Here is a 57,671-nt window from a genome sequence, read left to right as displayed (position 1 = left end):
CGCTGGAAGAAATAATTCATAATGTTGCAGAAAAGGCAGCTTCTAATTAAAAATTGATAATTCATAATTAAAACTCTATGCCATTTGTGGGATGGAGTTTTTGGACATGGGGAATGGGGCATGGGGAAGAAGTTATACCAATTCTCCAAAATATAGCTACACATGGACAGCAGGGGGCAGGGGAGAATTATCTGTAGTCAGAATTTAGAGAAATGGTATTACCAATGCCCAATGCCCAATGCCCAATGCCCTAAGCAATGGGACGACTATCCCTCTCCACGCCACTTGCTCTCTGGAGTTTCCCGTTGCTTTCAATAAAACCTTTTCACATATTCGGACACCCTGGCATATTATCTCCAAGCAGCAATCGTGCCAGACTGGGTAAAGCTTCACCATAGGTGGGATGGATGTGAACCGATCGCTCTAACAACTGCCAAGTTGCTCCTGCTTCCATCAGGGATAAAAATACATGCACCAGTTCAGCAGTTTCGTACCCCACCAGGGTTGCTCCCAGGATTTTGTCTGTGTCGCTGTCGATCGCCATGCGATAAAATCCCAGGTCATGCCCCCACTCGATCGCCCGCGCAATTTGGCTCATGGGTAAGGTGACAGCACGCGCGTTGATGCCTTGTTTTTGAGCCTGTTCTAACGTCATACCCACTCGCCCCACCTGGGGTTCTGTGTAAACCGCATAGCCAAGGACGCGATCGCTCCGTGTCCGGTTTTCTCCACACAAAATTGCTTTTAAGCGACGATAGTCTTCCCAAGAAACGTGCGTAAAGGCAGGCTGTTTGGCAGCATCCCCGATCGCATAGACTCCAGAACAGGTAGTATGGAACTGCTGATCAATTTTGATAAATCCTTGATCGTCTAGCTCAATTTTGCTGGCGGCTGCATTTAATCGACTTGTATTAGGTTTGCGTCCAATCACAACCAGCAACGCTTCTCCCTGGAGTTGTTCGCCACTGCTCAGGGTCAGGCTAAACACATTATTCTCGTGGGCGACGTGATTCACATTGACTCCAAAGTGCAGCCCAATCCCATCCTGTTTTAATGCTTCTGCTAAGACCTTGCTGACATCAGCCTCTTCCCGATCAAGGACGCGATCGCCCCGCACAATTAAGTCAGTCTGACTGCCCAAACGCGCTAGTCCTTGTCCCAATTCCAAGCCAATATAGCCGCCTCCAATTACCAATAAACGGGCTGGTAAGGTGTTCAAGTCAAAGAAGTTGCGGTTCGTCAGGTAGGGAGTTCCTGCAAGTCCGGGAATGTCAGGAATCAGCGCTGACGTGCCTGTGTTAATGATTACCAGAGGAGCCTCAAGGGTAACATCCCCACCTTTGACCGTCCGTTCACCCACAAAAGAAGCTTCCGCACAAATAACTTTGACACCCGCACTCTCCAATCGCTTGTGAATCCCTTGATTAAAGCTGCTGCGGATTCCCCGAACTCGCTCCATGACAGCAGGAAAATCCACTTCAATCTGCGTGTGGATGCCTAACTTCTTGCTCTGGCGCGCCCGCCCTGCTGCATGAGCCGCAGCTAGGAACGCTTTGGACGGAGTGCAGCCATAGTTGATGCAACTACCGCCTAAAGCATCCCGCTCAAACAAGACAACCTTACGCCCCTCATTGGCAAAATCAGTCGCCAGTGGAATGCCTCCTTGACCACTGCCGATCACAATCACATCTGCTGTTTCCATCAGTGCTAAACTCCTTGGAGATAGTTTGCTTGGGTCTAATTAAGTGTTTTTATTCTTCAACGCTGATTCCAGTCAAACCACTCAAATTATTTGAGTTAAAATTCAACTTATCAGGTTGTGCGTAGTATTCGTGATATTCTCTGTGAAAAATTGGAAAAGGTATTGAGCCGAGAAATTTCTATATCAATTCAATTTGTAGTGAATTTATGGTAACTGTAACACTGACGGCTGTTGCTACTGCGATCGCAACTACGCTTTGGACTAAAGCCCAGGAGAAAATCGGCGAAAATATTGGTGATGCTACATGGACGCTAGGTGGCAAGTTAATTGGATTACTCCGCCAAAAGAATAAATCGCCATTACTCACCAGTGCTGTTGAGGGAAATGAACCGCAGCGATTAGATTATGGTCAAGCAGTGCTAGAACTGACAGCAGCAGCAGACGCAGACCCAGAAATTGCTCAAGCTGTTGTAAAGGTGGAAGCAGCAGTTAACAATGATCAGTCTAAGAGTGCTAAGGAAATTCAAAAATTAGCAGATGAAATCAAGTCACAGCCCTCAGTTATTAACAAGTTTGCAAAATTAGCAGAGGAAATAAAAGCTGAGAAAGGTGCAATGGTTGCCCAACAAATCAACATTGAGCAACAGACCAATACTTACAACTGACTGAAGTCGTCTCAAGGGGAGGATGGGACAAAGTTAACTCCCGATGACTGGCGTGAAGTCTGCCGTGAAATACTCGCAGAACGGCGAAAGCTGACTACAAATCCTCTGACATCAACTGAAGGAGTAACCCTGCAAGTTGATGATGTTTACGTACCACTGGGATTAGTTGAGCGCAAAAAAGCATCCAAGCCTCAAGGTGATATTTCTCCAGAACAGGGTTCAGAACTGTACAAGGAAACACAAATCACCAAAACGTTTGAGCATGATGCTTTTCTCGAAGAAGTTCTCAAACAGAAGAACACGCCTAAAAGTCAAGGTAAGCGAATTGCAATCATTGGCGAACCAGGTGCAGGAAAGACAACACTGTTACAGCAGATTGCTGATTGGGTATCTCGTGAGATTCACCAGTCCATTGTCATTTGGGTATCTTTAGCAGATTTGCGAGAGAAGGAACTAAAATCTTATCTTTTCGAGAGTTGGTTAACTCAGGTTGCTGAAAAAACAGGTAAAGCTAAACCCACTGAGCAACTGAAGAATGATTTTGTAGCTCTATTTAATCAAAATAATGTCTGGCTGCTGTTAGATGGGTTAGATGAAATGTCGGCATCTTCAGGTAATCCTCTCACAGAAATTGCACGGCAATTCCGTGAAGCAGGCTCAATTGCTCAAGCGCGAATCGTGTTGACTTGTCGGGTTAATCTGTGGGATGGCAGCATTAATGCACTTGATGATTTTGATACCTATCGCAGTTTAGATTTTTCTTATCCACAACAAGTAGAGAGATTTATTCACAAATGGTTCGCTGCTATTTCTGAAACTGGGAAGCGATTATGCACTGCGTTGAAAGAATCAGGTAAAGAACGGATTCAGGATTTAATAAAAAATCCTCTGCGGTTGACACTGCTGTGTTTGAATTGGCAATCAGGAGAAGGTAAATTACCGGATACTCAAGCGGGACTTTATCAGCAATTTGTAGATGACTTCTACAAGTGGAAAAAAGATGAATTTGCTACAACATTTGAACAGCGTCAGCAACTCAATGTCAAATTAGGCGAATTAGCTAAAGCAGCAATAGACAAAGAAGCAACCCGTTTTCGCTTACAGCAGGATTTTGTTAATCGCTTCTTGGGGAATGCTGATGATGAAAATTCGCTGCTGAAATTGGCTCTAAATCGCGGCTGGTTGAACTGTGTCGGGATAGATCCGAATAGAAAACCTGTTTACGCTTTCTTTCATGCTTCATTTCAAGAGTATTTTGCTGCTATAGCAATTGATGACTGGCATTTCTTTCTTAACCATGTTTCCAAAAATCCCAGTCAAAGAACTTATCGCATCTTTGAAGCACAATGGAGGCAAACAATATTACTTTGGCTAGGGCGAGAAGAAAACCTCAAGCAGCAAAAACAAGAGTTTATCGATGCTTTAGTAAACTTTAAAGACGGGTGTACTGACAGGAATAGCGAAGATGTAGATAAAGGATTTTATGAATATCGCGCCTATTTTTTAGCAACCGCAGGAATTGCAGAGTTTAGAGGTTATTCTAAAGCCGATAAAATAGTAGCACAAATTGTCAAGTGGGGCTTTGGTTATTTCAACACCAAAAAACAAAACTGGACAGAATTTCCTAATCTAATTCAAGAGGGAGCTAGGTCAGCACTGCAACAAACAGACCGCATAAAAGCGATCGCCGCCTTGGTGCAACTGCTGCAATCAACTACTGTGGATGACTCCACCCGTTGGCAGATAGCATCTAGCTTAGAAAAAATCGACCCAAGCAATGAAATTGTGATCGCCGCCTTGGTGCAACTGCTGCAATCAACTACTGTGGATGACTCCACCCGTTGGCAGGTAGCAAATAGCTTAGAGAAAATCGGCACTGGCAATGAAATTGCGCTCGCTGCCTTGGTGCAACTGCTGCAATCAACTACTGTGGATGACTCCACCCGTAGTAGGGTAGCATCTAGCTTAGAGAAAATCGACCCAGGCAATGAAATTGCGATCGCCGCCTTGGTGCAACTGCTGCAATCAAATACTGTGGATTACTATACCCGTAGGCAGGTAGCATATAGCTTAGAGAAAATCGGTACTGGCAATGAAATTGCGATCGCCGCCTTAGTGCAACTGCTACAATCACCTACTGTGAGTGACTATACCCGTTTGCAGGCAGCAGAAAGCTTAGGGAAAATCGACCCAGGCAATAAAATTGCGATCGCTGCCTTGGTGCAACTGCTGCAATCAAATACTGTGGATAAATTCACCCGTATGCTGACAGCAGATAGCTTAAAGCAAATCGACCCTGGCAATGAAATTGCGATCACCGCCTTGGTGCAACAGCTGCAATCTATGTATTACTATATCCGTTGGCACGCAGCATCTAGCTTAGAGAAAATCGACAGTGGCAATGAAATTGCGATCGCTGCCTTAGTGCAACTGCTGCAATCAACTACTGTGGATTACTGTATCCGTAGGCAGGTAGCAGATAGCTTAGGGGAAATCGGCACTGGCAATGAAATTGCGATCGCTGCCTTAGTGCAACTGCTGCAATCAACTACTGAGGATGACTTGGTGCTTGCTATAAAATTTATGAATAACGACACCCGTTTGCAGGCAGCAGAAAGTTTAGGGAAAATTTTACAGGATAATCAGGATCGCTCTAAGGTAGTCAAAGCTTTAAGTGGTTATTGGCAATTGAATGGTGAATACTACGATTTAGCCTGGGAATGCGCCCAGAATATGCCTTACCCCGATTTCTATCAAGCTTGGCATCAGCATAATCTTGTTACTCATACAATGCGAAGATTAAAGAAAATCCTCTTCACAAGAATAATTTAACTACTTTTGCAGCAGTGACGTTACAAATCTAGTTGTGGTGGCAACAAACTTCGTCATATTTGTGGTAAATGCTTAAATCAAAGCTGCAAGCTATTTACGAATTGGTAAAATACGTACCCTAGATTGAGCTTGGTCAATAGTAACCAATGCACCTGACTCCAGTAAGGATTCAAACTGATTCAGGGCTGAAATGACTAGATTTTCGATACTGTTTGGCAAAATATCCTGAGCACGAACTTGAATTACACTGCGGGTATCAGCACCTGTTGCAGCTAACAAAGTACCAAAGTCTAAATCGTGAGTAAAGACGATATAACTGTTAGTTCTTGCCCACTCCATAATGATTGCATCTTTCTCACGGGGGTTGCCAATAGTAGACCAGTGGACAGACGAAATATTGTACCTCTGAAAAACCGCAACCCAATCAGGGAAAAGATTCATATCAATCAAAATTTTCATGCACTTTTTAGAGGCACTTCAATTTCTTCAACTCGCCATGCAGCATAGGCAAGTGCCTCATAAATATCAGCTTCTTCGAGGTAGGGATATGCTTTAAGAATATCGTTATTGCTGTGTCCAGATGCCATTAACCCAACGATAGTACCAACAGTAATACGCATTCCTCGAATGCAGGGTTTACCACCCATCACTTCTGGATTGCGGGTAATTCTGGTGAGATTTTGCATAGTTGTTACCTCGCTATGTGGGGTTATTGGATTGAAGAATTATGCAGGAGGCAGGGGGCAGGAGGCAGAAGGCAGGAGGTAAAAACATTACTTTTCCTGACATTCACGATTGTCATTATGTGCCAACCTATATGACTATGGCTATAACTGTGTTCATTTTTTCTATTATCTGAATTTTTCACGTTAAGCATTAGAAGTTGTTTTAAATTAGATGTAGGTTGCGTGAAGCGCAGTCCAACCCAACATGGATCTTGGTGTTGGGTGTCACGATCGCTCTACCCTACATACATTTCAGCATCATGTTGTTACTCGTGCGATGCAAAGCTTAAAGAAAATCCTCTTGAGAAGAATTTGAGCAAATTTGCAGCAGTAACGTTACAAATAAAGTTCCCGTGGTAACAACAGCTTGTCCATTTGTTACCAACACAACCTGTTTTGTTACGAATGCTTATCCGTTAGTAACGAAAACTTATGCGTTCGTTACCAACACAACCTGTTTGGTTACGAATGCTTATCCGTTAGTAACGAAAACCTATGCGTTCGTTACCAACACAACCTGTTTGGTTACGAATGCTTATCCATTTGTGGCAAACGCTTATGCGATCGTCAACAACGCTTAAATAAAACTTATCAATGAAGTTATTTCGTTACCAAAGCTTATCCATTTGTGGCAAACACTTATGCGCTCGTTAACAACGCTTAAATAAAACTTATCAATGAAGTTGTTTCGTTACCAGAGCTTATCCATTTGTGGCAAACGCTTATGCGATCGTTACAACAGCTTAAGCAAAACTTATAAATAATCATGTCTGGCACTGTATAGCTGTAGTATTGATGCTTAATCAGCGTCGGGTAGTTTACATTACGATTACACAACTGCAAAAGTTCTAAAGGTTTTTTATGAACAAGATAGTAACAGTTGTATTTGATGGAGGTGTTTTGCGCCCAGATGTTCCTTTGGATTTAGCACCTAACACACGTTACGTAATTACAATTCAAGAGTTGCCAGAATCATCGGGTGATGCTTGGGATGTTCTGAAGGCGATGACGGGAACTATTGATGCACCCCAAGATTGGTCTAGCGAACACGATCATTATTTGTATGGTACACCGAAGCAGGCAAATCCAGACAATCCACTTGTTTTGGCTAGGACTGCAATATCCAAAGCTTTATACTGAAGCTATCCCTTTTGCTGTATCTTGGACGATTAAATCGACGACATCTGAAAAACGCCCCGTTTGTTTGTAAATTTCGCGTTGTCGTGTTGCACCATTCCCAAACTCCATCGTTCTATGTACAAGAGACGAGACTTCATCCCATTCTCCGTACTCCTCAAGCGATGGACGCACGAAACTGAGAAAGCTCTCAACCATCTCCCGTGCCGGAACAGCTTTTATAGCGCTAACGTCAATTAAATCATCATCTAATCCATAACGTGCGGCACGCCAGTGAGCAGCACGTATAAGTTCGTGACGCACTGGGTGAAACGGTTTATCAGTTATGACTTCTTCGTAGCAAGTTCGCACCAAAGCACGTACAAGCCCTGCTACCATTACTGCTTCGTCTACTGTCTGGCAGACATCCGTGACTCGAAACTCTATTGTTGGAAAGCGCTCAGACAAACGCACATCCCAATAAATCTTCGTCGCCTCCGCGACACTTTTTGTCTCTACTAAATCTTGTACAAGCGCTTCGTAATCATTTAATGACTCAAAAATCAGTGGTACTCCAGATATAGGCCATCGACCCCAAATTTCGGTACGATAGCTTGCATAGCCTGTATCCGTACCTAACCAAAAAGGTGAAGATGCTGCCAGTGCCAAGAGTGGGGAAAGCCATACACGAGTCCGGTTCATCACCTGGATGGCAGTAGAGCGATCGCTAATTCCCACATGCACATGACAGCCAAAGATGACTAGTTCACGGGTGAGTTGTTGATAATCTCGCATCAAATCTTGATAACGTTCTTTGGGCGTGATCTCCTGTTCATCCCAATGTGAGAACGGGTGTGTGCCAGCAGCAGCAATTTGCTTACCGTCCTTAGCAGCAGCCGCAATCACTTCGTAGCGCAAACGAACAAGCTCAGAGCGTACATCTGCAAGTGTTTTACAGATAGGCGTACCAATTTCTATCTGCGAAAGCTGGGCTTCTGGCTGCACCTCTGAACCAATTGCTTTCTGGGCTTTTGGAAGAATATGCTCCACACGCGAACTTAGTTCTCGCGTCGTGGGATTGATAATTTGATATTCTTCTTCGACACCAATAGTAAATTCTTCAGTCTGGGATGGCATAAATTTGGATGGTCAAGCGTATGTTTAATCAATCAACATCAGCACCCCTAGATTATACTTATATTTTATTTTGTTAGACGTTATAAACTTGAACATCATTCAATATACTTGCTTACTTTAAATCTGAGGAATTTTAAGTGACAAAAAATAATAGAAAAAAGGCTATTGCTCAAGCTATTTCCACAGTTGTTGCTTTGGGTTGGGTGATAATGCAAGTAGAATCAGCCCAAGCTGCTACTTTGACGGTTAACAATCTTGATGATAGTGGCTTTGGCTCATTGCGAGATGCTATCAACACTGCAACTAGCAATGACGTGGTAGAGTTCCTATTGGGTAGTAATCCTAGTACAATTACCCTGACAAGTGGGGCACTTGCGATCGCTAAAAATCTTACTATTAATGGCCCAGGTGCTAACTTACTTACTATCAGTAGCAATAATAACTTTCCCGTATTTGACATTAACGCCGCGAATGTTACCCTTTCTGGGTTAGCGATCGCTGGTGATATCTCTAGACTAGCGATCGCTGGTAATATCAACGCTTACAATTTTAGTAACCTAACGTTTACTAATAGCACCATCAACGGCCACAATCTGAATATAGATAGTAACCTAACACTTATCAATAGCACTATCAACAGCCAGAATTTGGAGATCAATGGTGGACTAACAGGAATCAATGATAGTAATGTAACGGCTCTCAGTAAGATCACCATCGGCGGTAATTTAAGTAGTCCTAGCGGCAATTTAACTATATCTACTAATAGCCTGTATATTAACGGTGGTAACATTATTAATTTAGAAGCAGGAGGCAAGATAACTGTTACAACCAAGAGCCTTGTGATCACAGGTGGTAGTCAGGTAACGATTCCTAATAGCACTAGCGGCAATTCTGGGCAAATTAACGGTGGTAGCAATAGTTCAGGAGCAGGAGGCAACATTACTCTTATAGCCAGTGACATTTTACTAAGAAGAGTACCCGAACCAAGTGCGAGCGCTGATGATAGCAATCATTCAGGAGCAGGAGGTAACATAACTATCTCAGTCCCTAATGGTTTTATTATATCAACAGTACCCGAACCAAGTGCGATCGCTGGTAATATACTTGCTGGTAGTCTGGCTTGGCTGGCGAAGAGAAAGCAAGCAGCATTTCGCAAAGCAAAGGTATAATTACGTCTTAAAATAAATTTGCTAAATAGTTTAAATAATTAGCCCGCTCAGACTTCTGTGTGCGCGGGCCAATTATTTTGTGACGACTTCCAGGAATCCCCAGTGAACCTTTCTTAAGCCTCGACTTTTACACCCTTCCAGAAAGCGACATAGCCTTCAATATTCTTAGCTTTCTCCTTGGCGCTGGGATAATACCAAGCAGCATCTTTATTGATTTGCCCATCAACATTGATACTGTAGTAGCTAGCAACACCTTTCCAAGGACAAGTAGTGTGAGTGTTAGTGTCTGTGAAGTACTCCTTGTTAATGGTGTCAGCAGGGAAGTAATGGTTGTTTTCCACAACTACAGTATTATCACTCTCGGCTAAAACAGCTCCATTCCAAATTGCTTTCGGCATAAATGACTTTGTAAATAAACTATACATATAACATTTTGACACTATCAGCTTATTTGTAGTGAATTAATGGAGCCTGTGACGCCGTCAAAATAGTTCAGAAGTCACAAAAAGGCAATGAGTTGGAGGATTTACCTCTAGATATTAATTGCAATCACTTTTTTTTATCAATTGGAAAATTAAAAGCATTTGTTTCCATCATCAAGATTTTCTAGCATATTGGTATGGAAAGTTAAGCCAAAACAAAGTTGAATTTCGGTTGATAGCCTTAAGCAAAAAATCTTTAGATATGTGAATAGGTGATGTCTGCGGCGAGCTACGCTAATGCATCTTCTAAAAATATCTGTCAGATGAGGATTCTATTTAGCATATCTTTGCCTCTTTGAAGTTATTACTAAACTTTCTCATAATTCCCCATTTTTCCAATTGGGTTAAATTTAACTAACCAGTTTGGGTAAATAACAAATCAACCCATCAAGTAAACTTCCCATAAAAGATTGAGATTAAGAAAACAGTGAACTCTATTACTAGAGAATACTGATTGCACTTTATTAAGTTGAAAATAATTCTATGAAATTCACAAACTTGGTTAATTCTGCACTTATAATTACATCTATTGTTTTCATCCCTGGAATTACTGGCGCTCAAACAGTTAATACTAACAATGGCGGTGGACAAATAAATACAAATATCAACTCTAATGCTTTACGAAAAAACTCCACAGATACTAAATATCTGCAACCCTTCAATATTGCTTTTCTAGCTTATCAAGGTTATTTAAAAGACCAGGGTATTCCTAGTGGGGGCACTTTGTTATTCAAATACCAAACCGGATACTTGACTGCGAAAAATGTGGTTCAGGCTGCTATCAGGGCTAATAAGTTACCAGCGCAAGTTTTAAACGATCAAAGTTACGTCAACGCAGTCGAGTTACAGATGAAATCCTTTGGCGATACTAATGATTCACAATAGACAATTTAAAAGTACTGGAATCAATCTCCGCATCTCCCTATAAATTTAGTATTTCTCTAAATAAAAGCTTTACTTCTATATCCAATGCTTAGAAAACCTGGCTACAAAATTGCCAGCAGGATATGTACAACCTCTTTTAAATAAAACTGCTGTAGATTTTTCAGCCTGAAATACATACAGTACTATAGCAAAGTGCTGTTAGCGTCAGCGGGGCGTTTAGCCCATGCTGAGTAAAAACCCAGTTTTGTCAAGGCTTTGAGCGATCAACACTATCCTAACATTAGTGACTACTGTAAATCAAGTACACCCCTCCCCAACTCTCCTCTTGTAAAGAAGCGGAGGGTTGGGGAAGGGTATTTTTGTATCTCATAAACTTGAAATCTTTGGTTATAGTCAAAGGAGATGCCAATTATCGCCGATTATTAGGCGATCGCCATTGAAATTTTACTACCAACATTGCAGATATAGTCTCTTACTTACCCGTCCCGTAGCTCTACGCACCCTGAGGTCAGAAGTTATTGAGAAAGTAGCAAAATCTGACTCTTCTTGGTTGACAAATGGGCAGTCGGGTTGTATGTCAGTTGATAGTTTAGACAATTTTGAAAAATCGAGATAATTTGTAAGACAAGTATACGTATCTTCACTACTTATAGGGTCGTCTACCCTACCCGTATCACCACAATCGGCTTAGGATAGACTAGAAGAACTTTTTAAGGAAAATGGTAGAAAAAATCACAGCTGTATTTAATGGTAAAGTGTTCTATCCGGCTGAACCGATCGCACTGCCAATTAATACCCGCGTGCGAATCAGTATTGAAATTTTACCGCCCAGCGAACATGAAACAGTATCATTTTTGCAAACGGCGAGATCACTCAACCTCCAAGGGCCACCTGACTGGTCTGCCAATATAGATAAATATTTATACAATAAATAAACTTTTCATGCATTCTGAAGTCTTTCTTGATACATCATTTGCCATTGCCTTATCTGCACCGAGCGATCGCTTGCATGACCGAGCCTTACATCTGGGTAAAATGTTACAAGCAGCAGAAACTCGTTTGGTGACAACACAGGCGGTGATGTTGGAAATTGGCAATGCCTTATCCCAACAACCTTATCGTCAGGCGGCAATCATATTATTAAATTCTCTAGTAGCAGACTCTAGAGTAGAAATTGTCCCCCTTTCCCAGGAACTCTACGAACGTGCTTTCCAGCTATATCGTGAACGAACAGAGAAAGAATGGCGATTTGTCGATTGCGTATCTTTTATTGTTATGCAATATAGCGGCATCACTGAAGCACTGACTGCTGATGAGCATTTTCAACAAGCAGGGTTTCGAGCATTACTGCGAGAAAATTTGCCGTAAGGGTTTGGGCATTGAGAAGAGGCAGAGGGGCAGAAAGTAGAGGGGAAAAGAACTTAATGGCATTTTTCAGCTTACTCCTCTTCTGTCACTCTCCGAAAACATTTGCCATTTCTAAATTATTTTAGAGCTGTTGTATAGCAAGCGTAGGCTAGCAAAAACCGCAGGCATCGCGCGATTCTTTTCTAAGAACAAATATAAGACCCATTTTTTTCTAATAGTATAGCTTGTATTGATTGTCTTATGAGGCTTAAGCGCGATCGCCCTCCTGGAAAGTAGACAAAAGAGGGTTACAGCTATTTTCAGGTAAATAGACCACGCGGTAGGGGCGCAAGCCCTTGCGCCCCTACAACAGATGTGGTTCAAATACATGAAAACTGCTGTAAGTTGACACCAATGACAACTGTGCGCCCCTACTATTTTGGAATTAAAGGAGTTAGGAGTCTTAATTTCTAACTTATAACTCCTAACTTTTCACTTCAGTTTAATAAGCATCCATTGGCAGACAAGAACAAACAAAATTCCTATCCCCAAAAGCTGAGTCAATGCGACCAACAGCAGGCCAGAATTTATACTCACGAGTCCAAGGTGCAGGGTAGGCAGCTTGTTCGCGAGAATAGGGATGCTGCCATTCTCCGGTGATGAGACTTTCGGCAGTGTGGGGTGCGTTCTTCAAAACATTATCTTGGACATCCACCTTGCCAACTTCTATTTCGGTAATTTCTTGGCGAATAGAAATCAACGCATCACAGAAACGATCCAACTCTTGCTTAGATTCACTTTCTGTAGGTTCCACCATGATTGTACCCCCTACAGGCCAGGAGACAGTCGGTGCATGGAAACCATAATCTATGAGACGCTTGGCAACATCATCGATTTCGATCGCAGCTGATTTTTTGAGCGATCGTAAATCTAAAATACATTCATGGGCAACTAGACCATTTTTCCCCTGATACAAAACCGGATAGTACGATTCCAGTTTTTTGGCAATGTAGTTAGCGTTGAGAATTGCCACTTTAGTTGCTTGGGTCAAACCCCTTGCACCCATCATTGCAATGTACATCCAAGAAATCACCAAGATACTCGCACTACCCCAAGGTGCAGCTGCCACAGCACCAATATTAGAGGGCTGAGTTGAGTTGTTGATAGTAAAAACAGGATGTCCAGGCAGAAAAGGCACAAGATGAGATGCAACGCCAATGGGCCCCATACCAGGGCCACCGCCACCATGAGGAATACAGAAGGTTTTGTGCAAATTTAAATGGCAGACATCCGCACCAATATCTCCAGGACGGCAAATTCCTACTTGGGCGTTCATATTTGCCCCATCCATGTAAACTTGTCCACCATGACTATGGACAACAGCACAGATTTCCTGAATTGGCTCCTCAAAGACACCGTGAGTTGAGGGATATGTCACCATTAAGGCGGCGAGTTCATTGCTGTGTTTTTCTGCCTTAGCCTTCAAGTCATCAACGTCAATATTACCTTGTGAGTCACAGGCAACAGCTACCACCTTCATCCCACACATCACCGCACTTGCTGGGTTTGTCCCGTGTGCGGAAGTGGGAATCAAACAAACGTTACGGTGTGCTTCACCCCGATTTTCGTGATATTGACGAATTACTAAAAGTCCAGCATATTCGCCCTGAGAACCAGCATTTGGTTGTAGAGAAATTCCCACAAACCCGGTAATTTCAGCTAACCATGCCTCAAGTTGCTCAAACAGGATTTGATAACCTTGTGTTTGCGACGCCGGGGCAAATGGATGAATCTTGCCAAATTCCTCCCAACTTACCGGAATCATCTCAGCTGTCGCATTCAACTTCATTGTGCAAGAACCCAAAGGAATCATCGATGTCGTTAGCGACAAATCCTTGCTTTCTAGTCTGTGCAAATAGCGCAACAACTCAGTTTCTGAGTGATAGCGGTTAAAAACTGGGTGGGTGAGATATGTACTTGTACGGGAGAGAGGAAGATGAGAGTATGAGGAAGAAGTTAATTCTTCTAAAGTGAAGGGTAAATCATCTGTACCAGCGAAAATCTGCCAGAGGTCGATTAAATCTTCTGGTGTAGTTGTTTCATCCAGGGATATACCAACAGTAGTTGCATCAAAAACTCGTAGGTTAATTTGAAGTTGTTCGCTAACTGCCAGAATATCTTTTAAATTGCGTCTTCCCAATTCTACTCGCAGCGTATCAAAGAAATCTTTGCAACTGATGCTGTAACCCAAACGTTTCAGTCCTTCAGCCAGTAATACCGTCAAAGAATGGATATTTTCGGCAATTTGCTTCAGTCCAGTAGGCCCATGATATACGGCGTACATACTCGCCATCACCGCCAGCAATACCTGTGCAGTACAGATATTACTAGTAGCTTTTTCGCGGCGGATGTGCTGTTCGCGGGTTTGCAAGGCGAGACGTAATGCAGGCTTACCTTGGGCATCTTTTGATACTCCCACAATTCGCCCCGGAACCAGCCGTTTATACTCTTCCTTCGTAGCAAAGTAGGCTGCATGAGGCCCCCCAAACCCCAAAGGAATACCGAATCGTTGAGTGCTTCCGACAGCAATATCAGCGCCAAATTCCCCAGGCGGAGTCAGCAAAGTTAAACTTAAAGGATCTGCTGCTACCGTCACCAATGCACCCTTAGCATGGGCTTTTTCTATAAAAGCGCGGTAGTTGTAAATAGTGCCATCACTTGCAGGGTATTGCAAAACAGCCCCAAAAATTGGTCGATCAAAATCAAATGTTTGATGATCGCCGACAATAATCTTAATCCCTAATGGTTGAGCGCGTGTTTGCAACACGTCAATGGTTTGGGGATGGCACTCACTAGAGACAAAATAGGCATTTGCCTGATTTTTACAAACACCATAGCTTAGGCTCATCGCTTCAGCGGCAGCTGTAGCTTCATCAAGTAACGAAGCATTGGCAATTTCTAAACCTGTGAGGTCAATAATCAGGGTTTGGAAATTCAGCAGCGCTTCTAGTCGCCCTTGGGCAATTTCTGGCTGATAAGGAGTGTAGGCAGTATACCAACCAGGGTTTTCTAGGATATTACGCCCAATCACAGGTGGGGTAATACTGTCGTAATAACCCATACCAATGTATGAACGGAAAACCTGATTTTTGGCAGCAACTTTTTTTAACGATGCCAGTGCTGCATACTCACTTTCTGCTTCTGGTAACTTTAGCGGTTGCTTCAGCCTAATTGCCTGTGGAACTGTTTTATCTATTAAGGCATCCAGGCTGGGAAACCCTAAAACCTTAAGCATTTGCTGGATGTCATCAAAGTTAAGACCAATGTGTCTTGGCACAAAACTACTTAACTTTTGACTTTTTTCGTCCAGCACTTGCTGCTCATTAGACTTGAGAATAGGGGCGTTTAATACCACAAATTACTCTCCAGATGGTACTATTTCATATTTTGCAATAAATACTCATGAGAAGTAAGTGTAACTTTTCAATTTATCTAAATTTCATAACTTATTTTCCAGTGGAATGGAAAAAGGCAGGGGAGCAGAAGGAAATTTGCTACAAGTCTTTTCCCTCTGCCCCTTTGCCTCTTTCTTACTCCCCTTCTACTTGGGCGCGATACTCATCTGCTGTCAAGGCATCCTCAACTTCGCCAGGGTCATTGACGCGCACTTTCAAAAACCACCCTTCCCCATAGGGGTCTTCTGACACTTCTTCGGGAGAATTAATTAAAGCTTCATTGCGTTCTATAACAGTGCCTGTTACTGGTGAATTCAGTTCTTCAACAGCTTTCACTGATTCAATTGTGCCAAAGTTTTCTCCCCTGGTAAGAGCGTCGCCAATTTCTGGTAGTTCCAAAAAGACGATATCCCCCAATTCATGTACGGCAAACTCAGTAATGCCAATGGTAGCAATTTCACCATCGATTCGCACATATTCATGAGAATCCAGGTATCTGAAATCTTGAGGATATTCAAAAGACATATCACTTCCTCTCCCTTATCAAAAAAATTATTTCCCTAACAGTCATCCAAGTCATATCTGGTAATGAACCTTAGTGTAGTTGAATAACTCACAACACATTATTCCTCAAAAACTTCGGCGCTTATCAGTTGGCAACACGATTTTTTGACCGATAAAAGGGACGTTTAACTACAACTGCTGGATAAGCTTTGCCGCGAATTTCGACTTCTAGCTGCTGACCGACAGTTGCTAGCTGGGTGGAAATGTAAGCTAAGGCAATGGGATAGCCAAGTGTAGGTGACAGGGTGCCACTAGTAACTTCTCCCACAACTTTACCTGCGGATAACACTTGATAGCCGTGACGGGCTATATTGCGTGCTTGGGTTTGCAAACCCACCAATCGGCGATGCACTCCAGTCGCTTTTTGTTGTGCTAAAACTTCCCGACCAATAAAATCGCCTTTAGCATCTAAATGAACTAGCCATCCCAAACCTGCTTCTAAGGGTGTGGTGATGTCATCAATATCTTGTCCGTAAAGTGCCATTGCTGCTTCTAGCCGCAGAGTGTCTCTCGCACCGAGTCCACAGGGGATAACACCACTTTTATGGAGAGTTTGCCACAATTCTACTCCCACATTCGGGTCTACCATCACCTCAAAGCCATCTTCTCCGGTGTAACCCGTGCGGGCCAAAAAGGCAGGTTTACCTAGTAGGGTTGCTTCTAAATGTCCGAAGGCTTTAATTGTTTGTAAGTCTTCTTGCACTAACAGTTGGAGATATTTAATCGCTTTTGGCCCTTGCACGGCAATTAAGACTTTATCTGGTGAAAGGTCTTGGAATTGTAATTTATCTTGGTCAAGGTGTTGCAATAGCCATGCTTTATCTTTACCAGAAGTTGCTGCATTGACTATGATCAATGCCTTTTGTATACCAGTGGTGTCTTCACCTTGATAATAAACAATGATGTCGTCAATAATTCCGGCTTGGGGATTTAACAATACGGTGTATTGTGCTTGGCCGGGTTGCAAACGACTTAAGTCGGAAGGCACTAGTGGCTGGAGTTGGGAAATCAGGTTTTTACCTTGGAGAGTAAATTTGCCCATGTGGGAAATATCGAACATTCCGGCTGTATTTCTTACAGCCTCGTGTTCGCGGCTAATTCCACTAAATTGCACGGGCATTTCCCAGCCGCCAAAGCTGGTAAGGCGTGCTTTGAGTTCTACACCCAGTTGATATAAATGGGTTCGCGCCAGAAATTGGGCGTTGTCTTCTTGATTAGCCACAGGTAATTATTGCGATCGCACCTCAACATCTATCATCCTACGAGAGATTAGGGAAGAGGTGATAGGGGATAGGTGACAGGTGATAGGAAATAATCTGTACCCTGTAACCTGCATCCTATTCCCTTCTGTAAGGTTTAATAGTTAATGGTGAAGTGTTGAGATTTATTAAGAAGAGATTATGAAATATTGGCGACTGTTAGCTAGCTTTGTCTTAGCTATGGTTCTTTTTTTGTTTCCCCTATCGGCGCAAGCTGCAAGTTCTTCCAGTATTACCCGTTCTGTGGGTAATGATGAACTTAAGGGCAAGGATTACTCTGGTCAAAGCTTAATTGGTACTGAGTTTACCAATCTCAAATTAGAGAATGCTAATTTTAGCAATGCTGACTTACGTGGTGGCGTATTTAACAGTAGCGTATTGGAGGGAGTAAATCTGCATGGTGCTGATTTTAGTGAAGGCATAGCCTATCTAACAAGGTTTAAGGATGCTGATTTAAGTGATGCTGTGTTGACTGATGCAATGATGTTGCGTTCTACTTTTGATGGCGTAGATATCACAGGTACTGATTTTACAAATGCAATTTTAGATGGGATACAAGTGAAAAAGCTTTGTGTTAAGGCAAGTGGTGTGAATTCTAAAACTGGTGTGGAGACTCGCAAATCTTTAGGATGTAAGTAAATCATAACCCCTTCTTCGCTAGGAGAGGGGGATATTTTTTTAACGAATTACAAATTACGAATTATGCGCAGCGTTCGCGTAGCGTGCCGGAGGCAATCGCTAGTGATATGCTTCTTTTAAAAAGCTGGCATAATTTGCCCGAACCGTCATAGTTGTAGGATGACTTATACCTAAAGTCCGTTCACAAATTTTCAAAGCTTTCTCAAATAAAGGTTTGGCTTTCCTGTAACGTCTTGTATAACGGTAAAGTGCTGCTAGATTGTTCAGGCTAATAGCGACATCGGGATGGTTATTTCCCAGCAGGCGTTTACTCAGTTCTAAAGCTTGCTGATACAAAGGTTCGGCTTGCTTGTAACTTCCTGTAGATTCGTAAAGTTGTGCTAAATTGTTCAAGCTGGTGGCAACATCGGGATGGTTATCTCCCAGCAGGCGTTTTCTCAGTTTTAATGCTTGCTTGAGTAAGGGTTCAGCTTCACTGTAGCGTCTTGTATAACAGTACAATGCTCCTAAATTGTTCAGACTCGTGGCAACATGGTGATGTTCTTCTCCCACTAGGCGTTTCCACAGTTCTAAAGCTTGCTGATACAAAAGTTCGGCTTCGCTATAGCGTCCTGTAGATTCGTAGATTAATGCTAAATAGCTTAGGTTAGTGGCGACATCGGTATGTTCTTCTCCTAGCAAGCGTTTTCTCAGTGCTAAAGCTTTTTCAAGCAAGGGTTCGGCTTCTTTGTAGCGTCCTGTAGTTTCGTAGAGTAATGCTAAATTATTTAGACTAGTGGCGACATCGATATGTTCTAAACTAAGACGATTTTGAGTTAGTTCTAAACACCGTTTCAACCAAGGTTCTGCTTGCTGATAAAGTCCTTGAGCTTGATAAAACCAAGCTAATTTGGAAAACAGAGTAATTAGATTTTCATCGCCCAGATATTCGGATAGGTGGGTTGCAACTTCTGTAATATGCGGGATATGTGGAGTGAGGTTGAGAATATCTTCAGGGTTAAGCTGTTGCGGAATTAGCTTTGCTACCTCTAACATCATGGCTGCAAATCTAGTTTTTGCTTCATCCGCTTCACTTGACTTATCCAACTTCATTCGGAAAAGTCGCCGAATCTGTGGATTTAGACGATAAATTCCTTTACTTTTCTGTTGTAGCAAATGCAATTCCAGTAAATCGACTATGGCTTTCTCGTTGAGTTGTTGTTTTTTGTTTTCTTCTATTGTCTCAACAGATAGAGGAATGTCAGCTAAAGCACACAAACTTAGCAAACAGCCAAAGCTTTGGGCATTTTCATCCAACTGTTCCCAGCTCAATTCAAAAGCTTCAACTATACCGTATTCATCAAGCATCAATGAGTTAGCATTGACTACTAGTTCATGTTCCACTCGTTTCTTCTCTAGCTGCTTCAGCAGTGTTTCCAGAGACAAATCTGGCATTGTATCCAAATATCGTCCCACTAACTCTAACGCTAAAGGTAAATATCCCAAAAATTTACAAATTCTTCTGGCAACCCAAGCTTCTTGTTGCAGTCGTTCCCGAACCACTAGTGATTTTAATAATTTCATCGCCGCCAATGGTTTGAGGATATCCAATTCGCTATTATATTTTGTGCTTAGGTAAGCTTGTAACTTTTCTAGTTTGTCTCGATTGTTGAAAGTCGCTAACTCAGGATTATTCTGGGCAAACTTGTCATATACCTCACCCATCCACTTTGTGAAAGCAGCAATATCAACGTTTAATTCGGTGGCAAGTTTAACTTTAGTTTTACCTAAGTTTTCTGTCTTAAAATATTTTGCAAAAGCTGCCGTTTGCTCTAGAGATAAGCCATTCGTAGCAGCTTCTTCGGCTAGAAAATTAGCCCATTGCATAAACAGCTTGTAAAATTTATTTTTATTCTAGCTTTGTCTCATGGGGTAATCTCCTCTCTTTTAAGTAAAAATACCATTTGTATAGAAATATTTAAAAGCAGTGGCTGCCTTTAGGCATCGCTATTTGAGCTTTTGAAGTTCAAGTTTCAAGTTTTGTACTCAAAATGGATAGGCGATATCTACGACGGGCTACAGCTACACACTTTGTTACTTAGCATGAGAATTAAACCGCAGAGGCGCAGAGGGCACGGAGGAAGAGAGAAAAGGGAGCGTAGACACGCAGCGGCTTGTCGTCAGACATCGCTAGTTTGAAGTTAGAATTGATGGGCGATCGCTATTCCTCTGCTTGTTGTTTGAGTAAATTGACCAAACTATCAGATAACCACAAACCAGCGTTGCGCAAAGCTTGAATTTCAGGAGATATGCTTGGGATTAGTCCACGTCTTTTTGCTAATATCAGCTAGCCTCTGGTTCCGATAGTATTAATACTTAAAGCTTGATCACAACGCCGTGCTGCTCTATCGTCAACAATAGCAGTGCAGTCTGAATTTTTTAATGCCAAACTTAATACTTGTGATTCTCCCTTTCCCAAATCCCAAGCTGCGATTTCAGGTGCAATAGGATTAACTTCTATTATTTGTATCCAAGAAATACTGAATAACTGTGTTGATGCAACATCATATTTTGTTGTGACTTATTCAAAAACACCTAATGAAACTAAAATTTATGTGAATAATTGTGGAATTAATTTTGCTTGTTGACTTTTTAAAAGAACAATTAAAGGTGAAGAATTAGTAATTACATGATTAATCGACATTTGCCAGTTACTAGGCTAACTATTGAGTCGTATATTGCATAAAATCTACTTGGTAGGGTGATCAGGCATTAATAAATTCAGCACAAGTTAGTCCAGCGATTTCTGCAGTTAGAATTGATAGGCGATCGCTGCTAAAATTTAAACTACAACTGTTGTGTGGCATCAATTTTTGCTTGCAGTTGGGCAAAGATTTCCACAAGTGAAGGGCTATGGTGTGATTTTGGGAGAAAAGGTGCAATCACGTAGCATGCTGGAGGCGATCGCTAGTGATATATTTCTCTTAAAAAAATTGCATAATTTCCCCTTATCGTCATTGTATTGGGATGACCTACACCTAAAGTCTGCTCACAAATTGCCAAAGCTTGCTCAAACAAGGGTTTGGCTTCGTTATAGCGTCCTGTAAATTTGTAGAGTAATGCCAGATTATTTAGACTATTGGCGACATGATGATGGTTGTCTCCCAGTAAGCGTTTTCTCAAATCTAAAGCTTGCAGATACAGGGGTTCGGCTTCGCTGTAGCGTTCTGTAGAACCGTAGAGTAATCCGAGATTGTTCAGGCTAGTGGCGATATCAGGATGGTTGTCTTTTAGTAAGCGTTTTCTCAATTCTAAAGCTTGCTCATACAGAGGTTCGGCTTCGCTGTAGCGTTCTGTAAAACGATAAAGTTCTGCGAGATTATTCAGGCTAGTGGCGACATCGGGATGGTTGTCTTTTAGTAAGCGTTTTCTCAATTCTAAAGCTTGCTCATACAGGGGTTGGGCTTCGCTGTAGCGTTCTGTAAAACGGTAAAGTTCTGCGAGATTATTCAGGCTAGTGGCGACATCGGGATGGTTGTCTTTTAGTAAGCGTTTTCTCAAATCTAAAGCTTGCTGATACAGGGCTTGGGCTTCGCTGTAACGTCCTGTAGATTCGTAGAGTACTGCGAGATTGTTCAGGCTAGTAGCGACATCGGGATGGTTATCTCCCAGTAAACGTTTTGTCAGTGACAAAGCTTGCTGATAGAGGGGTTCGGCTTCGCTGTACTGTCCGATAGAATAATAAAGTGCTGCGAGATTGTTCAGGCTAGTGACGACAAGGGGATGGTTGTCTTTTAGTAAGCGTTTGCTTAATTCCAAAGCTTGCTCAAACAAGGGTTTAGCTTTGCTGTAGAGTCTTGTAGATTTGTAGAGTCCTGCGAGATTGTTCAGGCTAGTAACGACATCGGGATGGTTATCTCCCAGTAAGCGTTTTCTCAGTGACAAAGCTTGCTGATACAGGGCCTGGGCTTCGCTGTACCGTCCGATAGAATGATAGAGTTCTGCGAGATTGTTCAAGCTAGTGGCGACATCGGCATGTTCTAAACCAAGACGATTTTCAGCTACCTCTTGACATAGCTTGTACCAAGATTCTGCTTGCTGATAAAGTCCTTGATTTTGATAAAACCAGCCTAAGCCTGTGAAAGGGCAAATTAAATCTTCGTTACTGAGATACTGGGATAGATGGGTTGCAATTTCTGCAATGTGGGGGATAGCAGAAGTGAGATTGAAAATATCTTCAGGGTTAGGCTGTTGAGGAATTTGCTTTGCCACTTCTACCAGCAGCGCCACAAAAGCAGTTTTCACATTATCTGCCTCAGTTGACTCATCCAACTTCATTTGGAAAAATTGCCGAATCAGTGGATGTAGACTATAAATTCCTTTAGCCTGCCATTGTATTAAATGTAGTTTTTGCAACTGGGTTGTAGCTTTCTCCCAGAATTCTTGTTCATCCTCATTTTCTATCGCTTCAACAAATAAGGGAATGTCAGCCAAGCCATACAAACTCAGCCAACAGCCTAAGCCTTGTGCTTTCTCATCTAACTGTTCCCAACTCAATGCAAAAGCTTCAGCAACGCCGTATTCATAACGTATCAATGGGTTAGCCTTAACTACTGCTTCGTGTTCTAGTCGCTTTTTCTCTAGTCGCTTTAGTAGTGTCTCCACAGACAAATCTGGCATTGTATCCAGATATCGCCCCACTAACTCTAACGCCAAAGGTAAATATCCCAAGAATTTACAAATTCTTCTGGCAACCCAAGCCTCGTTTTTAAGTCGTTCCCTGTCAACCAGCGATTTTAATAATTTCATTGCCACCAATGGTTTGAGGACATCCAAACGTAATTGTGGCAAAGTTCTATCAAATTCCTGGCGCGTTGTCAGCAATACTTTAAACCGGGGTGATTCTGGGGGTAGATAAGGCTGAACCTGTGTTTCGTAGTCAGTAACATCATCAAACACCAGCAGCATCTCACCTTGTTGCCACTTCTCCCAGCAGGACTTCAGCCTATCTGCTAATTCCCACTCATCCGGTGCAATGAGGTTAAATTTCAATTGGGCAAATCTGAGAATCTGAATTCCGACATCAATTCCCTGTGCTGATAACCAGCAAACCCCACCTTGATAATTCTGCAAGTACTGTTTGGCGTATTGGGTAGCCAGTTGAGTTTTTCCCACACCACCCATACCTGCCACAGCTACAATGGCAACTTGCCGAGATGTTTGTAATGAGGAGTGCAGGTTTTGTAGTTCTGCCTCACGTCCCACAAATCTTTTAAATGGAACAGCAGTGGGAATATTTTGATGAATTTCTTTAATTGTGGTGTGGGTAGCGTTCGACTGAGTGCTCACGTCGAAGTCTTGCTTGTCATTATATTTTGCTCTCAGGCAAGCCCGTAACTTTTCTAGTTTGCCCCGACTCTTAGAAGTCGCTAACTCAGGATAACTCTGAGCAAACTTGTTATACACCTTAGTCATCAGCTTTTTGAAAACACCAACACCGATATTCAATTCACTGGCAAGTTTCACCTGACTCTTACCTAAGTTTTCATTTTTCAAACGCTCTACAAAAGCTGCCGTTTGCTCTGGGGATAAACTATGAGTAGCAGCTTCATTGGTTAAAAAATCAACCCATTGCATAGACAGCTTGTGAGATTTCTTCTTGATTCTACTTAATTTCTACTTTCTCTCGATTTCTAGGTAATTTCCTCATTCTTCTGGCATAAATACCATTTTCATAGAAACATTTAAAATAAGTTCGAGCCGTGAAAACTGCCTTTACAACTCCAATCAACTCCAATCAAATCACCCAAACTTCGCAATTAATCCCCGCCTCGCAAACATCGTAGAGAATCCATCTACTTGGATGCGAGATGGATATAGCCCTACTGAAATCATTCTCGCGGCGGCAATTTTAATTTTATTGTCCATTGAGGGAATTGCCTGTGTGTGGCGATCGCTATTCCCCTACTTGTTGTTTGAGTAAATGGATAAATTCTTCTGGATTTTTACGAATTGCTGAAAATACTGTTTCTGGTAATTAAATTGGTACTGTTCGCATAATTTTATCCTCAGTTGATTAGAGAGCATTCCTCTACTTAGAGTCAAAAGCACTAACTATTGACTCTTTGAACCTCGAAGTTAGCGTTTGGAACTTGAATGGGTAAGCAATGTCTACGAAGGGCTACGCCTGCGCTCTATTTTTCACTGTACTTTAGATATGAGGGAGCGATGCCTGCGGCGGGCTACGCCTACGCACTTTCTCACTTAGCATGAGAATTGAACTGCAAAAGACGCAAAGGGCGGCAAAGAAGAAATAACAAAAAGCGTAGACACGCAGCGGCTTGTCGTCAGACATCGCTGTTTGAAGTTAGAATTGATGGGCGATCGCTGGAAATATTCTTAACCGAACTGTATTGCGAGTCAAGGGATAATTGATAATTTGTTTTCCAAAAGAATTAATTTCAGAAATTAGACCTATCTAGCGGTATCTCGCGGTTCCGTTCAGTACTATAGTTTGATATGACTGTAATTGTCCAAACAGAGGGGTACGAATAATTCCTGATGTTCTTTCAGTAGTTAAAATGGCTTCGGTTTGAACAGGAGTTTCTCGAGTCCCAATTGGTAGGTTGATAATTGGTAAGAGAAAGCTCAGTTTAACTATATTTCCTCCCAAATCAGGGTTTGGTGGTCTGCTAATAATTATTGTCAGTAGTGTACCGATATCAGTAGCTAATGTCTGAATTTGATCGCCACTGAAATGCTCAGAAATATTTTTAGTTTTGTAATCAAGTTGTGGAACTCCATTGAGGATTGAATACTTGATGCGAGTACCTTTACCCTCAAGTTCAAATTCATTTGGTCGTTGCACAACAATTGCTTGTGCTGGCTTTGTGGATTTGGTCATCAAAAAAGATAACAGTGACGTCGTGGTTAAGCCAGTCACAAAAGTGAGAGCAGTTTTGAGAATTTGACGACGGGGAAAATTTGGGGATATGTCTTTAAGGTTCATAATCGCTAATCTAAACAATTTATAAAGATATATTTCTCTTTCTAGAAAGAGATTAGGATTGCGCTATCCGCTAACACAGTATGACGATCAGAAATACCTTTACTAGTATCATAAGCATCCTAATATAATTCTAGATTATTCAGTTAGCAAGGTTGACAATCTCGAAAAAGGTAAATAAAAGAAAGGAAATATATTATGAATGAACAATTTGCAGAAAAGAATATAAACACACCAGAAACAAATCTAACTACCGGAGCAGACCCAAATCTTGCTGCAACTACTATTCCCGACTCGGTACAAGACTATCTAGGGATTGCCGATGCACTTTATCGTTACGGTGCCGGCATTGACCTCAACGACGCAGCCCTATTTGCTTCTGCCTTTTCTGAGAATGCCGTCGTGGATTTCAGTGCCGTCGCGCGTAAGCTGGGTCTTGAGCTTCCTCCGCTTCTCATCGGCGGCGAAAACATCGTCCAACACATTATCAGCGTTGCTGGACCGCATACCACGACCCATGTGGTGACTAACCCACGCATTCGTGTTGAAGGAGATACCGCCAAAATGCTGGCGTTAGTCGAAGCCACACACCTGCCGCCAGACGACCACTCACGGCATTGCCTGATGAAAAACCGTTACGATGTCGATCTAATTCGTGACGGAAAAGATTGGCGCATTTGTCGGCTAACCATTGACACCACTTGGTTTACGGGAGACCCACAAGTTCTCTTGAGCAAGTGAATGACAAGTTCTTAGTTAAATCTTAGAGTTCTTTGTCTTATTTCAGAAAATGATGGCAAATGCGCGCCGTAAAAAAGTTTTGCAGGTCGGGAAATAAAAATGAAGATAAATATTGAAGTTGCACCTCCTGTCGGACATTAAGGTACGACCAACCATTCAGTTGCTCATCACCAAAATTTGAGCGAGTGAACTGATGCACAGTACACCAACTTTGGCAGAAAGTTTTTAACTGCTGCCTACCTTGCCTTAATAAGTGTCACAACAGTCACACTTGATCAAGCCGAGGTGAGCAGGGTGTGGTTTAATCAACAGTCCTCCTGTATGACCGCATTCCTTGCAAGGCGATCGCAACGCAATCAGCGTTGATGGATTTTTATTCATTAGCTAACTCCTCCTCGTTACCATTGATATTTGCCAGCAGCCATTTGGTGAATCAAGGGTAATTCGCCAATTTACCGGAACGGCTCCCCTAATTTTAGGTGTGGTGAATGCTCGAATATTAGTGTTCGCGCAGCGTCTCCTTCAGGAGAGGGTTGTCCTTTGTCATTTGTCCTTAGCTCGACTTTATCCATTTTTTTGGCAACGCTCAAGCTATTGTTGAAACCTCTGCGAGACGGGAGTTTTACTTTTTCAACTTCATCGATAATCTGTGAGGTAGAAAAAATATTTGCCAAAAAGCTAGGATTTTTGCCAGATAAAGAAAACCAAGTTCTTAATTATGGATAAAGTCGAGCTTAGAGGTTGTTTGAAAAGTCATGATTGATGTATTAAATATTTTTTACCCCACCCTAACCCTTCCCTTTACAAAGGGAGGGAACTGGATTTTTCGGTTTCCCCCCAATACATCGGGGGGATTAAGGGGGGTGATTAAAATCACAGCCAACCACTTTTCAAACAACCTCTTAGAAACACAAATGACTAATGACTAATGACGGTCTATACGGAGTTTGTGCAATATATAGGCGCATTAGCTTACTAGAATAAGAACTTCTCATGAAAAATTAGGTTAATTCTCACAACTTAGACCTATGATTAAGCAATTGTCTAAAAAATCTTGCCAGTAATCTTCTGTGTACTGTTCTATTGCTTGCTTTGGAATTTCTATAGGATGCCATGAAAACTTCTTAAACCCGGCTTCTGTAAGAGCTGATTCGTAAATAGATTGACTCCACCCAAAGTATTTAATAATAAATGGTGGATTTGTGTGAAATTCAGCTTCAGAATAAAAGCCTTCTGACAAAGGTTCTTGTTTGAGTACGGTAAGTCCATACTTTGTCAAATTTGATTTCTTCCAAGAGAAATTCGGATTAACCGTGATGGCAACAAAACGCCCGTTTGACGCTATATTTTTGCGAATATTACAAAACATCTGTAGTAGATGCTCTTTGTTTTCTGCATAATTAAGAAGATAAACCGCAGTAACTAAATTAAAACTGCCAAGTTTGTACAGTTTGGCAATATCTAACACTTGATATTCATTTCCAAGTGGATTTTTCATCTCTTGCTGGCGTGCAACATTTACCATTTCCTCTGATATGTCTACACCAACAACTTTTGCAGATCCTTGTTCTTTCAACAATCTGCTATAAAAGCCAGTACCGCAGGCTAAGTCTAGAATGGTTTTCCCTTGAAAATTACCAAGAATCTTAAATAGTGTAAATTTTTCGGCGATCGGCAATGTGGCTACAGTTTTAAACTGCTCGTAAACACTGCCAATAGTATCATATAGCTCAGTCATCAGATCCTCAGCCAATAGTAAATTAGAGTAATTATCTCACTCTCCCTATTCGATGCTGGGGTACTATACATTAGTCACATCTTTCTTAATAAAAAAGTGAAATGCTAGAAATTAAAATACCAGTTGTTCATTTTTAACTCTCCTGCTAAATAAAAATAAATTTATGATGACAACATTAAGTGGTGTTGCAGTTCATCAGCGAGCGCACTTGAGCATCTGAACCTCAAAGTTGAGCCTTTTATCCTCAATGTTGCACCTTTTATTCTCAACGTTGAGCCTTTTATCCTCGAAGTTGCGCCTTTTATCCTCAACGTTGAGCCTTTTATCCTCGAAGTTGCGCCTTTTATCCTCAACGTTGCATCTTTTATCCTCGAAGTTGCACCTTTTATCCTCGAAGTTGCACCTTTTATCCTCGAAGTTGCACCTTTTATCCTCGAAGTTGCACCTTTTATCCTCGAAGTTAGGATTTGCTACTCAAAATAGCCAGATAAATACTCTATCCCTTCTGCCTCCTAATACTAAGGTGACTGATTTAACACCCACTTCAACCATTGCCTAAAGGAACTTACAACATTCAACCTTTGAACTCCAGGCGCACGAGCGGCGGCAAGTCCATCAACGGCGACTAATGCGGCGTATTGTAAGCCCAAGAAACTATCAACTGCGGCATAAGGGCCACCTAAAGTAATAGCTCCAGCCGCATACATTTGACCTTGATCGCTACGCATTTCTACTAATTCAAAATTGTTCGCTACAGTCAATCGTCCCAGGTGGTTTACTGGGAGGTTGTAATGTTTCACTAAATCTGCTAGCAGAGGATTGGCATCTATTTTGGCATCCAGTCCGGTAGCATCAACAATAAAGTCAGCTAACAATTTCATTTCCCCAAAGTTTTGTTCTCGGATACGGGTAATAGTCCGGTTTTGGGCATCTCGTTCTACATCCAGAACCTCACCGAAGATAATTTGATACCAGCCTTCGCTTAACCCTTGAGCAGTAATTTGCTGCCAGTCGTGGCGGTCAGCGGTGGTAGTTCCACCCCAGTCTGCTAGTAAACGCTTACGCTCATCAGGGGTAGCTTTTTCTAACATTGCCCGGAGTTCGCCGCCCCAACAGGCTTTCGGCCAGTTAAAGGGTTGAAATTCGTAATGATTTTTGACTAGGCGCGTGGCTTTTTGAAATTTGTTGCCTTGGGGTTTAGGCGATCGCATTAAATGCAAAACTGCAATATTTCGATTTCGCTTTCTGGCTTCATAAATCCGCTGCACAATCCGCGAAGCCACAATTCCCCGCCCTCGAATCAATACTGTACCACCATGTTGCTCTAGTTGCTCATAAACGCGATCGTGGGCTTCATAAGCATTGACGACAGATGTAAAATCTTGATATTTTTCTCTATAAGCTTGCAAATCTGGGAGAAACTGAATTGCTGGATACCCAGTAGCTAAATGTAAATAACGACTAACTAAAAAAGCATAATTGCCTGGACCGCGAGAATAGGCTACGCAATACCTGCCATCATCAGTTTTGCGAATTACCCTAACTCGCCCATAGCGATAAATTTGATTCCAGCCAATGCGCTTCGTCTCCCGGTCGATGGAATCAAAGACATTACCCGCACGAGGAGTATAAGTTTCTGCAAATGTTGGTTCGGCAAACACTTGCCATAAATACTTGAATGCTGACTTTATCTCTCCCTTGGCTAAGTCTTTCCAAGCTTCACGCAAGGCATAACTAGGCCAACCCCAAATATTATCGGGACAAGAGTCAGAATTAGAACGCAATCTTTCATATAAGGGAATCTGTGAATTCAAACAGAGGCGTTTGTAACGAGCATAAGGTTCCGCCTCTAATCCCAAAGCCACAATCTTCTCAGCACCCACACCACTAATTCTTAGCAAATCAGCCCATAAAAAGCTACCCAATCCCGCCCCGATCGCTAGATAATCAGATTCATCTACTGGTAATCCCGTAGCATGAAGTGCTTGCACAGAAACCTTTTGGGCCTGAAACGCCAATGGTGGGAAATTACTTACCACGGGTGTTAGCGGCTGAACTACAGGTAAGCTGGGGTCTGGGCGATTAGTCTTTGCGTTGAAGTGAATCGTTGAAGGGGGAGTGGTATCTGGTGCAGAGGCGTTAGCACCAAATGTCACTGCGATCAAATATGGGCCAATTTGTAACGTATCGCCATTAACCAAAACACTGCGCGTTTGTGGTTGACCATTGACATAGACACCGTTAACGCTACCTTGGTCAATCACTACTAAATGGTCTTGTTCCCAGTCAATTAGGGCATGATAACGAGAGACTTCATTACTGTTAAGTAGCATCCGAGAAACGCGTACTCCCCTAAGTTCAGTAGGTAAGCGAGCAAATTCTCGACCAAAAGCAATCGGCATACTTAACAGTGGTTCTCGCCGTTCACCCGTCGCTGGTTCTTCCCAACTCAATTGGATTTGTAAGTCATTTGTCATTTGTCATTGGTCATTAGTCATTAGTCATTAGTCATTAGTCATTGGACATTGGGCATTGAGTATGGGGATTGAATCTTCAATTTTGAATTTTGAATTTTGAATTGATTTCTCTCCTGCCCCTCCTTCTTAAGTACCCGGTTCTACCAACACACTCACAGCCGCAGCTAAAGATGTCCCACACCAATGACAGCCAATTTGTAGATTCTCTCCTGGGGACACTTTATGACATTTGGGGCATTCTAAGCCATAAACCCCTGGTGGTGGTGCGGGGGGTGTTGGTGGGTGATGGTGATGTTTAAGATTTACTGCTGGATTGGGTGGTAGCAAAATTGTTGCTGGAATGCTACCCGTGGAAACGCTTATAACATTGAGTTTTATTTGTCCCAAAGAGATACTAGTGCCCTCAGTTAAAGGCATTTCACCTTGGACTAATTGCCGTCCATCAACAACGGGGGGATTTTGCGATCGCAAATTCCTAATATAAAAGCGCTGTTGCTGGTGATGAAAAAATATTTCAACGTGCAGACCAGAGACAGTAGGGTGACTCAGAACAATGTCGCACCGGAGAGGGTCGCGACCGATGCGGACAGTGCCATAATTTTGACTTGGCTGTTGTTCGTAAATATTCTGAGTTTTATCTTGACCTGCATCGTGCCACTGTAAAGTTAGTGCGTTCATTGTTCTAACTTTGTAAATCGTATTTAGCTACTTCAACTTCTTTCTGTGCGATTCCTAACACGATTGAGTCGGTGTAAGCAAGTATTTAGAAAAAACTTCAACAAGCTTTATTTTGCCGACGCTAGTTTATCAGCGATGCGTGTAGTTTCTGGCAGCCGATATTTGGGTGTACAGCGTAATACATAGTCAATCGCTGTCGGTAAACTAATTCGATGACCACTGGAGATATACAGAGGTTTTACTCCTGTGCGCGATCGCAAAACTGCCCCAATGGTTTCACCGTTATATATCAGTGGTTGCGTGCTACCTTTGGTTTCTGCCAATTCTTCATGCTTACCTATCAACCTCGACTTAGCTACACCAATTGTCGGCATATCTATAAGTAAGCCTAAATGGCTAGCTATACCTAATCTGCGGGGATGAGCAATTCCCTGACCATCACACAAGATAATATTTGGTGTTGTTTTAATCTTTTCTAAGGCATCAAGGACAGCTGGAATTTCCCGAAATGAAAGGAACCCAGGAACATAAGGAAAGGTTGTAGGACGATATGCTAGGCTTGTCTCGATTACTTGCAAATCAGGAAAACTCAGGACTGCGACTGCTGCACGGCTAATTGTTCCATCAGCTTCAAAACCCATATCCACTCCAGCAACGTATTGGATAGGGTCTTGCAGTTGGTCTTCAGTAATTACTTGATTTTGCAGCGTTTCTTGGATAACTATGGCTTCTTCTAGCGTCGAAGGCCAAACATGATCTCGATCAAAGTTCATATTTAAAATTGGAATTAACTGATTAATATTAATCTTGTTAATTTGGTAAGCACAAAAACAAGAGTTTTTGTAGTTTATGTGGAAAAATATATTTTTGTAAAAGTCTGTGAATGACTATCTTTATACTAAATATTTTAGCCCAAGTTAGCTGATATTTTGCATCATCATGTTACTTCAGGCTGTCAAGAGGGAATCCTGAGAATATAAGTTTATTTTTCTAGATTTTCCCTTTTACTGGTTATGATACAGCCAAATATTCTGGAACTTGCAAAACAGGGAGATGCAGAAGCGATCGCATCTCTGATGAACCGCCACCTATACCCCAAAGGAATCGCTGCAAAGGTTACTTTCCAAGATACTTGCTTGGAGGTAATGCTAGAATCTGCCGAAGTACCAAATCAGCAAATTTTAGTTGCATTTATTCGCAAAGGTTTAACGGCTTTAGAGGCTGCATCTGTTGAAATAGTGAGAGTTTATGGACAACAAACGGGTAAGGAGTTTCCAGCTTGGAGTCAAGAATTTGATTTGGGCATAGCAGAAGCTGAACTAGAAGCAGTAGATAATGAAGAGTCTTCTAGGAATTCTCAATTCCTAACTATTTGTATTAATTTAAGTGGCGATACTGTACAAGGATTAACAAATCAAGATTTTGAGTTTATTGCTAATCAAATCAGTACTGATATTTTATCATCTTGTCGTGACGTGTTTATTCAAAAAGTAAGCATTACTAATGGTAGTTCTGTGATTACTAAGGAACGTTAGTATTTCATTTACCTTATGTAATAATCTCAAAAAAGTCTCATTTCTAGATTTTTTATAGAAATATAAAAAACTAACTAAAATTTAAATATAGAGATATAAAATTTTCGACAAAATTGCTTATAAGTATAGATGATCAACCATAAAATAGACGATGATTTATCAATTTTTTGAATTTATTGGTTATGAAACAGCCGACTAATCAGGACGTTACTAAGCAAGAACTACAAAATTTTTACTGGCCGTTATGGTTTCCTTATCCTAGTTCTTGGTTAAAAGCATTAATTTTGACTCTATTTTTGAGAGTTATTATATTTGTCATCAAAAATACTGGAAAGGTAGGCTATGATATCGTATATTTTGTACACAGCCCGAAATTATTTTTTATATTTACAATATTATTAATCTTATCTCCAATTCCGATAATTTCTTTGACTCATCACTACTTATACTTATTTATTAGTCGATTGGTATCAGAAATTCAAGTACCCGAAATAGGTAGAACACAAGGATTCTTACCAGGAATGATGAGTTGGTGGGAAGGATTGTACGCTTGGCTTGTAATTGCAATTTCTACACTGATAGCAGCTTTATTTTCTATAATACTTTTACTATTCTTTCATCCTAGTTACGACAGACAAATTGAATACTATACACAAATAGAAAACATCAATAGTAATCTAATACTAATATTTGGATTATTCTATATTTTTGCAGGTGCATTGATTTATCAAATTAAATATTTGGTAAGGCACAGAATAATATCTGCTCATTCTAGCAACAAAGAAAAGGATACTAATAAACCAAACATTAATTTTAATACAGATAAAGAACTTAATAGATTGCGTGGAGAAATGGGTTTACACACAATAAAATCAAAGATTTTATCGAATACTGAAAAATATACAATTATTGAGATTCGACGGAAAGACCGTAATTTAAATAAAAAGTTGTTAATCGTTTTTATAATATTTTCAATTTTTCTAGGAATATACTTTTCTTCAAGATTTGTAGAAATATTCCCCCTAACTTCTAAAAATTCAACACAAATACCATCAAAGCCTGTATTAGTTACACCCTCATCAGTGACTTCAGAATCGCCGACTGTGTTACTTAAAGCTGATACATTTCGAGAGGCAGTAAGTAAAGCAATTAATGCAGCTAACCTGACTCAATCTGCGAAATCTCCAGATGAGTGGAAAATAGTTGTGAGTCAGTGGCAAGCTGCGATCGCACTTATGAAAGCTGTGCCATCTTCTAGCCCAAATTATGTAGTAGCTCAACAAAAAATCAGTGAATATCAAAGAAATTTCAACTACGCTAAGAAAAATTCCCTTGGTAATAAGTAATGCGATCACACTTTAGCGTTAAGCTAGAAAAAGCAGTGCGTAGCTTGCTGCCGTAGGCATCGCTCGACTGTCCAGATCAAAATAAAACCCTATAAAGACCAAAACATTAACTGCGATTCTTCACAAAGAAGATTTGTATGTTGCCGAATGTCCTGAAGTCGGTACAGTTGACCATTTCGGCTCGATCGAGTTGAGGAAGATATTATCCAATATCTCGTTTGTTTTGCTTGAATCAGATACGATATCCTCTAGGTTAGAAGACAGTAAATAGACTGTTGAGGCTGTTATCTATCACGCAAAAGCACAATAACATGGCTTTTTCTCATGAATTTCAACGCTATCGGAGCATGGGCCTCCTCGATATCCTCCCAGGTCTAGTTAGTTCCATTCTTCTACACTCTATTTTACTGATCGGAAGCAAATATTGGTTCACAGCTTTTATGCCTGAGCCTAAGCAAGAGATTCCAATTGAGGTAGTTGAAGTTTATCCCAATGAAACACACATACCCCAAAAAACCTCATTCCGGGCTACTAAAAATTCAATTGCAGGTGGGAAAGCTTTACCAAAAAAACCTGTTTCTGCGGTGAACTCAGCTAATTCAGATGCACATAAAGCCTCTAGCAAGAGTCCTTTTGACTCAACAACCTTATCTTCAGCAGAGGGATTCCGGCCAGAACTAAAGCAGCAGAAAGCGGAATCACCAAATTTATCTCCTCAACAACCCAAAGTTGAGCCAACAGCGATCGCAAGACCAACAAGACCATTAGCACCCAAAGTTGAGCCAACAGCGATCGCAAGACCAACAAGACCATTAGCACCCAAAGTTGAGCCAACAGTGATTGCAAGACCAACAATACCATTAGCACCCAAAGTTGAGCCAACAGCGATCGCAAGACCAACAATACCATTAGCAGCTAAACCACAACCAACTGCGATCGCAAAACCAACAATACCATTAGCAGCTAAATCACAGCCAACAGCGATCGCAAGACCAACAATACCATTAGCAGCTAAACCACAACCAACACTGATCGCAAAACCAACAATACCATTAGCAGCTAAATCACAGCCAACAGCGATCGCAAGACCAACAATACCATTAGCAGCTAAACCACAACCAACAGCGATCGCAAGACCAACAATACCACTAGCAGCTAAACCACAGCCAACAGCGATCGCAAAACCAACAATACCATTAGCAGCTAAACCTAAAAAAATAGCAGTAGCGCCTAATACTACACCATCCTCAGCCCTACCCCGAAAAACAGCGCTTGCACCTGCTATTAAATCACCAGTACCCAATCATAAGAAGTTAAGCCAGTCGGGAAGACTTTCAAGTGGGCGAACACCTATAGCTCAGTCATCTCTGAAAACAGGTGCAGCAAGCTTGCTGGGTGGTACTCAAAGTGTATCTAGTCGGAATTTTAACGGTAATTATCTAGCAGCTTTACCTAATTCCAACCGAGATAATCAAGCTCCTTCTGGTATTGATGCCAGCAGTCAAGATATAGATATCACCTCTTACTTAAACCAACTACAGCAACAAGTCAAGCAGCAGTGGCTACCAGAAGTAACCGAGTCTTCTCGGCGAACAGTACTTCACTTCACTATTAACCGTTCCGGGCAACTAAGCAATCTCCAACTTGCACAAACCTCTGGATTCAGCGTCACTGATCAAGCGGCGCTCAACGCTATACAGCGATCTGCACCCTTTGCACCTTTGCCTACAGGATATACCAGTAACCACATCAATATTCAATTTATATTTGATATCAATGTCTATGGGCAGCTAGATTTATCGGGGAACGGTGGCTAACAACAGGTAAATAATAGTCAGGAGTGCGAAACATCGCTTTTCTACTTTTGAGCGTTTTTGCTTAAGGTTTCTATAAATATCGCTTCTTTGAGTAATTTGCTTGTAGATCTTCTGCGATACCACCACATCACAAAGCCAGTAATAAATAAAATTAATGGTGCAAGTCCAACAAAGATATAGAGGATGCGCGTAGGCAATCCGCCAAAAGTGCCGTAGTGAAGTGGTTCAAAAGAGTTGAGAACTTGATCGCCCAACGGTATCTCTAATATGTTATCCACTCGCAACACTTTACCACTGTACTGGTCGAGATAAACATAGCTTTGCCCATTCTCATCATCATCCTGGGGCAATTTAAAACGAATGCTCAAAGCATCTTCTGGTTTACGAGGAAAATAAATCGTCCCCAGCATAGCATTTGGGAACGTAGCACGAGCAGTTTTTAGTTGGTCTGTCAGTTCCAATGGGGTTTTACCTGGAATCAGCTTAGAGACTGGTTCCGATGCTGACTTGTTGGTAAATGTGACTGCATAAATTATCGGATTAGTGAAATCAGAGAAATTCCAGCAGAAACCAGTGAAGCCTGTAAGGACAATAAATATAGCCGTAACAATACCTGCAACTTTGTGAATATCAAAGTTAATGCGTTTTGGATGAGCATTAAGTTTGATTTTGAAGCCATTAAGCAGTTTTCTCCAACCCGGCCAGAGGACAATGCCTGTAATACTGAGGATAAACATCAATAAGGCAGCTATCCCAGCGATCGCATATCCAGTTTTGCCTGCTAATAAACTGTAGTGGAGTTCGTAGACAAAGTAGAAAAAGCGCTCAGAAAAAATTTTCTGACTGTTACCAATGATTGCTCCGGTATAAGGATTGACATAGAGTTCAGCCAAATCACTTTCCTGTTTCCTGGGAACAACGATCGCAGGAGCATTTGGCTTTGCAGATATATAAATCCGATCGATTGTAACATCTGGTTGATTTATATAAGCTGTTTTCACCTGATTGAGGATAACTTCCACAGGCAAGCGTTCCCGCTTCGGGTTGCCGTAGGCATCGCCTTGTGGAGTAATCGTTCCAATGTGGCGATACAATAAAAATTCACTAATTTCATCATGAAAGACTAACAAACTACCCGTTAGACCGATAATAATTGCAATTAAACCTATAGCTAACCCGATATAACGGTGTAGTGTGAATACAAAGTCTCGGAGTTTTTTGGAGTGCATAAAGAATACTCCTTTGTATTCTATTGGGATTAAAACTGCCACGAAATTCTGCCCTGTACCGTCAACGGTTCGCCTGGAAAAACTCTGAGAATGTCAGAAGATGATTCGTAGTAATCAACGTTGAAGAGATTTTTGATACTGACAGCAGCTCGCAAGCGATCGCGTTTGTAGAAAATAGAAGCATCGGTGCGAAAATAGCTTGGTAGAGTAAAATTATTATCCAAATCTCCTTCTCGTTCGCCAACATAGAAGAAACCCAAGCCTAACCCCCATCCTTCTAAACTACCGGATTGAAATTTATAGGATGTGAACAAACCGAAGGAATTTTCTGGCGCATTAATCAAGCGGTTTCCTACAGCATAATCTGTGTCCTCGCTGATGCGAGCATCAATGTAGGCATAACCAGCTGCAATGCTCCATCCTGGCAAGATTTCACCACTAATGTCCAACTCAATGCCGTGACTGCGTTGTTTCCCAGTTTGGATAGAAAAGTTAGAATTATTGGGATCGCTCGTCAGCACGTTAGAGCGAGTCAAGTCAAACAGTGCCAAAGTTGCAGACAGTTTGTTACTCAAATCTCCCTTAATGCCCACTTCATACTGAGTTCCAGTTTCTGGCTCGAATAAATTGCCATTGGCATCAGTGCCACTGTTGGGGTTAAATGATCGACTGTAGCTAGCATAAAGAGAAATTGGCTCAATAGGCTGATAGACAATTCCTACCCGTGGGCTAAATGCTTCATCAGATTGGCTGGTTTTTGTATCTGCGAGCAAATCCTTCGAGTCCTGATTAGCCCAGTCATACCGTCCGCCTAGCACTAATTTCAAGTTATCTACTAAAGCAATCTGATCTTGAAGATAAACCCCAACAAACCCGCTTGATTGAGTACTATTACCTCTATTATCAACAGCACCTCTGGGAGAGCCATACACCGGGTTAAACAGATCAAGCGGTGCAACTTCGCCAAAGATATACTCATTATTTGTGCGTTTGGTGTTATATACCTCCGTCCCAAACAGAAGTGTATGCTTAATCGACCCAGTTTGAAACTTACCAGTCAAGTCAGTCGCTACAATAAAGCCGTTTACGGTATCATCTGTATTTGGAGTTGGATCGTCGAAGTAAAAGCGGCTAAGAGTTCGACCATCAGGGTCAAGGCTACTACCAGCAGTAAATCCACCCCCTCCTCTTTTTAAAACTGCGTACCGAAAGACATTTCGTACTGACCAATTTTTGCTAAATTGATGCTGCAAGTCATACCCAATTCTGGCAAACGAAGCAGTCTCAAAGTCACCTGGCTCACCTATAAAGCGATTGATGGGAATCTTACCGTTGGGATTGGGCAGCACCGTACCCACAGCAGGTAAGCCGGCAGAAGTTTGACTTACTGTTTTCGACACATCTCCTTCAATGGTAAGTTTGGTATTCGGGCTAATCTGCCAGCTAACAACCGGATTCACCAACCAACGATTATTACGACTAAAGTCAATAAACGTATTTGAGTCTTGATAAAAAGCATTTAAACGATATAGCACAGTGCGGCTATCATTGAGTGGTCCGGAAAAATCTACTGGACCTCGGTAGAGGTCATAACTCCCAGCGAGAAACTCAAGGTTATAGAAAGGGTCACGTAATGGCTGTTTGGTGACAATATTAACTGCACCACCTAAAGATCCCTGACCATATAGCACAGAAGCCGGGCCTTTCAAGATTTCAACGCGCTCAATATTCGTGAGATCGTTTCTAGATATTGAGCCAAAATCGATGTCTCTAACACCATTTCTGAGAATATTCGAGCCACTGTCAAAGCCCCGAATAGAAAAAGAACTTAACCCTGCTTCATAGGAAGGATTGGAGGGAATTACACCGCTGACTGTTCTGACGGTATCATCTGGGTTGGTAACTACTCGGTCTTCAATCACCTGGCGGGGAATTACCTGAATGGATTGAGGAATATCGCGGATGGGTGTGTCAGTTCTAGTTGCAGATGAAGCATCAGTTGTACCATATCCATCTTGCTCACCCGTTACCACTAATTCAATCGGTTCATCATTTTGTGCCGATGGTTGACTTGGCTGTGTCTGATTGTCCGGCTGAGGTTGCGTTTGAGGTTGTTGTGCCGATGATGCAGCAGTCGCCACAGAGAATATAAGACCCTCATCTGGACTATCATACAACTCAACAGCAGGCAAACTCGCTTCACCTGTCACCGTCACCCGGATAGTACTGGCATCAAAGTTTGTGACTGTGATTTCTATAACCCCTTGAATTGGTTTTTGGGAACGGAATGTGAACGCCTCACCACTAAGTAAACGCAGTTGAGCATTGGGAATATCACCAATAAAATTATTGCCAGCACTGCGGTTTGTGATTTGCAACTCTTGCCCTTTGCTAGTCTGCAAAATCACCTCCACACCCTTAGAAGTAAGATTTGCCTTAACTCCAGTCACTTCAACTAATTCAGGAGTTGGCGCTGTTACTGGTGTTGGCGACTGTACTAACTGTTGAGCGCTACTGATAAAATGCGTTATCTGGCTGAGTTGCTGAATCTTTTTGATTGGTTTAATAACCTGTTTTTTAGTAATTAGTTGAGTAGAGTCTGCACTAGCCTCAGTTGATGCTGTAATAGGGGCAGTTTTTGTACTTTGCGCCCAAACAGGTTGAGCAACAAGTGACATCAAGACACTTGTGATGCATCCAGATAAACTGACAACAAAAGATAATAAATTAGGCGATCGCTGAACCTGCATAGCTCCTCACACATCAAAAAAGCCAATACCCTCCTTGGCAACTCATCCAGGAAAACTTCCTTTTTGACTCACAAAGTTGTTGAAATTAGTTGGCAATTAATTAAGTTATACGGAGCATACAGGATTTCATTGACCATTTCCGCTCAAGGAAGACCGCTTGCAACTCAAAGAAAACCAAATGTTTGATAAATTTCAAACAACAGGCTTTTCTCCTGAGCGACAGGCGCTGGGACTAATGCTATACTTGCGTTTGAAAGCCACAGCAAAATGTCCAGTATTGGCGTAGCCCACTATATTTGCTACTGTCGCTACGCTCAACTTCCCTTCACAGAGCAGCTGCCGTGCTTTCTCCATGCGATAATCGTGCAGGTAGCCAAATACAGTTGTGCCAAAAATCTCACGAAAGCCTCGCTTGAGCTTGTTGTGATTAATTCCAGCTTGCTTTGCTAAGTTGAGTATTGATGGCGGATTATCCAAATGCCGCAGTAAAATTTCTTTAGCACCATAAATGCGGTCAATATCAGTAGACTTGAGGTTTGTAATCAAATTTAAGCCCTGTTCGCGCTTGACGATTTGCTCTAAGTGCAAAACTAATAATTCTAAAGCTTTGCTTTCCAGATATCGCTGTTTGATCCATCCGTGATAAGGGCAAGTTAGAATCTGCCCAATTGCTAGCTGCATCGCTGGAGTCGTTGTTCCCAGCAGATTGAAATCTTCCTGTTTGTTTCCCTCAATCAAATTTTTTAACTGCAATGGCAATGAATCAAGCTGGGCGCTACCATAGGATTTGAGAAAAGAAGGCTCCATGCAAATCTGGACTCGAAAGATTCGTTGGTTTGCAGGCCACTCTTCTGTCTCCATCGCAGAGCCAAATCCGAAACAATTCTGTCCGCTAATTTCGTGAAAGTAGTCGTTTGTCTTGTGAATCACTACTCCAGCATCGCCGCAAATAAAAAATGTCAGGACTGATGCTGTCCATCCTTCTTCATAATCATCACAACGAATAAATTCTCGGCATTCAAATTCCCGAACGCGAAGCCAAAATCCATCCTGAAGCCAAATTAATCGCCTGTATCCTGTTCCTAACTGTTTAGGGTAATCAAATATATCGTCGAAGTCGTCTGATTGGTAAAGACGATGGGTATTCTGCCAGCTCTGCTCCCATAGTTCATCATAGTCTGAGGCTGAAAGAGTGATTGTCATTGTTGCAGTTATTATCAGGTTTATTTTTAAGCTTATTGAAAAATAATCTTATTTTTTCTGACTAGTTGATAATGGAACTCAGGTAAACTACGAGCGGTGAAAGGTTAAGGTCGGATAGCATTAGTCAATACGCAATAATACTTAAAACCTAGTCAAAAATTGAGGTCGGAAACACAATTTTTGAGCAGGCGATCGCATTTAGTTTGATATAAAAGGCATTAATCGCTTTACCTGCCACGCTTTTTAGATTAATTTTCCCTAGCTAAGATATTAGAATAAAAGTAATTTTGCACCCAAAGCCAATCATGACGGAAGCAAAGACGCGGCGTAATTTCCTAATTACCAGTATTGCTGTGACAGGAGGTATTGTGGCAACTAATACTTTACAGCAAAATACTATCAATACTGCAACACCGCCAGCAACTATTCCAGAACGGTTACTCGGACGGACAGAAGTAAAACTCCCCATTTTTGGGTTAGGAGGAGCAGGACAAACGCCCCTATCCTGGGAAGGAAAAGAGAGTGATGCTGCGGCAATTATTCAAAGAGCGCTGCAACTTGGCATTCGTTATTTTGATACAGCACCTAGTTATGGCCCAAGTGAAGATTATTTAGGTAAAGTCCTACCATCCCATCGCTCAAAGCTGTTTTTAGCAAGTAAGACCGATCAAAGAGATCGGGATAGTGCATGGCGAGAATTGGAGCGATCGCTCAAACGCTTAAATACAGATTATCTCGATTTGTGGCAGTTGCATCGCGTCTCTTTTTCAGAACAACTCGACACTATCTTTAGTTCATCAGGTGCAATTAAAGCTTTAGAAGAAGCCATACAACAAAAATTGGTGCGCTTTGCTGGTATTACCGGACATCACGACCCTCAAGTAATTGCCGAAGGGTTGCGTCGCTATCCTTTCCACACTACACTGATTCCTGTGAATGCCGCTGATAAACACCACCCACGTCCATTTATTCCGGTAGTTTTACCAGTTGCTCGAGAAAAAAATGTCGGTGTGATTGCGATGAAAGTCCCGGCTTATGGTCGGCTGTTTAAATCAGGTGGATTGACAGGTATGGAGGAAGCTTTAGGTTACACACTGTCTCAGCCTGGAGTTCATTGTTGCGTGATTGCCGCAGAAACAGTTGCACAATTAGAGAATAATGTCAAGATAGCGCGGGCTTTTGTACCCTTGAAGGAGCAAGAATTGACAGCGATCGCACAACGGACTGCTAATATCTGGGAAGATAGCACATTCTTCCGTGCTTGGACTTAGCCTAACCTTGCACATATTACAAAGTGTATTTTTACTAGTCGCACTGATAATATTGTGCCGCTTACGACATATTAAACTGTAATAGCTTCTCTTCTCCCAACTTGTAGTGGAAACTCGGCTTCAAAAGCGAAATATTCAAACTGCGAATAATTTCTGTTGCCACAGCTTTTGCTAGTAAAGGTGGTACAGAGTTCCCAACTTGCCGAAATCCGTGCCATTTGGTTACATGAAATCTAAACTAATCGGGGTAAGAATGCAATCTTACCGCTTCCCTGACGGTGATACAGTGCGGCGTAAAAGGATGAATTGGTCTTGGAGATGTGAAAGAACCCCTATACTTATCTGTTCCGGCTCTTAAGGTATTACAGACACCAGTAGAATGCAGCTTATAAAAACGACTAATTTTTTCTCTCTCGCCTTGTTGAGTATCCTGAAAACGTTGAATAGTTTCTGTAGAATGTTTGGTTCTTAAACTTGAAGAAAGTATTCGCACATATTCTCGTTTGTAAGAATAATCATCGTCTAGGCATTCGATACCGCGAAGTATAAGAGCATAGTTACTACTAAGCTTTTGGTATTCTGCTACAACCCAATCTCTTGTTAGTAACTCAGGATAATTTTATATTTTAGGTAAATCTCCAATAGCATCCTATACTGTAGGACTCAATAGAATGTCAGATACTTTTTGAGAAATTAAATTATTTAATAACGCTTTTTTAGTAATTAGCCGAGGATATTTCGGTAACTCTACATTTTCCCTTGCACCTATGAGAAATAATCTCTCACGGGACTGTGGGACTCCGTAATTTGCAGCATTGAGAATTTGGTAATTTTCTTCTACTTTATAGCCAGATATTTTAAATTAAAAGCAGCGCTGAATCAGAAGTATTACAAGAGTGTCTTTTATCGCTATTACAGGGTTGTGCCATCCATTTGCTTTCAAGATTCTGGTAAAAAGTTCCTATAAGTTGGGAACCGTTCCAAACTCGATACAGTTCTCCCAAATCATCTGGCACTGAGTCAATTTCAATTTCTGGTGCTACTGCGTCAGCTAAATGGTCAACATATTCCTCAAACTCTGCTTGAGCCGAGACTTGATTGTCAAATTCATCTTGTACAATCATCTGAGTAACCTCATTGATGGGGTTTAACACTCATGCGATCGCATTTCTTTTCCCGGAGGGGCGATCGCCTTTTTGATTTCAGATTTTATTTTAGTTACTACAGTAACCAATATCAATATATATATGAAAAACTTTATTCAGTCACTTCCACTGTACTAAGAAAATCTTTTAAAGAAATACCCAAAGCTAAGCAAACAGCCTCTAATACTTTTATAGAAACACTTTCAGATTCGCCATACTCTAATTTTTTCAGGTTTTGATGAGAGCATTCCCCACCCTTAGAGCTGATTCGTAAAGAAAATCTTAAGGGTACTCAACTCATTACTAGGTCTAAGTTTCAGCGAATAAGTGCTTTATTGACTTAAATTCCTGAAACCCTTACTAGACAAGTACTTTACTTGAGTTTACGAATTAGCTCTTAGCCGAAATTTCATCTACCAATTTCTATCGGGACTTTTTACCACGTATACACTTTAAAACTTCCGCTCAGTTATACAGGACTATTGACACAACTATTTTTCTACCAGACCAATCCTAGTTTTTGTAACACAACCCTCTCTTCTCCCCCTGCTCAATAACTACTCAACCTACACAGCAATTTTAGGTTGGTGAACTACTACTTTATTACTTCAAAATCAATTTTTATTTGTAGTGATCGCCTTGTCTTACTTTCTTTAGATTTCTTTAGAGACAGCCTCTTACTTTTAGTTAAAACATCAACCAAAGGCTTATAAATTCTAAATACCATTGATTTAAATGCCCTGTTTAATTAAATAACTTTAAGCGTACTACCACCAAATAAAGTAAATTTCAAAAACTAGACTTTTTAAAATCAATTAATAAAATTATTCTAGGAATATTACCATGATTCCAAACTTCATGCTCAAGTGTATCATCAAAAACTAAGCACTTGCCTTCTTCCCAATTTTTAGTTTCATGTCCTACACGTATTGCACAGTCAGTAGGTACAATTAAACCCAGATGACAACGGAGTACAGTGTTTATATATCCCTTATGAGGAATTATATGAGTTCCAGGTGCAAGAGAAGAAAAAATCGCGGTGGTTATTCCAGAAATAGATTCTACTAATTTTGTAGTTTCTGGACACAAACGACAGTTTTCTTCTATTTTTTTGCCAAAAGAATGCAAGTTGAAAATATCCCAACCTTTATTATAAAGAAACTCTTTTTTCCAAGGAATAGAATTATCTTGTTGTAGTCTATTAAACTCTTCTTTAATGAGTAGCCAGTTTGATTCTAAGCTTTGTGTAAATCCAAAAGCAGCAGTTTCGTAAAACATTTTTTATTTAATTATTTAACATTCGATGGCTTGAAAGTAATAGGAAGAGATTTTAAGCTGCGAAAAGGAACTTTTTTACGCCATTCAACCTGTTCTTGTAATAGTTGTATATCAGATAATTCCTGTAAAAGAGTATTAATAGCAATTTCAGCTTCTAGCCGTGTCAATGCTGCGCCTAAACAAGAATGAATACCATCAGCAAAGGCTAAATGATTATTATTAACTCGCGTAATATCAAAACGATCTGGTTCAGGAAATTGTGCTGGATCTCGATTTGCAGCCCCCAATACAACCAATACTTTGTCACCAGACCGAATAGTCACGCTATCTAGAACAACATCTTCAGTTGCTACTCGTGTAGTAATTTGAATTGGACTTTCATAACGCAGTATTTCTTCTATAGCACTTTGAATAAGCATTGGCTGTGTTTTTATTTTTTGCATTTGCTCGGGATGATGCAATAAAGTAAGCATACCGTTACCTATGAGATGAACTGTAGTTTCTTCACCAGTTAAGAAAAGTAACATACAGATGGAAATAATTTCTTCTTCACTGAGCTTATTATTTTGCTCTTTAACTATGATTAAAGCACTTAATAAATCATGTTTTAGATTTTTTTGACGTTGAGCAATTAAGCTCCTAAAGTAGTCAGTAAATTCTATCGCTACTTTATTCATCAAATCGTAGTCTTCTAAAGATTTGAGGGGATTTAGAATTTCAGATAATTTATCTGACCAATAATACAGCTTATACCAATCTTCAGCAGGTATGCCCAAGATTGTGCAAATCACATTACAAGGTAGAGGACAAGCAAAATCGGCGATTATATCTATATAGTCTTGATACCGAATTTTATTAATTAACTGATTTGCGATTTGTTGAATTGGCAAATATAAACTTTTAATGTTAGAAGCAGAAAAAGCTTTATTTATAAGTCCTCGCAATCTAGTATGTTCTGGTGGGTCTAAAAATATCAACCAGTTACTAATAGCTTGTGCAAGTGTATTGAAATTACCTAAATAATTACTTTTGTCTTTAACGTGCCTTGGCATTTTATCAACACAAAAGCGAGAGTCTCGTAAAACTGCTTTAGCATCTCTGTAACGGGTAAGTACCCACATTCCTGTGAAACTTTGGTGTATTGGTTCAATAGAACGAAGTTTGTGATACGTAGGATAAGGATTATCTTGAAATAATGGGTCATAAGGATTAAATTTAAAAGCTTGTTTACTTCTTGATATTTGAGTATTATTTATAATTGGCTCCATTTTGTCTTACTCCTTCCTTTTTAAATTCTTACATTAAAACTTACTGGTAAAACCTTTAAACCACGAATAACTATATTTTTTTTCCACTCTAATTGACTTGAAATTAACTTTAAATTATTAAAGCTTTGAATCAATGTATTAACAGCAACTTGAGTCTCTAGGCGTGCTAATGCAGCTCCTAAGCAATAATGAATATTATCAGCAAAAGCAACATGATAATTCTGATTTCGATTAATATTTAACTGATCAGGATTTGTAAACTCAGTAGGATCTCGATTAGCTGCACATAAGCATAAAACTAGGACTTACGCATCATACATATGTACTATACGTTCTTTGGGCTTTTGAGCCATGTCTAATAGCTAAAACAGTAAATATGCGACTAAATCAGGGTCGCAGTCAACACGTTAAATGTACATTTTGCGTAGTACATATTATGGTCAATTTGTACAGTGCGTAAGTCCTAAAAACTATCTTTTCACCTGCTTTTATTTGTTGATTGCCGATTTTTAAATCATTAGTAGCAATTCGGGTAATCATCTGAATAGCACTATCGTAACGAATAATTTCCTCTACAGCACCTTGAATTTTTGTTGGTTCTTTTTTTAATTGTTCCATTTGGTCAGGATGATTTAGTAATGCGAGCATTCCATTAGCTATTGTATTACCTGTAGTTTCTTCCCCTGCACCAAATAACAATGTGCAAACTGCCAATATTTCCTTTTGAGTTAATTTATCACTTTGCTCTTGAAATGCAATTAAACTACTAATTAAGTCTTCTTGGGAATTTTTTTCTATTTTACAAATCAAACTAGATAAATACTCTTGGATTTCTTCTGTAGCTTGATTTATAATTTGATATTCTTCTAATGATAAAAGTGGATCTAAAATCCGAGATAAAACATTAGTCCATTGATGTAATTGAGCTTGAGCTTCTTTTGGTATTCCCAAAAGCCTACTAATCACTTTTACAGAAAGTGGACTGGCAAGATCAGCAACAATATCCATATTGCCTTGATGCTGAACTTTGTCCAACAACTCATTCACAATTTCCTGAATTTGAGGACGTATTCGTTCAACAACTACAGGAGAAAAAGCTTTAATTAGTAACCCACATAATCTAGTGTGATCTGGCGGGTTCATATAAAATAAAAATTTGCTAGTAGTATAAGCTAGAGTATCAAGATTTTTATTTTGATTTTTCAGATATTTGCTTCTTTCATTAATTGATTTTGGTCTATCATCAGTGCAAGTACAACCACTTTTCAAAACTGCTTTGACATCAGCATAACAAGTAATAAACCAATCCCCATCAATTGGATATTTATATACTGGATCTTCTGAACGGAGACGATGATAAGTTGGATAAGGATTTATATTAAATTGAGGATTAAAAATATTATATTTCAGTTTTTGCATGAACCTTAATTATTGATGATGAATAGTAATTTTACTTCTTTGTTCATGTTACTAATATCCCTCTTTTGTTACGACGAAGATAGAAAAATACTACTTTAAGTCTGAACACTAAATAAAATAATGAATTGTGCGATGGCTGCGCCAACGCCAAGGGCGAATGCATCTCACGTTTGTCATTTAAATTTATTTGTTGAGAACAGACGTAAAAATAAAGATTTCAAATTATTCTCTACCGAAGGTAACAAAAGAGGGAATATACTGTGTTTGATGCTTTTTGCTTTAAACACTTTTTAGAGAAGTAAACAATGCTCATAACTGACATTCCTTTGCTAAATACTGCGCTAATCCTTCAATGTTAGGATACTCCCAGAAAAGAGTAATTGCTAATTCACAGCCTATCCACTTAGCTAATTCACCTGTTATCGTGACTGATACTGCTGAATCTAAACCATAAGCGGTAAAAGGCTCTTGAATATTTATTTCATCAGGCGGTATTTTCAAATATGAGGCGAGATGATAAATTAACCAACTTTGAATTTCTGTTTCTGTTAAAGGTAGTTTTTCAGAGTGGTTAATATCCGAATTTTGTATTTGTTCTTGCAGTTCTTGTAAGCCTATTTGTTCAAGATTGACAGTCCATTCTCCTACAATATCCAAGTTTCCATTCAAGAAACCAGTACGACAGGCTTGACGCTGAATTTTGTTACTCGAAGTTTTCGGGATAGTTGCGGTTTTCAGTAAAGCGATCGCATATACTTGCAACTGATGTTCTTCAGATATCGCCTGACGTATTGCTTTAAACATCTCCAAAGTATTTAGCTTACCTAAGTAAGTTCGCTTTACTTCTTGCACAATAACTAGCTGTTCAATCCTTGCAATTTCGGTAGAAAATGCGGCTCCATAATGAGGACGTAGTGCTGGATGGCTTTTTTGGACTGTTAATTCAATATCTTGGGGATAATAGTTTTGTCCTCGGATAATCATCATGTCTTTAAGGCGACCTGTGACAAATAGTTCGCCATTGAGCAAAAATCCTAAATCTCCCGTGCAAAGATAAGGCCACTCTTTCGTATCTTGCAGTTGAGCATGAAAAATTTGCTGGGTTTCGTCGGGTTTGTTCCAGTAACCAATGGTTACACTTGACCCTGCAATCCAAATTTCTCCGACTTGTCCATCTGGACACTGAGTTAATGATTCTGAATCAACGATCGCAATTTTTTGATTAGGGGTACTGTGACCAACACCTACGATCGCTTTACTATTTTCTGTTTCAGCAGTAGCATCAACAATCAAATTCTGTTTCAAAGCCTGGTCTTGCACATAGCGGATCACTGGTGGAGCTGCTTTCAAACCTCCAGATACAATTAAAGTCGTTTCTGCCATACCATAGCAGGGGTAAAAAGCACTTCTTTTAAAACCACATTTTGCAAAGGTTGTGGTAAATTTCTCTATAGTTTCTGCACGTATAGGTTCAGCACCATTGAACGCCACTTCCCAACTACTTAAGTCAAGCTGTTGCCTTTGTTCAGGAGTAATCTTTTCAATACATAGCTCATAAGCAAAATTGGGGCCACCACTAGTAGTCGCTTGATAGTCGGAAATAGCTTTTAACCAACGAAAAGGCTTTTGTAAAAATGACTCTGGTGACATCAAAGTAACTGAGCAATTACCGTACACTGGCTGTAATACTCCACCAATTAATCCCATATCGTGATAAAGAGGTAGCCAAATAACTCCTCGACTGTTAGCTGTATGCTCAAAAGATTTATAAATTAAATCAGAGTTGTGTTGTAGGTTGCCATGACTTACCATCACTCCTTTCGGTTTGCCTGTTGTGCCAGAAGTGTATTGAAGAAGTGCTAACGAGTTGTGATTAATTTTTGGAAAAAACCAGTCTTCTGCTAAATCGTTATTAATATCATTAGTTGCTATCCATTCCAATGTTGTTAATTCTGCTTCTTGTTTGATGATTTGTGCAGAGTTGTTAATTACAGATGTGGTGCTAAGTGCAAAAGTTGCTTGTGCATCAGATGCGATCGCTTGTACTCGTGTCATCCGTTGTTTACCTCGTGGTGGATACACAGGTACAGCAATAATGCCTGCATATAAACAGCCAAAAAAAGCTGCAATAAAGTCCAATCCAGACGGATAAAGCAGTAATGCTCTTGCTCCAAAAGCTTTTTTACTCTGGAGTAAGGCGGCTATTGCACGAGCTTTTTGGTCAATTGTGCATAAGTAAAGCTAACTTTTTCTGCTTCTCCATCTACTAAAAATTTATATGGTATGCGATTCGGCTGTTTTATTGCCCTATAGTTTAACAACTGAACTAAAGTTGCTTTTTGTATAGAAGAAAGTAAATTGTGATTCATTATTATTTATAAATTATTTACTTAATAAATACTGAAAGGTTTAGTACTGGCAAAAAGTAGAATTATCTGCTGCAAAATTAACAATACCTTCGCCAAGTTATGAATTTTCTTGTCGAAGGTATTGTTATTAGTTCTAGATCAAAACGTTGTTACCAATAACTAAAGAGTCAACAGAAACATTATTTAAGGTCGTTAGTAGGCTAAAGCCTTGGGTAGATGTCAGTCCATCTGGATCAATCTCAACTTGAGTATTGACACCACTAGCAACAAAACGCAAGTATTCATCAGCAATAGGATTGCTCCCAGCGTAACCTAGACTATCAAATAAGCTAGTCAACACTAGTTTGTCTTGGTTGGTATTAAAGTCAGTGATGGTATCACCATCGGTTCCCTGATCGCTGAAGGCTTGATAAATAAACTGATCGATACCTGTTCCACTTGTAAGGATATCATCGCCAGTTCCGCCAACTAATTTGTCATTACCTACATCACCGATTAAAGTATCGTTACCTGCACCACCGCGCAGTAAATCATCGCCACCACGACCATTTAAGCGATCGCTACCTCTTTGACCATTAATGACATCTCCTACTGAATCTGAACCATTGAAGGTATTATCTAGGTCATTGAGAAATATTATAGAGTTACTTCCAGTAGTCCCGCTAAAGTCATTATTAAGGACATCAAAGCTATTCGTAACACTTGTTTGACCGTCAAAGATAATGTTTCCGATACCTGTAACGGCGTCTTCTAAGTTTTGTAGAGCAAAGTTTTGTAAGACAACTTTAGTATCGCTCACTCCCTCAAAAGTAATTTCTAAATTAGTTCCCTGTTGAGTCAGGAGTAAGTTTTTAGCTGTTAAACCACTACCAGTAAATTGAAGAGTGTCTATCTGACTAACTATCTCTGATGGTGGGGTAGGATTGTTGCCTGTTCCAAAACCCCCAAAACTCACAACGGTGTGATTTCCTTCTCCACGAGGAATCACAAACTTTTTTTGACCTCCACTACCAGAAACAGTGTCAGATTCGTAAGCGCCAATATCCACAGTGGCAAACTTAATGCGGTTAAAGTCGCTACCTCGTTGGTCAAAGGGAATGGATTCAGTAGTATTGCCATCTCCATCCAAATCATTTGTATCTGTCGGAAGATTGGCATTATTACCAGCATTGATTGCAATACTAGTAGGAATTAAAGCGTAAGTAGCTGTACCGCCACCATTATTTTGTAAGGTAGGGTTAAGAACCTGGTTAATGTTGGTAATCCCAGCTTCAGCAAAAGTAATGTCGCTACCTGTACCAATAGTTCCTGATGCTCCAGCAGTACTACCAATTAGGTTATTGGCATCGCCTGTAATGTCACTATCACTAGATAAATCGGCTGCTTGATTATTGCTGTTAATATTTCCAGCAACAATACTGTTGTTGATATTAAGAGTGCCATCAAAAAAGTTTTCAACCCCACCACCGAAAGTACTGTTGAAATTAACCACCACACTATTGTTGGTAATAGTGTTGTTAATTAAGGTAGCTGTCCCTAAGTTACCGATACCACCACCTCCAAACACTCTGGCTTGGTTACCCGACAGAGTAGTATTGATGACGGTAGCTGTACCTGAGTTTAAGATGCCACCACCTGCATCACCTTGGTTATTTAAGAGTGTGCTGTTGATAACGGTCGCTGTACCAAGGTTATCTATTCCACCTCCAAGGTTGCCGCGATTACCTTCAACAACACTGTTAGTTAACACTAAATTACTATTCTGATTAACTAAAATGCCGCCTCCGTCTCCTGTTCCGGCATTACCATTAGCAATTGTCAAACCGTCAATTCTGGTATCTGTTCCTCTTCCAGAAATACTCAAAACGCGGCTAGCATTGTTACCACTTACCGTTAATTGTTCAGCTCCGGTTCCAGAGATAGTGACATCATCTGTAATTCTGAGTTGCCCAGAAGTGAGAGTGATGGTTTGGGCAGTGGCAAATGTTTCTGTGGTGTCAAAATCAACTGTATTAGACCCAGCAAAAATATTGGCATTTTCAATCGCTTGCCGTAATGAGCCTTCACCACTATCGTTGATGTTGGTGACAGTGGTATCGTTACGAGCGATCGCAACGCTAGCAGTTGGGTTGATTGTATCAATAGTATAAGCAGCGTCGGGAACTAGATTGAGTTGTAATGTTTCGTCAGCTTCCGCCGCTAAGTCATTGATAGCAGAAAGATTAATATCAACAAAGCTTTTCCCATTAGGAATAATAACGGTCAAAGTATTGCCAGAAACTGTAATTTCACTACCATTGAGGGTGTAATCGTTTACAGAAGCACTGCTGCTACCGTCAATCGTCAGTTTGACGGTTAAGTTACCAACATTATCAATACGACTGAGACGGTAAGTTCCTACTGTTCCTGTTTCTGTGGCAGTGGGAGAAACTGCTTTTAGGCTGACAATTGTTTCCTGTACTTCAAATGCACCGATATCTACCGTACCAAATTTGATCCGGTCAAATCCTGTGCCTCTTTGGTCGGTAGTAACACCAGGAGGGACAAAGCTGTTATTACCTGCGTTGATGGCTGGAGAACTAGCTAGTAAAGCATGGGTTTGAGTGGGGCCGCCATTATTGGCTAGGGGGGCTAATCCAGGGTCAGGATTGACGATATCGCTACCAGTACCGATAGTTCCAGAAGCCCCAGCTGTAGTCCCAATCAAGTTGTTAGCATTGCCTGTAACATTACCAAATAGATCAGGAGCCTCACCACCTAAATCCTTATTAGTAGCAATGATAGTATTGGATGCGGTAACCGTACCACCGAATTTGAAAACTCCTCCACCATCACCCGCACTATCGTTGTCAGCATCTGCTGTGTTGTTGACAATAGTACTGCTATTTAGAATGAGTAAACCTGAGTTAGTGATTCCGCCACCAGAAGAATTAGCAGCGTTGCCTGAAATTGTGCTGTTACTCACAGTGGCTGTATTGACTGTAGCAAAAGCACCACCGTTAGCACTAGCTAAGTTGTTAGAAAGGGTACTATCATTTATCGTAATTGTGTTGAAATTAAAGATTCCACCGCCACCGATGAGAGATTGGTTACTGTCTATCGTACTGTTGGTAACGGTAGTCGTACCTACGTTGGAGAGAGCGCCGCCACGAGCTGCTGTATTATTAGAAAGCTTGCTGTTAGTTAGGTTAAGAGTATTTCCATCATTGACTAGAATAGCACCACCATTTGCTGTGCCTGCGTTACCATCGGCGATCGCAATCGCATCAATGGTAGCATCTGTTTGAGTCCCAGAAATATTGAAGACGCGGGAGGTATTATTACCACTAACGGTTAAGTTTTTCGCTCCTGTTCCTTGAATAGTGACATCATCAGTAATACTTAATTCTCCAGATACCAAGCTAATCGTATCTGCAACGGCATCAGTATATTCAGTTCCAGCAAAACTAACTGTGTCAGTTCCAGCAAAGGCATTAGCATTTTCAATCGCTTGCCGTAATGAGCCTTCACCATTGTCATTATTGTTAATTACTACTGTATCGTTACGGCTGATTGTAACAGTAGCTGCATTACTAGCGGTATCAATTTTATAAGTTGCGTCATTTGCTAAATTCAGTTTGACTGTTTCGTTAGCTTCGGCTTGAATATCATCAATAGCAGTTAAATTGAGATCAACGAAGCTTTGTCCATCAGGAATCACCACCGTAGCAGTACTTCCAGATACTGTTACTTTGTTTCCACTAAGATTATAGTCTGCGATCGCTGCACTACTACTACCATCAATGGTGAGTTTGATAGTTAAATTACCGTCTGTACGATCTCGATTAATACGATATGTGCCACGATTGCCAGTTTCTGTAGCAGTAGATGCTAAAGAGGTAATTGAAACTGTAGATAATATCATACTTAATGAATATTTACTTAAAATTACAACCTAATAGTGTGTTCAGAGCGATTACAAAGGTTGTATTGCTCAGAACCAAGATGAATGATTAATATGCATCTTCCGCCTACCCTGTGAACTAATCAAGCAAGATGCCAACTCCATAACAGGTGGTCAAATGTTTTCTATAAATTTTTTATTCAGCATTATCTTTCAATCAAAAAAAATACAAGGACAGTTAAGACAGTATTGATACGGCTGTTGTTTTTATTTAGCCTATCCAAGTTAGAAAGACATCACGTATAGTGACCTTTAGAGTACTACTTGATTATTTAGTTTGTCTTCCAAGTAAATTGAATTATCAGAAAAGAATTCAGGAGTCAGGAGCCAGAATTGGGCATGAATTCTGTGCGACTGCTGGATGAATAAATTGTGAAACACCACACTAAATCTTCTCCTTCTCCTTCTCCTTCGGAGACGCTAGCGCGAACGGAGACGCTAGCGCGAACGGAGACGCTAGCGCGAACGATTTAGTGGTCTTCAATCAGTGGTGGGTCTGAATCCCTCACTAATTGATTCTGAATTTTGGCTTCTGAATTCTTCTTCAAGCTATCCCCTACACAGGAATTTACAGCTTATCAACAGTATAATCAAGGGTTACTACAAAACATCCTACAAAACCCACTTTTCCCACCTTTTTTACTTATACCAACTCTCTATGTGCATAGAATAAAGCTTCAGAGAATAGAGCTTCGAGGATAAAATCATAACTTGTCAAAGAGGAGATTACCAGAGAAGACATTTGAGTTAACTCTTGTTCAACTCGTTGGCGCAGTTCGTGTAAATTAGAGAAATTCTCACCCTTAAACTGTTGTTTGATAAACTGCCATAATCGTTCAATTGGATTGAGTTGAGGGCTATAAGCAGGTAATAATTTCCCTTGGGCGTGTTTTCAAACTTGCTGTATCCTAAAAAAATAGGCGTTCGCGGGGTGGATTAATGAATCGAGGAGACTTAACTAACGAGCAATGGCCAGGGGTTAAAACGACTACTTCCACCCCAAAAACCACACACAGGCAAGCTTTTAGAATGACCAGCGCACGGTTATTAATGGTGTTCTATGGATATTGAGAAATCGAGCGCCGTGGGCAGTTGCTGCCGGAACGTTATCGAAAGTAGCAAAGCATAGCAACAAGGTTTTACCGATGGCAAAAAACCGGGGTCTGGAACCAAATATTAGAAAATCTGAAAGCGATGCCTGCGGCGGGCTACGCCTACACCGATCAAAAAGGAAATCTTGATTGGGAAGTTCACTACATAGATGGAACCGTGATACATGCCCACCAACATGCCGCGGGTGGAAAAAAGGCAGCCAAGAAGAGGAAAAATTAGGTCGAACACGCCAGAGGTTTTAGTACAAAAATACACATACCTTGTGAGGGTAAGGGCAAACCGATAACTTTTCTTCTCAGCCCTGGTCAAGGTGTTTCCTAAAAATTGATTACTATTAGACATTTATAATATGTTTGTTCGGTATAGTAAGCTGCCAATAATTTATAGCTTGTTTGATATTCATTGATAAAACTTTGGGGTCTCCCAGATCAAAAACATCTTCAGGAGTAGTTGGATTCATTCCCAAACATTTCATAATTTCTGCACCAATTGCTCTCGCCAAAGGTGGCGGAACTGAATTTCCTACCTGTCTTGCACCATGCCATTTTGTGATGTGAAAACGAAACCAATCTGGAAATCCATGTAATCGTGCCATTTCTCGTACAGTAATACAGCGAGGTCTACTGTAATGAATAGGTCTTGGAGATGTGTGTGAGCCATGAGCAGCATCAGTTCCTGCCCTTAAGGTGTTGGCTATGCCATTTTCTGCCAACTTGAAAAAGTGAGAAATAGGTTCTTTCTTTCCCTGTTCCGTGGCATGAAATCTATCTCGTGAGATTTGCGAATGATTAGTTCTTATGCTTGAAGTCAAAAGCAAGGGATTCCAATTTCTTCTATAGCCAAAATGCCAACTTCTATCATCTAAACATCTCATTTCTCGCCCATAGTTGCTGGGATTACTCCATTGTTCCGTTTCTACACAATCACTATATAGTAATTCCTCAAATTCTTCTGCTTCTGGTAAATCTTTGAGGGCATCCCAACAAGATGGCGTAAGAGGTAAAATAGCATTGACTAACTCCGCAGAAGGTAGTTGGCTACATGGAGCAGGATACTCAGGTAAGATAAAACCTTTTTTTGCGCCAATGAGAAATAGTCTCTCTCTCTTTTGTGGTATTCCATAATAAGCAGCATTAATAACTTTCCAAGGTAAAAGTATTTGATAATTATTATTACTAAAAATTTCGATTAGTTCATGTAGAAAGCATTTATGTTCGCCAATCGTCAAACCTTTGACGTTCTCAAAAACAAAATAAGAAGGCTTTAGCTCTAAAACTATTCTTACAAAATCTTTTACTAAAAAATTTCTGGGGTCGTCTAATGCTCGGCGACCCATGTAGGAGTATCCTTGACAGGGTGATCCAGAGATTATAATTTCTATATTTTGATTACCAATTCCAGTTCTTTCTCGAATATCTTTCCCTGATAACTCAGTTATCGAACAAGGTAATACTACGCTATAAGGAAAATTAAACTTATGAACAACAGCATGAACTGGATCGATTTCAACAGCAGCTTTCACATCAAATCCAGCTTGCTCAAATCCTAAACTTAGCCCTCCTGCACCAGCAAATAAATCTATTGCTATTGGTCTTTTTAGCCTATTCTTCATTCTTTTTGTTAAATAACCTGCTAAGTTGTTTGAGCTTATCCTGAGAAATTAATTTTTTCTGATTATATTTCATAATTACTGAAGGTTGATTTGATAATTGAGGTATCATTTTTCTACTATATTAGGCTTTGCTTCGTCACGTATCATTGTTAGTAGGCAAGCAGCAGGATTCTTTACATCAGTTTTACTACAATATTCCTGAAAAGCTTCAATTGATAACTTAACTTTATGATATTCACGATTTGCTATTTACTGCTTTAGTTTTGAATTTACCTTAATCCTCATTTCGTTAATTAATTGAAAGATATCGGAGTCTTCGGGTTGAATATCAGCAGCATGAACTTCGTGGGTCTATGTATATTAGTTGTAGAAGAACTTGTCTCAGATTGATTTATTCTTATGGGAACTATCTTTGTTGATGAGTTAGTAGAAGCTTTCTCTCATACAGCACATTTTATCTGAATGAGGTACACAAGGGCGGGCAGGATGCCCACCCCACAAGATTTATTATTTTAATATGTGTACTTCATTTACTTGCAAAGTGCTGTAACTGCGATCGGAGGCGATCGCACTCATCTCTAAGTTCGTAGATTTCTGCGACATGACCTTTGAGTTTTTCATTCTGATGTTTGAGTTCCCTAATCTCAGCTTCCAGTTGTCTAATTCTTTGTCTGGCAACTTTATGTAGAGTTTTAAGGCTATGGGGTTTTAGGTCTTTTTGTTCTAAGAGATTTAATTGAGTCTCCTTTTCATGTTGAATGTTGTGGATATATGCCTTAATATCATCCCATTTGTATAGATAAGAAATAGAACAGCCATTGACATTTGCAATATTTGCAAATGTCAATGGCTGTTTTTGAGCAAGTATTTCTTGAATAGCTTTTAATACTTGCTCTTTTTTTTGTTCCTTTCTTTGAGCTTGAGTACGACGCAGAACTTCAGCTTGTTTATCGCGATTATGATTTTTAGCCATTTGCTAAATTTTTTAGTTCTGGTAGCCATTTATCCATCGCCTCGATAGTGGCTTTGGCTTCTTCTTTTGCTAGTTCTGCACCTGCTAGTTCTGCTTGAGTTAGTCTTTGTTGTTCGCCTCCATACTGGCGTTCGTAGAGAGGTAATTTAGCAGTGCTAAGACGAAAACTGGAACAGCCATAGCATTTGGGATAAAGATTAACAGGACAGGGCGAGGGCACAGTGTCCATAGACCACTAAGCGTGGGACAATTTGAGGTCGAGTTCGTGTGCTTTAGGGTTGTTGAGCAGGCTTTCTGGTAAAGATTGCCAAGGAAGGAACCTGTTATCGAGGTTCATTAGGAATTTTAGATAAGTGAGGTTTAATAGATGCGCAGACTGGCAATCACCTAACATAGTTGGTTGGTGGCATTCTCTTAACGGAGTGCTAACTTTCAAAAGTTCAACTAGTTTTTCGTATCTACGTTTTCTAGGTTTAAAGCTACTAACTTGACCATACTTATTGACATAACCTCTAGAATTAGCCTCCTTCTCCAATCGCTCTAAAGAACGCTTACGATAATGGGGTAGCATATCTAAAGAAGCATGACCTAAAACCGCAGCAATATATTCATCTTCTGCTTCACAATAAGCCATGATGCTAGCTTTAGTATGGCGGAAATGATGACTGTTAAGATTAAATTTATAACCTTGTTTATCTTTAATGTCTGCTTCTTCAGGGGGCGACAGGGGAGCTAAAGAGCTTGCTGTATAAGTGACATAGCTTTCAAACCCTGGCGATAAAACCTCTGTTTATTGCGAATAGA

General features: G+C 40.6%; 48 protein-coding genes and 4 pseudogenes (1 of these 52 running past the window's edge). 17 read left to right on the top strand and 35 right to left on the bottom strand.

The features are described from left to right. On the top strand, positions 1 to 50 hold the 3' portion of the coding sequence (locus V7K89_RS33090) for a hybrid sensor histidine kinase/response regulator (protein ID WP_335194953.1). 2,974 nt of this gene lie to the left of the window's left edge; 50 of the gene's 3,024 nt are visible here — the last part of the coding sequence; its start codon lies off the left edge, out of view; its stop codon occupies positions 48 to 50. Positions 51 to 325: 275 nt separating this feature from the next. Here V7K89_RS33090 and V7K89_RS33085 read toward each other — a convergent pair whose 3' ends face one another. Beyond that, on the bottom strand, positions 326 to 1,702 hold the full coding sequence (locus V7K89_RS33085) for a dihydrolipoyl dehydrogenase family protein (protein ID WP_335194951.1): 1,377 nt from the start codon (positions 1,700 to 1,702) through the stop codon (positions 326 to 328). Between the two features lie 206 nt (positions 1,703 to 1,908). Here V7K89_RS33085 and V7K89_RS33080 point away from each other — a divergent pair, with 206 nt between their 5' ends. Next, a complete protein-coding gene (locus V7K89_RS33080) occupies positions 1,909 to 2,367 on the top strand; it encodes a hypothetical protein (protein ID WP_335194949.1) in 459 nt (152 codons plus the stop codon). Beyond that, positions 2,368 to 5,199 carry an NACHT domain-containing protein gene (locus V7K89_RS33075; protein ID WP_442941827.1) on the top strand — a complete coding sequence of 944 codons (2,832 nt, stop codon included), beginning with the start codon at positions 2,368 to 2,370 and terminating at the stop codon, positions 5,197 to 5,199. It begins immediately after the preceding gene. 90 nt (positions 5,200 to 5,289) lie between these two features. On the opposite strand, the gene V7K89_RS33070 is transcribed toward V7K89_RS33075, so the two are convergent. Together V7K89_RS33070 and V7K89_RS33065 are read right to left on the bottom strand one after the other, a co-directional pair. Next, the gene (locus V7K89_RS33070; protein ID WP_335194947.1) at positions 5,290 to 5,658 is read right to left on the bottom strand and encodes a DUF5615 family PIN-like protein; all 369 of its coding nucleotides are present in this window, start codon (positions 5,656 to 5,658) and stop codon (positions 5,290 to 5,292) included. Beyond that, positions 5,655 to 5,885, bottom strand: coding sequence for a DUF433 domain-containing protein (locus tag V7K89_RS33065; protein WP_292779210.1), 231 nt, complete (start codon positions 5,883 to 5,885; stop codon positions 5,655 to 5,657). Before V7K89_RS33065 ends, V7K89_RS33070 begins: the two co-directional genes overlap by 4 nt. 392 nt (positions 5,886 to 6,277) lie before the next feature. Here V7K89_RS33065 and V7K89_RS33060 point away from each other — a divergent pair, with 392 nt between their 5' ends. Next, complete coding sequence (locus V7K89_RS33060) at positions 6,278 to 6,505, top strand: hypothetical protein (RefSeq protein WP_335194945.1); 228 nt, start codon at positions 6,278 to 6,280, stop codon at positions 6,503 to 6,505. Between the two features lie 280 nt (positions 6,506 to 6,785). After that, positions 6,786 to 7,064 carry an antitoxin family protein gene (locus V7K89_RS33055; protein ID WP_335194943.1) on the top strand — a complete coding sequence of 93 codons (279 nt, stop codon included), beginning with the start codon at positions 6,786 to 6,788 and terminating at the stop codon, positions 7,062 to 7,064. Here the strand turns inward: V7K89_RS33055 and V7K89_RS33050 are convergent. Beyond that, on the bottom strand, positions 7,056 to 8,177 hold the full coding sequence (locus V7K89_RS33050) for a carboxylate-amine ligase (RefSeq protein WP_335194941.1): 1,122 nt from the start codon (positions 8,175 to 8,177) through the stop codon (positions 7,056 to 7,058). The two genes, V7K89_RS33055 and V7K89_RS33050, sit on opposite strands and share 9 nt — an antisense overlap. A 137-nt stretch (positions 8,178 to 8,314) precedes the next feature. On the opposite strand from V7K89_RS33050, the gene V7K89_RS33045 reads away from it, so the two are divergent. Further along, positions 8,315 to 9,346 (top strand): hypothetical protein, encoded by a 1,032-nt coding sequence (locus tag V7K89_RS33045; RefSeq protein WP_335194939.1) that lies wholly within the window; start codon positions 8,315 to 8,317, stop codon positions 9,344 to 9,346. Positions 9,347 to 9,459: 113 nt separating this feature from the next. On the opposite strand, the gene V7K89_RS33040 is transcribed toward V7K89_RS33045, so the two are convergent. Beyond that, positions 9,460 to 9,744: a DUF427 domain-containing protein gene (locus V7K89_RS33040; protein ID WP_335194937.1), complete on the bottom strand. Its 285-nt coding sequence runs from the start codon at positions 9,742 to 9,744 to the stop codon at positions 9,460 to 9,462. 567 nt (positions 9,745 to 10,311) lie between these two features. Here V7K89_RS33040 and V7K89_RS33035 point away from each other — a divergent pair. The 4 genes and pseudogenes from V7K89_RS33035 (at position 10,312) to V7K89_RS33020 (ending at position 12,081) form a co-directional block, all read left to right on the top strand. Continuing rightward, positions 10,312 to 10,713, top strand: coding sequence for a hypothetical protein (locus tag V7K89_RS33035; RefSeq protein ID WP_335194935.1), 402 nt, complete (start codon positions 10,312 to 10,314; stop codon positions 10,711 to 10,713). 380 nt (positions 10,714 to 11,093) lie between these two features. Then, positions 11,094 to 11,329, top strand: a pseudogene (locus V7K89_RS33030) (ARMT1-like domain-containing protein); the annotation flags it as partial. Positions 11,330 to 11,432: 103 nt separating this feature from the next. Then, positions 11,433 to 11,648: a hypothetical protein gene (locus V7K89_RS33025; RefSeq protein ID WP_335194933.1), complete on the top strand. Its 216-nt coding sequence runs from the start codon at positions 11,433 to 11,435 to the stop codon at positions 11,646 to 11,648. Between the two features lie 7 nt (positions 11,649 to 11,655). Continuing rightward, on the top strand, positions 11,656 to 12,081 hold the full coding sequence (locus tag V7K89_RS33020; protein WP_335194931.1) for a type II toxin-antitoxin system VapC family toxin: 426 nt from the start codon (positions 11,656 to 11,658) through the stop codon (positions 12,079 to 12,081). Positions 12,082 to 12,562: 481 nt separating this feature from the next. On the opposite strand, the gene gcvP is transcribed toward V7K89_RS33020, so the two are convergent. The 3 genes from gcvP to gcvT all read right to left on the bottom strand — a co-directional run bounded on the left by gcvP (position 12,563) and on the right by gcvT (position 17,301). Beyond that, a complete protein-coding gene (gene gcvP / locus V7K89_RS33015) occupies positions 12,563 to 15,475 on the bottom strand; it encodes an aminomethyl-transferring glycine dehydrogenase (protein WP_335194929.1) in 2,913 nt (970 codons plus the stop codon). A 175-nt stretch (positions 15,476 to 15,650) separates the two neighbouring features. After that, positions 15,651 to 16,040: a glycine cleavage system protein GcvH gene (gene gcvH / locus V7K89_RS33010; RefSeq protein WP_069072677.1), complete on the bottom strand. Its 390-nt coding sequence runs from the start codon at positions 16,038 to 16,040 to the stop codon at positions 15,651 to 15,653. Positions 16,041 to 16,164: 124 nt separating this feature from the next. Continuing rightward, a complete protein-coding gene (gene gcvT, locus V7K89_RS33005; RefSeq protein WP_335194927.1) occupies positions 16,165 to 17,301 on the bottom strand; it encodes a glycine cleavage system aminomethyltransferase GcvT in 1,137 nt (378 codons plus the stop codon). Between the two features lie 178 nt (positions 17,302 to 17,479). Between gcvT and V7K89_RS33000 the strand changes: the two genes are divergently transcribed. Then, on the top strand, positions 17,480 to 17,977 hold the full coding sequence (locus tag V7K89_RS33000; RefSeq protein WP_335194925.1) for a pentapeptide repeat-containing protein: 498 nt from the start codon (positions 17,480 to 17,482) through the stop codon (positions 17,975 to 17,977). A gap of 99 nt (positions 17,978 to 18,076) precedes the next feature. Here the strand turns inward: V7K89_RS33000 and V7K89_RS32995 are convergent, their stop codons facing one another. The 3 genes from V7K89_RS32995 to V7K89_RS32985 all read right to left on the bottom strand — a co-directional run bounded on the left by V7K89_RS32995 (position 18,077) and on the right by V7K89_RS32985 (position 23,593). After that, a complete protein-coding gene (locus tag V7K89_RS32995) occupies positions 18,077 to 19,843 on the bottom strand; it encodes a tetratricopeptide repeat protein (RefSeq protein WP_335194923.1) in 1,767 nt (588 codons plus the stop codon). A 334-nt stretch (positions 19,844 to 20,177) separates the two neighbouring features. Then, entirely contained in the window at positions 20,178 to 20,300 is a 123-nt protein-coding gene (locus V7K89_RS32990; protein WP_335194973.1) for a DUF3368 domain-containing protein, read from the bottom strand. Positions 20,301 to 20,923: 623 nt separating this feature from the next. After that, the gene (locus tag V7K89_RS32985; RefSeq protein WP_335194921.1) at positions 20,924 to 23,593 is read right to left on the bottom strand and encodes a tetratricopeptide repeat protein; all 2,670 of its coding nucleotides are present in this window, start codon (positions 23,591 to 23,593) and stop codon (positions 20,924 to 20,926) included. A gap of 639 nt (positions 23,594 to 24,232) precedes the next feature. Here V7K89_RS32985 and V7K89_RS32980 point away from each other — a divergent pair. Continuing rightward, complete coding sequence (locus tag V7K89_RS32980; protein ID WP_335194919.1) at positions 24,233 to 24,391, top strand: hypothetical protein; 159 nt, start codon at positions 24,233 to 24,235, stop codon at positions 24,389 to 24,391. Between the two features lie 43 nt (positions 24,392 to 24,434). On the opposite strand, the gene V7K89_RS32975 is transcribed toward V7K89_RS32980, so the two are convergent. Next, on the bottom strand, positions 24,435 to 24,965 hold the full coding sequence (locus V7K89_RS32975; protein ID WP_335194917.1) for a hypothetical protein: 531 nt from the start codon (positions 24,963 to 24,965) through the stop codon (positions 24,435 to 24,437). Positions 24,966 to 25,160: 195 nt separating this feature from the next. On the opposite strand from V7K89_RS32975, the gene V7K89_RS32970 reads away from it, so the two are divergent. Beyond that, positions 25,161 to 25,703, top strand: a complete 543-nt coding sequence (locus tag V7K89_RS32970; protein WP_335194915.1) for a nuclear transport factor 2 family protein — start codon at positions 25,161 to 25,163, stop codon at positions 25,701 to 25,703. A 246-nt stretch (positions 25,704 to 25,949) separates the two neighbouring features. Here V7K89_RS32970 and V7K89_RS32965 read toward each other — a convergent pair whose 3' ends face one another. The 5 genes from V7K89_RS32965 to nfi all read right to left on the bottom strand — a co-directional run bounded on the left by V7K89_RS32965 (position 25,950) and on the right by nfi (position 31,369). Then, positions 25,950 to 26,084: a hypothetical protein gene (locus V7K89_RS32965; RefSeq protein ID WP_335194914.1), complete on the bottom strand. Its 135-nt coding sequence runs from the start codon at positions 26,082 to 26,084 to the stop codon at positions 25,950 to 25,952. 625 nt (positions 26,085 to 26,709) lie between these two features. Continuing rightward, on the bottom strand, positions 26,710 to 27,456 hold the full coding sequence (locus V7K89_RS32960) for a class I SAM-dependent methyltransferase (protein WP_335194912.1): 747 nt from the start codon (positions 27,454 to 27,456) through the stop codon (positions 26,710 to 26,712). 503 nt (positions 27,457 to 27,959) lie between these two features. Further along, positions 27,960 to 29,918: an FHA domain-containing protein gene (locus V7K89_RS32955; protein WP_335194910.1), complete on the bottom strand. Its 1,959-nt coding sequence runs from the start codon at positions 29,916 to 29,918 to the stop codon at positions 27,960 to 27,962. A gap of 126 nt (positions 29,919 to 30,044) precedes the next feature. Continuing rightward, a complete protein-coding gene (locus V7K89_RS32950; protein ID WP_335194908.1) occupies positions 30,045 to 30,596 on the bottom strand; it encodes an FHA domain-containing protein in 552 nt (183 codons plus the stop codon). Between the two features lie 107 nt (positions 30,597 to 30,703). Beyond that, on the bottom strand, positions 30,704 to 31,369 hold the full coding sequence (nfi, locus tag V7K89_RS32945) for a deoxyribonuclease V (protein WP_335194906.1): 666 nt from the start codon (positions 31,367 to 31,369) through the stop codon (positions 30,704 to 30,706). A 240-nt stretch (positions 31,370 to 31,609) separates the two neighbouring features. On the opposite strand from nfi, the gene V7K89_RS32940 reads away from it, so the two are divergent. The 3 genes from V7K89_RS32940 to V7K89_RS32930 all read left to right on the top strand — a co-directional run bounded on the left by V7K89_RS32940 (position 31,610) and on the right by V7K89_RS32930 (position 35,294). Continuing rightward, positions 31,610 to 32,131, top strand: coding sequence for a hypothetical protein (locus V7K89_RS32940; protein ID WP_335194904.1), 522 nt, complete (start codon positions 31,610 to 31,612; stop codon positions 32,129 to 32,131). Positions 32,132 to 32,313: 182 nt separating this feature from the next. Further along, entirely contained in the window at positions 32,314 to 33,477 is a 1,164-nt protein-coding gene (locus tag V7K89_RS32935; RefSeq protein WP_335194902.1) for a hypothetical protein, read from the top strand. A gap of 440 nt (positions 33,478 to 33,917) precedes the next feature. Beyond that, positions 33,918 to 35,294 (top strand): energy transducer TonB family protein, encoded by a 1,377-nt coding sequence (locus V7K89_RS32930; RefSeq protein WP_335194900.1) that lies wholly within the window; start codon positions 33,918 to 33,920, stop codon positions 35,292 to 35,294. A gap of 41 nt (positions 35,295 to 35,335) precedes the next feature. Here the strand turns inward: V7K89_RS32930 and V7K89_RS32925 are convergent, their stop codons facing one another. The 3 genes from V7K89_RS32925 to V7K89_RS32915 form a co-directional block, all read right to left on the bottom strand. Beyond that, positions 35,336 to 36,523, bottom strand: a complete 1,188-nt coding sequence (locus tag V7K89_RS32925; RefSeq protein WP_335194899.1) for a PepSY-associated TM helix domain-containing protein — start codon at positions 36,521 to 36,523, stop codon at positions 35,336 to 35,338. Positions 36,524 to 36,552: 29 nt separating this feature from the next. Further along, entirely contained in the window at positions 36,553 to 39,273 is a 2,721-nt protein-coding gene (locus V7K89_RS32920) for a TonB-dependent siderophore receptor (protein ID WP_335194897.1), read from the bottom strand. A gap of 192 nt (positions 39,274 to 39,465) precedes the next feature. Beyond that, complete coding sequence (locus tag V7K89_RS32915; protein WP_335194895.1) at positions 39,466 to 40,476, bottom strand: AraC family transcriptional regulator; 1,011 nt, start codon at positions 40,474 to 40,476, stop codon at positions 39,466 to 39,468. A gap of 305 nt (positions 40,477 to 40,781) precedes the next feature. Between V7K89_RS32915 and V7K89_RS32910 the strand changes: the two genes are divergently transcribed. Continuing rightward, positions 40,782 to 41,747 carry an aldo/keto reductase gene (locus V7K89_RS32910; RefSeq protein ID WP_335194893.1) on the top strand — a complete coding sequence of 322 codons (966 nt, stop codon included), beginning with the start codon at positions 40,782 to 40,784 and terminating at the stop codon, positions 41,745 to 41,747. A gap of 61 nt (positions 41,748 to 41,808) precedes the next feature. On the opposite strand, the pseudogene V7K89_RS32905 reads toward V7K89_RS32910, so the two are convergent. The 15 genes and pseudogenes from V7K89_RS32905 to V7K89_RS32845 form a co-directional block, all read right to left on the bottom strand. Then, a pseudogene (locus V7K89_RS32905) lies at positions 41,809 to 42,609 on the bottom strand (DNA cytosine methyltransferase); the annotation flags it as partial. After that, positions 42,605 to 42,871, bottom strand: coding sequence for a hypothetical protein (locus V7K89_RS32900; RefSeq protein WP_335194891.1), 267 nt, complete (start codon positions 42,869 to 42,871; stop codon positions 42,605 to 42,607). The gene V7K89_RS32900 and the pseudogene V7K89_RS32905, both read right to left, overlap by 5 nt. 133 nt (positions 42,872 to 43,004) lie before the next feature. Continuing rightward, complete coding sequence (locus V7K89_RS32895) at positions 43,005 to 43,160, bottom strand: helix-turn-helix domain-containing protein (protein ID WP_335194971.1); 156 nt, start codon at positions 43,158 to 43,160, stop codon at positions 43,005 to 43,007. Between the two features lie 521 nt (positions 43,161 to 43,681). After that, positions 43,682 to 44,170 carry an aspartyl/asparaginyl beta-hydroxylase domain-containing protein gene (locus tag V7K89_RS32890; protein ID WP_335194889.1) on the bottom strand — a complete coding sequence of 163 codons (489 nt, stop codon included), beginning with the start codon at positions 44,168 to 44,170 and terminating at the stop codon, positions 43,682 to 43,684. 11 nt (positions 44,171 to 44,181) lie between these two features. Then, positions 44,182 to 45,438: a cytochrome P450 gene (locus tag V7K89_RS32885; protein WP_335194887.1), complete on the bottom strand. Its 1,257-nt coding sequence runs from the start codon at positions 45,436 to 45,438 to the stop codon at positions 44,182 to 44,184. A gap of 20 nt (positions 45,439 to 45,458) precedes the next feature. Then, a pseudogene (locus V7K89_RS36220) lies at positions 45,459 to 45,725 on the bottom strand (cytochrome P450); the annotation flags it as partial. A 112-nt stretch (positions 45,726 to 45,837) separates the two neighbouring features. Then, a complete protein-coding gene (locus tag V7K89_RS32880; protein ID WP_335194885.1) occupies positions 45,838 to 46,857 on the bottom strand; it encodes a cytochrome P450 in 1,020 nt (339 codons plus the stop codon). 309 nt (positions 46,858 to 47,166) lie between these two features. Beyond that, entirely contained in the window at positions 47,167 to 49,062 is a 1,896-nt protein-coding gene (locus V7K89_RS32875) for an AMP-binding protein (RefSeq protein WP_335194969.1), read from the bottom strand. Next, positions 49,059 to 49,226, bottom strand: coding sequence for a hypothetical protein (locus V7K89_RS32870; protein ID WP_335194883.1), 168 nt, complete (start codon positions 49,224 to 49,226; stop codon positions 49,059 to 49,061). Before V7K89_RS32870 ends, V7K89_RS32875 begins: the two co-directional genes overlap by 4 nt. Positions 49,227 to 49,359: 133 nt before the next feature. After that, complete coding sequence (locus tag V7K89_RS32865) at positions 49,360 to 53,130, bottom strand: beta strand repeat-containing protein (RefSeq protein ID WP_335194881.1); 3,771 nt, start codon at positions 53,128 to 53,130, stop codon at positions 49,360 to 49,362. A gap of 682 nt (positions 53,131 to 53,812) precedes the next feature. Further along, a pseudogene (locus tag V7K89_RS36215) lies at positions 53,813 to 54,028 on the bottom strand (hypothetical protein); the annotation flags it as partial. Between the two features lie 588 nt (positions 54,029 to 54,616). Beyond that, positions 54,617 to 55,894, bottom strand: a complete 1,278-nt coding sequence (locus V7K89_RS32860) for a DNA cytosine methyltransferase (RefSeq protein ID WP_335194879.1) — start codon at positions 55,892 to 55,894, stop codon at positions 54,617 to 54,619. A 526-nt stretch (positions 55,895 to 56,420) separates the two neighbouring features. Beyond that, on the bottom strand, positions 56,421 to 56,867 hold the full coding sequence (locus V7K89_RS32855) for a DUF6262 family protein (RefSeq protein ID WP_335194877.1): 447 nt from the start codon (positions 56,865 to 56,867) through the stop codon (positions 56,421 to 56,423). Then, complete coding sequence (locus V7K89_RS32850; RefSeq protein WP_335194875.1) at positions 56,860 to 57,096, bottom strand: hypothetical protein; 237 nt, start codon at positions 57,094 to 57,096, stop codon at positions 56,860 to 56,862. Before V7K89_RS32850 ends, V7K89_RS32855 begins: the two co-directional genes overlap by 8 nt. A 6-nt stretch (positions 57,097 to 57,102) precedes the next feature. Next, a complete protein-coding gene (locus V7K89_RS32845) occupies positions 57,103 to 57,501 on the bottom strand; it encodes a hypothetical protein (protein WP_442941823.1) in 399 nt (132 codons plus the stop codon). Positions 57,502 to 57,671 lie beyond the last annotated feature (170 nt).

The sequence above is a fragment of the Nostoc sp. genome, assembly GCF_036917515.1.
Classification (GTDB): domain Bacteria; phylum Cyanobacteriota; class Cyanobacteriia; order Cyanobacteriales; family Nostocaceae; genus Nostoc.
The sequence above is the reverse complement of the archived record's forward strand: the minus strand, read 5'-3'. Positions and strand labels throughout refer to the sequence as shown.

What these genes read in the sequence shown, in the direction of transcription:
- V7K89_RS33085 (WP_335194951.1), bottom strand. Translation starts at nt 1,702, where the DNA reads ATGGAAACAGCAGATGTGATTGTGATCGGCAGTGGTCAAGGAGGCATT.
- V7K89_RS33080 (WP_335194949.1), top strand. Translation starts at nt 1,909, where the DNA reads ATGGTAACTGTAACACTGACGGCTGTTGCTACTGCGATCGCAACTACG.
- V7K89_RS33070 (WP_335194947.1), bottom strand. Translation starts at nt 5,658, where the DNA reads ATGAAAATTTTGATTGATATGAATCTTTTCCCTGATTGGGTTGCGGTT.
- V7K89_RS33065 (WP_292779210.1), bottom strand. Translation starts at nt 5,885, where the DNA reads ATGCAAAATCTCACCAGAATTACCCGCAATCCAGAAGTGATGGGTGGT.
- V7K89_RS33055 (WP_335194943.1), top strand. Translation starts at nt 6,786, where the DNA reads ATGAACAAGATAGTAACAGTTGTATTTGATGGAGGTGTTTTGCGCCCA.
- V7K89_RS33050 (WP_335194941.1), bottom strand. Translation starts at nt 8,177, where the DNA reads ATGCCATCCCAGACTGAAGAATTTACTATTGGTGTCGAAGAAGAATAT.
- V7K89_RS33040 (WP_335194937.1), bottom strand. Translation starts at nt 9,744, where the DNA reads ATGCCGAAAGCAATTTGGAATGGAGCTGTTTTAGCCGAGAGTGATAAT.
- V7K89_RS33035 (WP_335194935.1), top strand. Translation starts at nt 10,312, where the DNA reads ATGAAATTCACAAACTTGGTTAATTCTGCACTTATAATTACATCTATT.
- V7K89_RS33025 (WP_335194933.1), top strand. Translation starts at nt 11,433, where the DNA reads ATGGTAGAAAAAATCACAGCTGTATTTAATGGTAAAGTGTTCTATCCG.
- V7K89_RS33020 (WP_335194931.1), top strand. Translation starts at nt 11,656, where the DNA reads ATGCATTCTGAAGTCTTTCTTGATACATCATTTGCCATTGCCTTATCT.
- gcvH (WP_069072677.1), bottom strand. Translation starts at nt 16,040, where the DNA reads ATGTCTTTTGAATATCCTCAAGATTTCAGATACCTGGATTCTCATGAA.
- V7K89_RS33000 (WP_335194925.1), top strand. Translation starts at nt 17,480, where the DNA reads ATGAAATATTGGCGACTGTTAGCTAGCTTTGTCTTAGCTATGGTTCTT.
- V7K89_RS32995 (WP_335194923.1), bottom strand. Translation starts at nt 19,843, where the DNA reads ATGCAATGGGCTAATTTTCTAGCCGAAGAAGCTGCTACGAATGGCTTA.
- V7K89_RS32985 (WP_335194921.1), bottom strand. Translation starts at nt 23,593, where the DNA reads ATGCAATGGGTTGATTTTTTAACCAATGAAGCTGCTACTCATAGTTTA.
- V7K89_RS32975 (WP_335194917.1), bottom strand. Translation starts at nt 24,965, where the DNA reads ATGAACCTTAAAGACATATCCCCAAATTTTCCCCGTCGTCAAATTCTC.
- V7K89_RS32970 (WP_335194915.1), top strand. Translation starts at nt 25,161, where the DNA reads ATGAATGAACAATTTGCAGAAAAGAATATAAACACACCAGAAACAAAT.
- V7K89_RS32965 (WP_335194914.1), bottom strand. Translation starts at nt 26,084, where the DNA reads ATGAATAAAAATCCATCAACGCTGATTGCGTTGCGATCGCCTTGCAAG.
- V7K89_RS32955 (WP_335194910.1), bottom strand. Translation starts at nt 29,918, where the DNA reads ATGACAAATGACTTACAAATCCAATTGAGTTGGGAAGAACCAGCGACG.
- V7K89_RS32950 (WP_335194908.1), bottom strand. Translation starts at nt 30,596, where the DNA reads ATGAACGCACTAACTTTACAGTGGCACGATGCAGGTCAAGATAAAACT.
- nfi (WP_335194906.1), bottom strand. Translation starts at nt 31,369, where the DNA reads ATGAACTTTGATCGAGATCATGTTTGGCCTTCGACGCTAGAAGAAGCC.
- V7K89_RS32940 (WP_335194904.1), top strand. Translation starts at nt 31,610, where the DNA reads ATGATACAGCCAAATATTCTGGAACTTGCAAAACAGGGAGATGCAGAA.
- V7K89_RS32935 (WP_335194902.1), top strand. Translation starts at nt 32,314, where the DNA reads ATGAAACAGCCGACTAATCAGGACGTTACTAAGCAAGAACTACAAAAT.
- V7K89_RS32930 (WP_335194900.1), top strand. Translation starts at nt 33,918, where the DNA reads ATGCCTGAGCCTAAGCAAGAGATTCCAATTGAGGTAGTTGAAGTTTAT.
- V7K89_RS32925 (WP_335194899.1), bottom strand. Translation starts at nt 36,523, where the DNA reads ATGCACTCCAAAAAACTCCGAGACTTTGTATTCACACTACACCGTTAT.
- V7K89_RS32920 (WP_335194897.1), bottom strand. Translation starts at nt 39,273, where the DNA reads ATGCAGGTTCAGCGATCGCCTAATTTATTATCTTTTGTTGTCAGTTTA.
- V7K89_RS32915 (WP_335194895.1), bottom strand. Translation starts at nt 40,476, where the DNA reads ATGACAATCACTCTTTCAGCCTCAGACTATGATGAACTATGGGAGCAG.
- V7K89_RS32910 (WP_335194893.1), top strand. Translation starts at nt 40,782, where the DNA reads ATGACGGAAGCAAAGACGCGGCGTAATTTCCTAATTACCAGTATTGCT.
- V7K89_RS32900 (WP_335194891.1), bottom strand. Translation starts at nt 42,871, where the DNA reads ATGATTGTACAAGATGAATTTGACAATCAAGTCTCGGCTCAAGCAGAG.
- V7K89_RS32890 (WP_335194889.1), bottom strand. Translation starts at nt 44,170, where the DNA reads ATGTTTTACGAAACTGCTGCTTTTGGATTTACACAAAGCTTAGAATCA.
- V7K89_RS32885 (WP_335194887.1), bottom strand. Translation starts at nt 45,438, where the DNA reads ATGGAGCCAATTATAAATAATACTCAAATATCAAGAAGTAAACAAGCT.
- V7K89_RS32880 (WP_335194885.1), bottom strand. Translation starts at nt 46,857, where the DNA reads ATGCAAAAACTGAAATATAATATTTTTAATCCTCAATTTAATATAAAT.
- V7K89_RS32870 (WP_335194883.1), bottom strand. Translation starts at nt 49,226, where the DNA reads ATGAATCACAATTTACTTTCTTCTATACAAAAAGCAACTTTAGTTCAG.
- V7K89_RS32865 (WP_335194881.1), bottom strand. Translation starts at nt 53,130, where the DNA reads ATGATATTATCTACAGTTTCAATTACCTCTTTAGCATCTACTGCTACA.
- V7K89_RS32860 (WP_335194879.1), bottom strand. Translation starts at nt 55,894, where the DNA reads ATGAAGAATAGGCTAAAAAGACCAATAGCAATAGATTTATTTGCTGGT.
- V7K89_RS32855 (WP_335194877.1), bottom strand. Translation starts at nt 56,867, where the DNA reads ATGGCTAAAAATCATAATCGCGATAAACAAGCTGAAGTTCTGCGTCGT.
- V7K89_RS32850 (WP_335194875.1), bottom strand. Translation starts at nt 57,096, where the DNA reads ATGGACACTGTGCCCTCGCCCTGTCCTGTTAATCTTTATCCCAAATGC.
- V7K89_RS32845 (WP_442941823.1), bottom strand. Translation starts at nt 57,501, where the DNA reads ATGGCTTATTGTGAAGCAGAAGATGAATATATTGCTGCGGTTTTAGGT.